General features: G+C 56.0%; 40 protein-coding genes. 18 read left to right on the forward strand and 22 right to left on the reverse strand.

Annotation, left to right across the window (positions count from 1 at the left end; all coding sequences use genetic code 11):
- Window positions 1-218 precede the first annotated feature (218 nt).
- Together rdgB and J0X19_RS23390 are read right to left on the reverse strand one after the other, a co-directional pair.
- A complete protein-coding gene (gene rdgB, locus J0X19_RS23385) occupies window positions 219-803 on the reverse strand; it encodes an RdgB/HAM1 family non-canonical purine NTP pyrophosphatase (protein ID WP_206986844.1) in 585 nt (194 codons plus the stop codon).
- Between the two features lie 120 nt (window positions 804-923).
- Entirely contained in the window at window positions 924-1,286 is a 363-nt protein-coding gene (locus J0X19_RS23390) for a hypothetical protein (RefSeq protein WP_206986845.1), read from the reverse strand.
- Window positions 1,287-1,537: 251 nt separating this feature from the next.
- Between J0X19_RS23390 and J0X19_RS23395 the strand changes: the two genes are divergently transcribed.
- The 5 genes from J0X19_RS23395 to hemC all read left to right on the forward strand — a co-directional run bounded on the left by J0X19_RS23395 (window position 1,538) and on the right by hemC (window position 5,936).
- A complete protein-coding gene (locus tag J0X19_RS23395; protein ID WP_206986846.1) occupies window positions 1,538-1,783 on the forward strand; it encodes a type B 50S ribosomal protein L31 in 246 nt (81 codons plus the stop codon).
- A gap of 162 nt (window positions 1,784-1,945) precedes the next feature.
- Window positions 1,946-3,154 (forward strand): GlmU family protein, encoded by a 1,209-nt coding sequence (locus tag J0X19_RS23400; protein ID WP_206986847.1) that lies wholly within the window; start codon window positions 1,946-1,948, stop codon window positions 3,152-3,154.
- A 121-nt stretch (window positions 3,155-3,275) separates the two neighbouring features.
- On the forward strand, window positions 3,276-3,665 hold the full coding sequence (locus tag J0X19_RS23405) for a hypothetical protein (protein ID WP_206986848.1): 390 nt from the start codon (window positions 3,276-3,278) through the stop codon (window positions 3,663-3,665).
- A 21-nt stretch (window positions 3,666-3,686) separates the two neighbouring features.
- Window positions 3,687-4,823 (forward strand): DNA polymerase III subunit, encoded by a 1,137-nt coding sequence (locus J0X19_RS23410; protein WP_206986849.1) that lies wholly within the window; start codon window positions 3,687-3,689, stop codon window positions 4,821-4,823.
- 180 nt (window positions 4,824-5,003) lie between these two features.
- Window positions 5,004-5,936, forward strand: a complete 933-nt coding sequence (gene hemC / locus J0X19_RS23415; protein ID WP_206986850.1) for a hydroxymethylbilane synthase — start codon at window positions 5,004-5,006, stop codon at window positions 5,934-5,936.
- Window positions 5,937-6,010: 74 nt separating this feature from the next.
- Here the strand turns inward: hemC and J0X19_RS23420 are convergent, their stop codons facing one another.
- Window positions 6,011-6,640, reverse strand: coding sequence for a DUF2238 domain-containing protein (locus tag J0X19_RS23420; protein WP_206986851.1), 630 nt, complete (start codon window positions 6,638-6,640; stop codon window positions 6,011-6,013).
- 194 nt (window positions 6,641-6,834) lie between these two features.
- Between J0X19_RS23420 and J0X19_RS23425 the strand changes: the two genes are divergently transcribed.
- Both J0X19_RS23425 and J0X19_RS23430 read left to right on the forward strand, forming a co-directional pair.
- The gene (locus tag J0X19_RS23425) at window positions 6,835-7,479 is read left to right on the forward strand and encodes a peptidylprolyl isomerase (protein ID WP_206986852.1); all 645 of its coding nucleotides are present in this window, start codon (window positions 6,835-6,837) and stop codon (window positions 7,477-7,479) included.
- Between the two features lie 33 nt (window positions 7,480-7,512).
- Entirely contained in the window at window positions 7,513-8,418 is a 906-nt protein-coding gene (locus J0X19_RS23430; protein ID WP_206986853.1) for an SDR family oxidoreductase, read from the forward strand.
- A 181-nt stretch (window positions 8,419-8,599) separates the two neighbouring features.
- Here the strand turns inward: J0X19_RS23430 and J0X19_RS23435 are convergent, their stop codons facing one another.
- From J0X19_RS23435 to J0X19_RS23455, 5 genes are all read right to left on the reverse strand, one after another.
- Window positions 8,600-8,818 (reverse strand): hypothetical protein, encoded by a 219-nt coding sequence (locus tag J0X19_RS23435; protein ID WP_206986854.1) that lies wholly within the window; start codon window positions 8,816-8,818, stop codon window positions 8,600-8,602.
- A gap of 268 nt (window positions 8,819-9,086) precedes the next feature.
- On the reverse strand, window positions 9,087-9,995 hold the full coding sequence (locus tag J0X19_RS23440; RefSeq protein ID WP_206986855.1) for an ABC transporter permease: 909 nt from the start codon (window positions 9,993-9,995) through the stop codon (window positions 9,087-9,089).
- A gap of 89 nt (window positions 9,996-10,084) precedes the next feature.
- Window positions 10,085-10,903 carry an ABC transporter permease gene (locus tag J0X19_RS23445; RefSeq protein WP_206986856.1) on the reverse strand — a complete coding sequence of 273 codons (819 nt, stop codon included), beginning with the start codon at window positions 10,901-10,903 and terminating at the stop codon, window positions 10,085-10,087.
- A gap of 255 nt (window positions 10,904-11,158) precedes the next feature.
- Window positions 11,159-12,877 carry an ABC transporter substrate-binding protein gene (locus J0X19_RS23450; RefSeq protein WP_206986857.1) on the reverse strand — a complete coding sequence of 573 codons (1,719 nt, stop codon included), beginning with the start codon at window positions 12,875-12,877 and terminating at the stop codon, window positions 11,159-11,161.
- 83 nt (window positions 12,878-12,960) lie between these two features.
- On the reverse strand, window positions 12,961-13,311 hold the full coding sequence (locus tag J0X19_RS23455; RefSeq protein WP_206986858.1) for a hypothetical protein: 351 nt from the start codon (window positions 13,309-13,311) through the stop codon (window positions 12,961-12,963).
- An 809-nt stretch (window positions 13,312-14,120) separates the two neighbouring features.
- Between J0X19_RS23455 and J0X19_RS23460 the strand changes: the two genes are divergently transcribed.
- A complete protein-coding gene (locus J0X19_RS23460; protein ID WP_206986859.1) occupies window positions 14,121-15,200 on the forward strand; it encodes a hypothetical protein in 1,080 nt (359 codons plus the stop codon).
- Between the two features lie 121 nt (window positions 15,201-15,321).
- Here the strand turns inward: J0X19_RS23460 and J0X19_RS23465 are convergent, their stop codons facing one another.
- The 6 genes from J0X19_RS23465 to J0X19_RS23490 all read right to left on the reverse strand — a co-directional run bounded on the left by J0X19_RS23465 (window position 15,322) and on the right by J0X19_RS23490 (window position 24,135).
- Window positions 15,322-15,903 carry a PKD domain-containing protein gene (locus tag J0X19_RS23465; RefSeq protein WP_206986860.1) on the reverse strand — a complete coding sequence of 194 codons (582 nt, stop codon included), beginning with the start codon at window positions 15,901-15,903 and terminating at the stop codon, window positions 15,322-15,324.
- Window positions 15,904-15,998: 95 nt separating this feature from the next.
- Window positions 15,999-16,718 carry a LytR/AlgR family response regulator transcription factor gene (locus J0X19_RS23470; RefSeq protein ID WP_206986861.1) on the reverse strand — a complete coding sequence of 240 codons (720 nt, stop codon included), beginning with the start codon at window positions 16,716-16,718 and terminating at the stop codon, window positions 15,999-16,001.
- Window positions 16,719-16,765: 47 nt separating this feature from the next.
- On the reverse strand, window positions 16,766-20,290 hold the full coding sequence (locus J0X19_RS23475; RefSeq protein ID WP_206986862.1) for a hybrid sensor histidine kinase/response regulator: 3,525 nt from the start codon (window positions 20,288-20,290) through the stop codon (window positions 16,766-16,768).
- 195 nt (window positions 20,291-20,485) lie between these two features.
- The gene (locus tag J0X19_RS23480) at window positions 20,486-22,519 is read right to left on the reverse strand and encodes an OmpA family protein (RefSeq protein ID WP_206986863.1); all 2,034 of its coding nucleotides are present in this window, start codon (window positions 22,517-22,519) and stop codon (window positions 20,486-20,488) included.
- A gap of 129 nt (window positions 22,520-22,648) precedes the next feature.
- Complete coding sequence (locus J0X19_RS23485) at window positions 22,649-23,716, reverse strand: tetratricopeptide repeat protein (RefSeq protein WP_219167897.1); 1,068 nt, start codon at window positions 23,714-23,716, stop codon at window positions 22,649-22,651.
- 116 nt (window positions 23,717-23,832) lie between these two features.
- Window positions 23,833-24,135: a hypothetical protein gene (locus J0X19_RS23490; protein WP_206986865.1), complete on the reverse strand. Its 303-nt coding sequence runs from the start codon at window positions 24,133-24,135 to the stop codon at window positions 23,833-23,835.
- Window positions 24,136-24,351: 216 nt separating this feature from the next.
- Between J0X19_RS23490 and J0X19_RS23495 the strand changes: the two genes are divergently transcribed.
- On the forward strand, window positions 24,352-24,774 hold the full coding sequence (locus J0X19_RS23495) for a BrxA/BrxB family bacilliredoxin (protein WP_206986866.1): 423 nt from the start codon (window positions 24,352-24,354) through the stop codon (window positions 24,772-24,774).
- A 130-nt stretch (window positions 24,775-24,904) separates the two neighbouring features.
- Here J0X19_RS23495 and J0X19_RS23500 read toward each other — a convergent pair whose 3' ends face one another.
- Window positions 24,905-26,974, reverse strand: coding sequence for a M3 family metallopeptidase (locus J0X19_RS23500; protein WP_206986867.1), 2,070 nt, complete (start codon window positions 26,972-26,974; stop codon window positions 24,905-24,907).
- 230 nt (window positions 26,975-27,204) lie between these two features.
- Window positions 27,205-29,391 (reverse strand): DNA helicase RecQ, encoded by a 2,187-nt coding sequence (gene recQ, locus J0X19_RS23505; RefSeq protein WP_317194810.1) that lies wholly within the window; start codon window positions 29,389-29,391, stop codon window positions 27,205-27,207.
- Between the two features lie 178 nt (window positions 29,392-29,569).
- On the opposite strand from recQ, the gene J0X19_RS23510 reads away from it, so the two are divergent.
- Both J0X19_RS23510 and J0X19_RS23515 read left to right on the forward strand, forming a co-directional pair.
- Window positions 29,570-30,547: a KpsF/GutQ family sugar-phosphate isomerase gene (locus J0X19_RS23510; RefSeq protein WP_206986868.1), complete on the forward strand. Its 978-nt coding sequence runs from the start codon at window positions 29,570-29,572 to the stop codon at window positions 30,545-30,547.
- A gap of 130 nt (window positions 30,548-30,677) precedes the next feature.
- Window positions 30,678-31,763, forward strand: coding sequence for a mannose-1-phosphate guanylyltransferase (locus J0X19_RS23515; RefSeq protein ID WP_206986869.1), 1,086 nt, complete (start codon window positions 30,678-30,680; stop codon window positions 31,761-31,763).
- A gap of 83 nt (window positions 31,764-31,846) precedes the next feature.
- On the opposite strand, the gene rlmB is transcribed toward J0X19_RS23515, so the two are convergent.
- The 5 genes from rlmB to J0X19_RS23540 all read right to left on the reverse strand — a co-directional run bounded on the left by rlmB (window position 31,847) and on the right by J0X19_RS23540 (window position 39,074).
- Window positions 31,847-32,872 carry a 23S rRNA (guanosine(2251)-2'-O)-methyltransferase RlmB gene (gene rlmB / locus J0X19_RS23520; RefSeq protein ID WP_307788523.1) on the reverse strand — a complete coding sequence of 342 codons (1,026 nt, stop codon included), beginning with the start codon at window positions 32,870-32,872 and terminating at the stop codon, window positions 31,847-31,849.
- Window positions 32,836-34,041, reverse strand: a complete 1,206-nt coding sequence (locus J0X19_RS23525) for a GWxTD domain-containing protein (RefSeq protein ID WP_206986870.1) — start codon at window positions 34,039-34,041, stop codon at window positions 32,836-32,838. The genes rlmB and J0X19_RS23525 overlap by 37 nt, the downstream gene beginning before the upstream one ends.
- Window positions 34,042-34,166: 125 nt before the next feature.
- On the reverse strand, window positions 34,167-37,166 hold the full coding sequence (locus tag J0X19_RS23530) for a glycosyltransferase family 117 protein (protein WP_206986871.1): 3,000 nt from the start codon (window positions 37,164-37,166) through the stop codon (window positions 34,167-34,169).
- A gap of 211 nt (window positions 37,167-37,377) precedes the next feature.
- On the reverse strand, window positions 37,378-37,998 hold the full coding sequence (locus tag J0X19_RS23535) for a T9SS type A sorting domain-containing protein (protein WP_206986872.1): 621 nt from the start codon (window positions 37,996-37,998) through the stop codon (window positions 37,378-37,380).
- Between the two features lie 311 nt (window positions 37,999-38,309).
- A complete protein-coding gene (locus tag J0X19_RS23540) occupies window positions 38,310-39,074 on the reverse strand; it encodes a biotin--[acetyl-CoA-carboxylase] ligase (protein WP_317194812.1) in 765 nt (254 codons plus the stop codon).
- Between the two features lie 42 nt (window positions 39,075-39,116).
- Here J0X19_RS23540 and rsfS point away from each other — a divergent pair, with 42 nt between their 5' ends.
- Both rsfS and ftsH read left to right on the forward strand, forming a co-directional pair.
- The gene (gene rsfS, locus J0X19_RS23545) at window positions 39,117-39,506 is read left to right on the forward strand and encodes a ribosome silencing factor (RefSeq protein ID WP_206986874.1); all 390 of its coding nucleotides are present in this window, start codon (window positions 39,117-39,119) and stop codon (window positions 39,504-39,506) included.
- 98 nt (window positions 39,507-39,604) lie between these two features.
- Window positions 39,605-41,725, forward strand: coding sequence for an ATP-dependent zinc metalloprotease FtsH (gene ftsH / locus J0X19_RS23550; RefSeq protein WP_206986875.1), 2,121 nt, complete (start codon window positions 39,605-39,607; stop codon window positions 41,723-41,725).
- A 190-nt stretch (window positions 41,726-41,915) separates the two neighbouring features.
- Here ftsH and J0X19_RS23555 read toward each other — a convergent pair whose 3' ends face one another.
- Entirely contained in the window at window positions 41,916-43,208 is a 1,293-nt protein-coding gene (locus tag J0X19_RS23555; protein WP_206986876.1) for a tetratricopeptide repeat protein, read from the reverse strand.
- 394 nt (window positions 43,209-43,602) lie between these two features.
- On the opposite strand from J0X19_RS23555, the gene J0X19_RS23560 reads away from it, so the two are divergent.
- From J0X19_RS23560 to J0X19_RS23580, 5 genes are all read left to right on the forward strand, one after another.
- Complete coding sequence (locus tag J0X19_RS23560; protein WP_206986877.1) at window positions 43,603-44,262, forward strand: LutC/YkgG family protein; 660 nt, start codon at window positions 43,603-43,605, stop codon at window positions 44,260-44,262.
- Window positions 44,234-45,019: a UDP-2,3-diacylglucosamine diphosphatase gene (locus J0X19_RS23565; protein WP_206986878.1), complete on the forward strand. Its 786-nt coding sequence runs from the start codon at window positions 44,234-44,236 to the stop codon at window positions 45,017-45,019. Before J0X19_RS23560 ends, J0X19_RS23565 begins: the two co-directional genes overlap by 29 nt.
- A gap of 91 nt (window positions 45,020-45,110) precedes the next feature.
- Window positions 45,111-45,974: a hypothetical protein gene (locus J0X19_RS23570; protein ID WP_206986879.1), complete on the forward strand. Its 864-nt coding sequence runs from the start codon at window positions 45,111-45,113 to the stop codon at window positions 45,972-45,974.
- 189 nt (window positions 45,975-46,163) lie between these two features.
- A complete protein-coding gene (locus J0X19_RS23575) occupies window positions 46,164-47,327 on the forward strand; it encodes a zinc-dependent alcohol dehydrogenase (protein WP_206986880.1) in 1,164 nt (387 codons plus the stop codon).
- 328 nt (window positions 47,328-47,655) lie between these two features.
- Window positions 47,656-50,307 carry a S8 family serine peptidase gene (locus J0X19_RS23580; RefSeq protein ID WP_206986881.1) on the forward strand — a complete coding sequence of 884 codons (2,652 nt, stop codon included), beginning with the start codon at window positions 47,656-47,658 and terminating at the stop codon, window positions 50,305-50,307.
- Window positions 50,308-50,396 lie beyond the last annotated feature (89 nt).

Genomic DNA, 50,396 nt, shown 5'->3' on the forward strand with positions numbered 1-50,396 from the left:
CTGCCGCACTTGCCACACGTGAACGGGGTTTGAAGCATACACTCAAGTTACGAATCACCCCTTATATTACCACTGCCGAGGCGAATAAGTGACCCGTACCGGTGGGGCCAACCCTGCAAAAGTAATGACTTAGCGGCGAAATACTGAGCTCAACCTTTCGGTGGGGCTTCTTACGCCGCCGCTACCAGCTGGGTAGTACCCGGCCGTTTGGTGCACGGCTATGCAGATTCAGCTAGAAAGGCTACCAGCCCGGCCACGGCCCGCGCCCGGTGGCTGATCTTGTTTTTCTCGTCGGTGGTCATTTCCGCAAAGGTGCGGCCGTCGCCTTCCTGGGGCTGAAATACTGGGTCGTAGCCGAAGCCGCCCGCGCCGCTGGGTGTTGCCGTGATGAGGCCTTCTACTACGCCCGCAAACTCATGTACCTCACCAGTGGGCTCTACCAGCGCCACCACCGTTCTAAACTGCGCCGACCGGTCGGAGTGGGGCTGTAGTTCCCGGAGCAGCTTGGCTACATTGTCGGCGGCTTGGCGCTGCGGGCCCGCGTAGCGCGCCGAGTACACGCCTGGCTCACCGTTCAGCGCAGTTACTTCTAGCCCAGTATCATCTGCGAAGCAAGACACGCCGTAATGCTCCCATACATACAACGCTTTCTGGCGGGCATTGCCAGACAGCGTGTTCTGCGTTTCGGGCAGTTCTTCATGGCAGCCAATATCAGCTAGGCTTAGCAGCTCGGTGCCGGCGGGCAGCAGTGGCCGAATTTCGTCGAGCTTGTGGGCATTATTAGAAGCAAAACAGAGGCGCATGCGGGAATTGGTTGAAATAGTACTAGGCTAATGGCTGCCTATTGGCTATTGAAATGAATAGAAAACAAGCACAAAAAAACCGGACAAGCCGGTTTGTAAAGGAAATAGGAAAACAATTCATTACCGGAACATCGACTTGATGCTGCCCCAGGAGCGTTGTACGGCGCTGGGGGTTTGGCCGAGGGTGCTGGTGTAGCTCTGGTCAGTGGTCGTGGTGCGCACCGTTAAGCGGTAAGTGAAAGGCCCGCCCATGGTGCCTGTGCCGCCCGCAGTTCCCCGGTACACATCGGTGTCAAGATACTGGTAGCGAGACTGGCCGGAAGGAGAAATTGTAGTGAGCTTGGTAAATGCCGGCTCGTTGTTGGCTTTGCGGTACAATTCATAATTCTGAACGCCGGCTTCGTTGGCTACTTCCCACACAATCTGTACGTTGGAATTGTCGTAGCTGGCCTGGAATAGCGTGATGGTAGCTCCAAAAGCCAAAGAAATGCTTAGCAATAGTAGCAGCAATAGTGGAAAACTAACCTTAAGAAGCATGGCAAAGGATTATGGTAATCGATAGGCAACAGGGTTGAGGGGGAGTTCCAAAAATAAACATTTTCTAATAGCCCGTGCCGTATAGCCAAGGAAATGCAGAAAAGCAGCTCGGCGCTTTTGAAAGTTGAACGTAACGTGTACTTTTGCAGTCCCTTCCGCAAAATCGGCAGGCAATTAGGTACAAACGGCATTCGACCATGAAAAAGAACATTCACCCCGAGTATCGCGAAGTCGTGTTTCAGGACACCTCGAGCGGATTTAAATTCATCACTCGCTCGACGATGAACTCCAACGAAACCGTCACGATGGAAGACGGTAAGACCTACCCCGTCATCAAGGTGGAGGTGAGCAGCGAGTCGCACCCTTTCTACACCGGCAAAAACGTGTTGCTTGACACGGCTGGCCGCGTGGAGAAATTCCGCAACCGCTACCAGAAAAAATAGTTGCTCGCTCTAACGGCTTGATTTCAAGCTTCCAGAATGCAGCACAGAAAAACTCCTGCCGGCTTTGTCTGGCAGGAGTTTTTTATTTGCACCTCAGAAGTGCCTGCCTAGCTGCGGCGGCAACCCACTTATCAGCTACCCGCAATCAGAAATCCTTATCCAATGCACGTTCTGCTTTTCGATGATCCGGCTATTTGGCCGCAGTTGTTGCCATTCACGTTCACGCGGCCGGTGGCGGCGCTTCGTTGCGGTATCCTGACCCTGGCCGAAAAGTGGCAGCAGCGCCTACAGCAGCCTGTGGGGTATCTCACCCAGCCGCATTTGCAGGCGAAGTTCCCGGCTGGCCCAACGCAAGGGCCTGCATTGGTTATCAATGGAGCCGTTTGCGCCGACGATTTACTGGCCCGGCAGGTGCAGGCCCTGGAACCCGGCGAAGCGCTATTTTACGAGGGCCTGCTGGTAGCCGCGCATTTAGCTGACGCCTCATTGGTAGCCGAACTGATTCAGGATGGTTTCCAGAAAACCCGTGAAGTAACGGAGCCTGTCACCGTAATCAGGGAAGTATGGCACCTATTCCTGCACAACGGCGCCGAAATCCGCCGCGACTTCAAGCTCCTGACCGCCGGGCGGCAGTCGGAGCCCGTCGGCGACGTGCATACCATTGTGTACGCCCCGGAAAATATCTTCATTGAGCCCGGCGTGAAAATTCGGGCGGCTATTCTCAATGCCGAAAACGGACCTATTTATTTAGGCAAGAACTCGCACGTCAGTGAGGGGGCAATTATCAAAGGGGCCCTGGCACTAGGCGAAGGCTCAACCATCAACCCTGGCGCTAAAATGCGCGGCGACAACACCGTGGGGCCATACTGCAAAGTAGGAGGGGAGGTTGGGAACAGCGTCTTCTTCGGCTATAGCAACAAGGGCCACGACGGTTACCTGGGCAACTCCGTTATCGGCGAGTGGTGCAACCTAGGCGCCGACACCAATACGTCCAACCTGAAGAACAACTACGCACCCGTCAAAATCTGGAGCCACGCGGCGGGCCGCTTTGTGAATACTGGCCAGCAGTTCTGCGGCCTCATGATGGGCGACCATAGCAAGTGCGGTATCAACACCATGTTTAATACCGGCACAGTGGTGGGAGTAGCGGCCAATATTTTCGGGGCCGGATTTCCGCGCACGTTTATTCCGAGCTTTAGCTGGGGGGGGGCCGCGGGCTTCGAAACCTTTAAGCTGCCGAAAGTAGCAGAAGTAGCGGAGCGCGTAATGTCCCGTCGGTTTTTGCCTTACGACGCCACTGAGCAAGCCATTATGCAGCACATCTTCGAGGCCACAGCCAAGGAGCGAGTTTGGGAGAAAACTAGCCAGTAGCTGTGCCCGACGCGAATATGTAGAGCAACAGGCTACTTGCACTGCCAACCGCCACAACAGGTTCTTATCAACTATTTTAGTTGCTTAATGGCTTAGTAAATAGAGCAGATTTGCATTTGTTATGAGATACTATGGGCTTATTAGCCTATTTCTGATTTTCGGATTGCCAAGCTTCGGCCAGGGCCGCGACACAGTGCTGGCTGTGCATAAGCTGTTTGCGCAAAAGCGCGGCAACGGTGAGGGCTGGGCAGCCACCGGCGCAGGAGTAGCTTACGACGAAAGCGTAGGATGGCGCGCCATCCGGTCAAAATCAGAAAACATGACAGCGGCGGCAATAAATGGGGGCGTACCGATGCTGGCAGGTGTTTTACAGACGATGCGCTTCAGTTCCGAGCGAGAGGCCGCCATCGTCAAAAGCTACCAGGAGGGCTGGTCTATTCCAGCTGATATCCGGCGTAAGCTGCGGCGCAAGCATTTTCGCCTCACTGCCCGCGACCTTAGCCAGCGTTAATTCTACAAGAAGAATAAAGCAATGCGGTTTTCAGAAATACCCGGTCAGCAACAGGTCAAGCAGCTACTCGTGCAGAGTGTGCAGCGCAACCATGTGGCGCACGCGCAGCTGTTTCGGGGGGCGGAGGGCTCGGCGGCACTGGCCTTGGCGCTGGCCTACGCTGCTTTTCTGAACTGCGAGCAACGCGCCGCTACCGATGAGGACTCGTGCGGGCACTGCCCAAGCTGCCAGAAAATCGACAAGCTGGTACACCCCGACCTCAACTTCATTGTGCCGGTCACGACCACCAAAACCGTGGCCAAGGACGCCACCAGCAGCAAGTTTATGGCGGAGTGGCGCAGTTTTGTGCTCGACAATCCGTACCAGGGCCTCAATGACTGGATGCAGCACATTGGCGCCGAAAACAAGCAGGGCAGCATTTCCAAGGATGAAAGCTTGCAACTACTAAAGCTGGTTTCGCTGAAGGCGTTCGAGGCGCAGTTTAAATTAGTAGTGATTTGGCTGCCCGAGTTAATGCACCCAGCCGCCGCCAACGCTGTGCTGAAATTGCTGGAGGAGCCGCCGCCGGCCACGGTGTTTTTGCTGGTGAGCTACGCGCCCGAACAACTACTGCCTACCATCATCAGCCGGGTACAGCCCGTGGTGGTACGCCCGCTTCAGGAAAACGAACTGACCAACTGGCTGCACACAGCTCACCACGTTCCGGAGGCGAAGGCGCGCCAGCTGGCACAGCTGGCTGAGGGCAACCCCGGCGCCGCCCTAGCCGCCCAGCATATCACCGCCGATCACGATTATTTCACCTTGTTCGTGAAATGGATGCGTCTTTGCTACAGCAACAATGTGGGCGACATGCTAACGACGAGCGACGATTTTCAGAAGCTGGGCCGCGAAAATCAGAAAGAGTTTATGCAGTTTGCGCTGGGTATTTTGCGCAAGGTGCTGCTCTACGGCCTCGACCCCAAGCTGGTACCTCATCTTCCTGCCGCCGAACAGCAGTTCATTAGTGGTTTCAGCCGCTTTGTTACGCCCCGCAACGCCGACCCACTTACCCGGGAACTGAACGACGCGCACTACCACATCGAACGAAATGCCAACCCTCGCATGGTGTTCGTGGACGTGTCGTTGCGGGTGGCTGAGCTGCTGAAAAATGCTGCGTAGGCGCTGTAAACGCAGAAAATACAGCTTGCTAACTTGCTATAGCAGGTGTTAACTAAGCTATAGCCGGTAACATCGGTGCTGGAGGCAGTACCTTTGCGCCAACGTATCCGGCCACTTGTCGGCCGCTGTAGCCACTCGGTTCGGTGGTGCTGCAAGCTGACATTTTTAATCCTGAATTGCTTGAAAAAGAATATCCGCATCGGCACCCGCGGCAGCAGACTAGCGCTGTGGCAAGCGCACCACGTAGCTGCCTGCCTGGAATTAGCGGGCTTGAGCACTGAAATTGTCATCATCACCACTACTGGCGACGTAGTGCTGGACCGGTCACTCGATAAAATCGGCTCGAAAGGCGTATTCACCGAAGAGCTGGAAGTAGGCCTGCGCACCGGACACGTAGATATTGCCGTGCACAGCGCCAAAGACGTGCAAAGCTCCATTCCAGCGGATCTGGAGCTGCTGGCTTTCATGGAGCGCGAGCAAGTAAACGATGTGGTGGTCAGCTTCCAACCCAACCTCGACCTGCACCAGCCTGGCCTGGTACTGGGCACCAGCAGCACCCGCCGCAAGGCCATGCTGAAGCGGTTTTTGCCCAATGCTACCACCGCCGAAGCCCGTGGCAACCTGCAAACTCGCTTGCGCAAGCTAGAAGAAGGCCAGTATGATGCGCTGGTGCTGGCCTACGCCGGCGTGCACCGCATGGAGTACGATGCCCTCATCCGCCACATGCTGCCCGAAACGCAGTTTGTGCCGGCCACCGGCCAAGGCAGCGTAGCTATTGAGTGCGCCCGCAGCCTGGAACCCGAGTTGAAGCAAGAGTTGCAGCGCATCCTCGACCACGGCCCCACGCACATTTGCCTGGCCGCCGAGCGGGCGTTTCTGCGCACTATGGAAGGGGGGTGCAGTATTCCTTCGTTTGCGCTAGCTACGCTTACTTCGGCTGGCACGGTGCAGCTGCACGGAGGCCTTATTAGTCTCGATGGAGAGCAATTGCTGGAAGAAATTCAATCGGCAGCTACCACCGAAGCCGATGCTCTAGGGGTGCGCGTGGCCGAGCAAATTCTGGCTCGTGGTGGGCAGGAAATCCTGGCCAGCATCCGGCAAGCCCGTGCGTAGTTCTATCGGATTTCATTGTAACAACAAGCCCCCGCTGATCCGAAATCAGCGGGGGCTTGTTGTTACAATGAAATCTAGCGGGTCCGGCGGCCGCCGAAGAGGGCGTATAGCAACAAAGCGAAAACAGCCCCGCTAGTATCGGCCAGCATATCTTTTTGCGCATCCCAGATGTCGCCCTGGCTGCCTAGGAAGGCGGCACCTGCGTTGCCTCCGGCCACCTCGGCATACACCCACTCGATTAGCTCGTAGGTCATGGCTACCGTCCCGATAACGCAAAGCGGGAACAAGTAACTGATAACTCGGTTGCGAATAGTACCATACCGATCGGTTAGCTCAATGATGGCGTAGGCATAGAACCCCACCGAGAAATGCGCCACCCGGTCATACATATTGCGCTTGAACCCAAACAGGTTGTTGAACCAGTCGAAGGGTACTTTTTCAAAGGTGTAATGGCCGCCCACGGTGTGCATAAAGATCAATACGCTCATCAGCAGATATGCCAGGTTCGAGAACCGGACGCCCCGCAGATACAGCACTACCAGCGCCACCACAATCAAGAAAATTGGCACATTCTCGGCCCACCACGTACCACGCTCCGCCGGGTGCAGGCCCAGCACAACAAATTCAATTACGTAAATGGCGAGTAGCAGCTTCGGAAACCAGTGGGGCTTCGGGAAGGCCGAAAGGGTAGCGTTGTTGTTCATGTACAGCTAGGAAGGTGAGCAGTAAGATTGGCAGACCATACGGTATTGCCGATGTTTTGTCGGCAGTTGAGCCAATACTTTCCAAGAAAAAAGAAACGCTGGTGCTATCAGCCACCTAGAAGATGGCAGAATTGGTGGCGTTGCCGAGCGAAACAGCTTACTTTCGCCACACAAACTTCTTGTGTTGCCGCCCTATGAATCTGAATTTTCGTTTCGCAGCGCTGTGGTGCGCTGTCTTGTTGCTCTTCACCACCTCAGGGCTGCAAGCAGCTAAACGGCCAAAGCTCAGTAAGAAAGATCAGCTCGTTACCATCAGTACTTCGCTCGGTGATATCAAACTGGTGCTTTTTGATGCCACCCCTAAGCATAAAGCCAACTTCCTGAAACTGGCCGAAAGTGGGTTTTACAACGGCACCACATTCCACCGCATCATTCCCGATTTTATGATTCAGGGCGGCGACGCTAATTCCAAGGATGCCGACCCCAGCAATGACGGGGCCGGCCAGCCCGACGCGCCAACGATTCCAGCCGAAATCCGGCCTGAGTTCAAGCATAAATTCGGTGCCGTAGCTGCCGCCCGCCAAGGCGACTTTGTGAACCCGACGCGGGCCAGCAGCTCTTCGCAGTTCTATCTTGTGCAGAACCACCGCGGCGTACCCCACCTCGATGGGCAGTATACGGTGTATGGGCAGGTAATCAGCGGCCTTGAGGTGTTAGATAAAATTGCCACTCAGCCCAAAGACGACCGGGACCGGCCTACCACCGACATCAAAATGACTGTGAAAGTGGAAAAGCTCAAGAAAAAGAAAATCACCGAACTCTACGGCTATCAGTACTAATACAGTCGTTCAACACCTCAGCAGCTTCGCCTTATGCGCATTCTGATAACTGGTTCCAATGGATTGCTGGGGCAAAAGCTGGTTGAGCTGTTGCGGCAACAGCCCGGCGTGGAGCTGATTGCCACTTCCCGCGGCGCCAACAAACTGGCCGGCATGTATGCCGACCTGCGGTTTGTGCCGCTCGATGTGGCCAACCAGCAGGAAGTACAGGCCGTGCTGGCCCGAGAGCAACCCACGCACCTCATCCACACGGCGGCCATGACCAACGTAGACGAGTGCGAGCTAAACCAGGAAGCATGTTGGGCAAGCAACGTGACGGCGGTAGAGCACTTAGTAGCAGCCTGTACTAAGTACAAAGTGCATCTTATCCACGTCAGTACCGATTTTGTTTTCAGCGGTGAAAAAGGGCCTTTGGCGGAAGATGCCGTACCGGCTCCCATAAATTTCTACGGACAAAGCAAGTTAGCAGCCGAACAACTCGTGCAAGCCAGCAAGGGAACGTGGGCTATTGTCCGCACGGTGCTGGTGTATGGTACCGCCCACGACTACGGCCGGACCAATATTGTGCTGTGGGTGCGCGACTCCCTGCGGGCTGGCAAGGCCATTAAGGTAGTAGACGACCAATACCGGACGCCAACTTTGGCCGAAGATTTGGCCCAGGGGTGTTGGCTGGTCGCTCAAAAGAACGCCACGGGTATCTACCACATCAGTAGCAGTGAGGTCCTCACTCCTTACCAAATGGCGCTGCAAGTAGCAGACTACTTTCAGCTAGACAAAGCGCTTATCACGCGGGTTGATGGCAGCACATTCTCGCAGCCAGCCAAGCGTCCGCCGCGCACAGGCTTCATCATCGATAAGGCGCAGCGGGAACTGGGCTACCAGCCCCACGACTTCCAAAGCGGTATTGCGGTTCTGGCTCGCCAAACAGAGGCTCTGTAAATAAGCACACATACTTTATCGGGCAGTTGAAGCGTTTTAGCTACGCAGCCGCCCGAACAGACTGGTGCAATTACGCAAAAACCCCGCAGGCAGAACCAGCGGGGTTTTCACACACCTATTGCAACATTGTTCACTAGCCTTCATACTCCCTTAGTAGAGAAGGCCGTAATAATTAACACTTTTATGTAGATTCCGATAGAACTGTTCCAACCAAGAGGCCTCCAATCAGCATTGCCGTTCCAGAGCGGAGGGCGAGTTCACCGGTTACAAAGGGCACTAATTCTCCATCAATCGTCTGGAAACCAGACATGGCGGCAGCAACACGTTGATGAGCTGCCATTTCCAGAAGCAAGTAACGCAATGCGTGTCCCTGCCGACGCTTGAGAAGTAGTGACGCCATTGTTAGCCGAAGCAAACAGCGAGAGAAGGTGACTTTTTCGGTGCTTTATCCTTTAGCACATTACAAAACTAGGGGTATGGCCAAGGGATGTAAAGGAAAAAAGTCTGCTATTTGTGACTAGTCTTTTAGCGTGACTAAGTGCTGATTATTAACGTGTGAAAATGAAAATAGCAAAATCAATAATTTTATTCGTGTGATATTCAAATAGTTGTAATTATATAGTTTTGTATTATGTCTTGATGCATGTTGTCCTGTTTGTGACATGGAATCAGAAAGTGCTTTTTATTTTACCTAATGTCAGCAGCTTTCTTAAAGACAGGGTAGTCGCCAGTAAGCAGATACCCGGAAAGAGCAATAGCCACCAAGATGAGGGTGATAAGCGGCTGAGCGCTAGTAGTTTTCCCCAGCTAGGCGTTTCAGGAGGCAGGCCAATTCCCAAAAAAGACAGTGTGGTTTCAAGCGCAATAAATACTGCAATGCTCAGAGGGAAAGTGGTAGCAATTGGCCTCCACGCATTAGGCAAAAGATGGTGCCGTATGATGCGCCAAGCAGGCAGGCCAATAGAATGAGCAGCTTCCAGGTAAGGCAACTCAAGTAACCGGCGCACTTCGGCACGTGTCAGCCGGGCCGACTGGGTCCAGGAGGTGAGGGCAAGGAGTAGCACCAGTCCTGGGATAGTTGGTTCGAAGGCAGCGGCTATGGCCAATACCAATAACAGACGGGGAATGGCAGCCAACAGCGTTACAGCGGCCAATACCAGCTGATCAACTGGAAAAGCCAGCGGCCGGCGAAAAAGGGAAAATCGTTGTAGCTGCTTGCCCAGCAAAAGTGCCGTTCCGCCAAGTAGCAACGGGTACCATACTCTGGCAATACCTGCTTGGGGTAATCGGAACAGAAACAGGCTGCCAGCAAGTAGCACTGCTGCCAGCCAATAGGCACAGGGAAAACGAAGCCGGGTATTGCCGTAATAGCCTGCTATGAGCCCCAAGGTGGTACCTAGAGCGGTAGCAAGCGCTGCTGCCGGCAGGCTAACAAGCAACGTAGTGCGTGCGCCGTATAGCAGCATAGTCCCTACATCCTGACCTAGCGGATCGGTGCCCAGCCAGTGCTGAAAAGTAAGAGGTGGAACGCTCGTGCTGCGTAGGTCTGGCGTAAGGGAAGATTCGGGCAGAAACAAAGACCCAATAGCCGCAAACACCAAAAGAAGCAGCCATCCTATTGCCGCTCCGTGTTGCCAGCTTATTTTCTCACTCCACGCCAAGCGCCTCATTGGATACCAATGCGTAAGCGAGGATCGGCCAGCTGATACAGCCAGTCGGCTAGGGCCAGAGTGAGCAGCCGCGCCGCAAGCACAACCAGGATACCACCCAAAACCACAGGGTAGTCGTGGGTGGCAGCGGCATCGGCCAGCAGCCGGCCCAGGCCTGGCAAAGCAAAGATTAGCTCCACCACCACCGCGCCAGCCAGTAAATTGGGAACCAACTCAGTGAAGAGAGTGAAAATTGGAAGCAGCGCATTGCGTAGTGCGTGCCTACGTAAAACCTGCTTCTCCAGCAGCCCTTTGGCGCGGGCCGTTTGGGTGTAGGGTAGTCCCGCCTCGTGCCGAAGAGCACTGACCAGTTGCAAAGTAGGCTCGGTGAGTGCCGTAATAACTAAGCTGGCGAGCGGAAGAACCAGAAAAGCTGGCTGGCTGAGCAAATACACGATGCTACTGGTTTCGTCATCTTGCATGCCAAGGCCATAGGTCGGGAACAACGCCAAAAAATCAGGGTTAGCCAGCAGCAGCAGCAGCAAAAGCGCAACCACAAAAATGGGGAGCGAATCAAGCGCATACAATCCAGTAAGGAGCCAGCGCAGACCGGGCCGAGATGCCAGCCACAGACCTAGCACCACCGAAAGCCCAATGGTCAGCAACGCTGCAAGGCCAGTGAGAGGTAGCGTAACGAGTAAGGCGCTGGCCAGCAAGGTACTAACCGGTTCTTCTGTTCGATAGGAGCGCCCAAGGTTGCCGTGCAGCAACCCATTCAACCACTGGTGATACTGGTTATGGGTGCCGTTCCAACGCCAGCGGGCCGCGGGCCGCATTTGGTGCTGACTAACGGGAGCGTACGAAATGTAGAAAACAGGCTTTGTTAAGCCTAACCGAAGGCGAGCCGCTTGCTGGGCCTGCTGTATTTTTTCTGCGGACGTTTCAGTTTCCAGGCGGTCCGCTAGGCGTTCCGTTGCCTGCGCATCATTGACAGGCAGGGAATGGACCAGCACGAATAACACCGTGATAAGCCCCCACCCGGTAAGCAGCAACTGCAAGAAACGACCCAATACCCTCCGCACCATACCTACTTAACGCCTAGACGAAGAATTCGGCTTCAACTGCAAGGCATCATAACCAGGCTGAATACTAGTGGCCTGCACCGTAGGGCTAAGCCGCCGGGAGGCTATCAGGCGGTGGCGCGCAAAGTAAAGAACAACCAGCGGCGACTCCTGCTGCAACAGGGTCTGAAAACGCCGGAGTAATTTGGCTTTGCGCATAGTATTCTGCTCAACTGAAATGGCGTCTATCAGACGGTCGCCTTCGGCATTCTGGAAATGCGTATAGTTGAGAATACCAATGCCTTTGGAGTGTAGAATTGGTTTGAAATTATAGGAAAACGGATTGCCATGCATGGTGCGCACATACATGTCTATTTCGCCTTTCCTCAACCGCTTTTTCAATAGCTCACTGTTTCGGGGCTGAGCCTTAACAAGAATGCCTAGCTTTTTAGCCGCTGCCTGAAACTGCAAGGCGATAATCTCATGGCCTGAATCTTCAGCTTTGTAACTAACGCCAAGGGCAAGCTGCTTTCCGTCTTGCCACCAAGTGCCATTGGGCTGTCGGCGCCATCCTGCTTGTTGCAACAGTCCGGCGGCGGCTTTGGGGTTGAAAGCAGGTAGCGGCAGGCTGTCGTTGTAAGCTAATTTGTCGTGTGGGTTTATCAGGCTGACACTACGGTAAGCTAGTCCCTGCTGGGTAGCTTGTACCAGCCCCGGAATGTCAAAGAGCATGCTTAACGCTCGGCGGGTAAGCGCATTTTGCAGAGCCGGGCGCTGGGTGTTGAAACCCACTACCGTCATGTCGTAAGAGTCGGCAACCCGGAAAAATAGGTTCGCCGTATCGGCAGAGTGCCGAAGACGGTTGAACTCCCGTGCTGTAGGCATGGGGTATAAATCGATACTACCGCGCCGAAGCGCCAGGAGTGCCGTAGCATCATCCGGAATGATACGAAAATCGAGCTGGGGAGCGTTAGCCTGTAGCCACCGCGGAGCATTCCGGACGTTGCGGGCCCACCACTTGGATTTGCGTTGTAGGCGTAAATAACGGTTTTTAGCCCAGGCTGTTAAGGTGTAGGGCCCACACCCTGGCAACTTATTCGGCGGTGAAGTACGGTACCGGTGAGCAAGGGCCCGCAGTGCCGGATAGCGCTGCACTGCGGCAAGTGTATCAGTCCGTAGTAAGGGCAGGGGCACAGGGCGTAAGGTTCCCTGTGGATCGAGGCTGTATTCGGGCAGAATTAAATAGTCGCCTGAAGAGCCAATAATATCTTGAGAAGCGCTTTGGCAGACCAGTGTAAACCGGCGGGCATTGCTGGCATCCAACTCAATATCCAGTACAAAGCCGTATTGGGCACGCATGTACTCGGTTGGCAGGCCAGGGCAATTCAATACTTTAAGGGTAAAGGCCACGTCCCGCGCTACTACTGGCTGGCCATTGTCCCAGGTTGCTTCTGGCCTAAGCGTATATGTAAGCAGCGTGAGACTGTCGCGGCGGCTAACAACGGGCAACGACTGCGCCAGCCAAGGAACATAGCGCTGACTTTGATAATCGCCGACTAACAGGCTGCCATGCAGTAGGTTGATAACCTCGATTGCCTGGGGCGCAGTAGCTAGCAACGGATCCAGCGTTTGCGGGTCGGTAGCCCAACGGATGCGCACAGACTCGGGGGCATCAGGCTGCGAGGTGCAAGCCGTGAGTCCAATACAACCTAAGAGCAGGGCTAATAAGCCGAACGAGAAAGACTTCATTGGCTGGAAACAGCTCAGCAATGGGTGCCGGGCAAGTTAACCAAGAAATCTGAGCCATTCACATCCGCCCAGACTTCTGTGTACTATTTGCCGGTCCAGCCGCCGTTGCCGTGGTCTTCATCAATGCCGGTCCAGCCACCATTGCCGTGCTCCTGATCAACACCCGTCCAGCCGCCGTTGCCGTGGTCGTTGATGCCGGTCCAGCCGCCATTGCCGTGGTCTTGGTCGATACCGGTCCAGCCGCCGTTACCGTGGTCGTTGATGCCGGTCCAGCCGCCATTGCCGTGGTCTTGGTCGATACCCGTCCAGCCGCCGTTGCCGTGGTCCACTACGCTTACTACTACAGGGCCTGGGCCGGAAGGTAGAGCATTTGCTTCTGGGCTAACAGTGAAGCTGCTGATTTGGAATAGGGCGAGAGCGAGGAAATTCAGCATGATATTATTTGTTTGTGTCGTTCAAGTGATTGATTGACACAAAGGTGTAGGCAAACTCAGCTCATGAAAAGGAAAGACTACTCGCAAAAGTGATTTGCATTATTTAAATTAGTTATGGTAATTTTGAAATATAATTAACATTATTCTCCTTTGCACACTACCATACAGGCCTAGCTTAGCTGCATAAAAGGGACTGATTTGTGACATTTAGCCAATAAAAAAGGTGTATTTTCCTAGTTACAAAGGTTCATTCAATAGGAAGGGACTGTAAAGGAAAAACCTGGTTATTTTGTGACGTAGTTTCAGCAACCATGGTGGTATTGAAAATGCTGTTCAGCGTGTAGACAAGTGTTTATAGGATGGAAGAGTTGATCAATTTGGCGCAGATTGTGACAGACAGGCGTCTGAAAGTGCTGCCACTCCTTGATTTCAACGCCAAAAGTGGCGCTAACAAGGAGATGACCCTTGTGAATATGCTGGTGGACAATCAGAGCCGCACGCAACAGCAGACCATAAGGGAGCTATATGGCAAAAGCGACACAGCAAGCCACACAGCCTTCCGGAAACTTAAATCCAGAGTGCAGCAGAAGTTGCTGAACCATCTCTTCTTTCTAGACGAATCGGACCCCAGGCACCCTATTTCCCGCCGGTATGAGCAACAATGTCTGAGCTTATATTATCAGATTAGCACACTCCATCAGGAAGGGGAATACGCCATTGCTGAACGCTTAGCTCGCAAGGCATTGCGGTTGGCTGAAACCCTTGAGTTCACCCAATATGCAGTGTTGTGCGGACAATTGCTACGCAGCATGTATGTTGATTTGCAAAGGCCCAGCAACTTCAAGAGCAACAACAAGAAACTGGCTGCCAACCAGAAGCTACTGGCGCTGGAAGAGGAAGCCGCGCAAGTTTACTGGGAGGCCAAGTCAATGCTGGCACATACAGTGCGGTCAAGAAGATTAGTGCTAGAGAAAATCAGTGCTTATGCCAACCGGCTAGAGGAGCTGCATCAGGTAGCTAATACCTTCACTACCTTTATCTTTCATTATCGGACGCGGCTTGCCCAAGAGGAACTGGTAGGCAATTACAAGGAAATTATTCGGCTAACCACCGCAACCACTCGTAGCTGGGAAAAGGGTACCATAAACCGCAAGCGTTTCGATAAGCGCTACAATAACTACATGAGCGTATATGCGCACTTGCGCAATCAGCAGCCGGTGGAGGGATTGAAACTGGCGGAAGACTACGCAAAAGATTTCCATTATTCGGCGGCTAACTGGCTGTATTTTCTGGAAACCTACCTGTTGCTGGCTATCCATGCCGGGCAGTATGGCCAGGCGCAGGATCTGTTGCAATCGGCTCGGAAGAGCATGTATTACGCCAAGCAGCGCCAAGCAGCACAACAGCGCTGGGACTTATATGAAGCCTATCTGCAATTTGTGCGCCCGGAAGGCTCACCATTGCGCATGCGCAGTTTCAACGCCTTTGTGCAGACCGTTCCCAGCCACAGCCGCGACAAGCAGGGCTACAACGTGGCCGTGCTGATTCTACAGTTTCTGTACTACCTGCGGCAGCGCGACCTAGAAGGGCTATTGGTAAGACTGGAAGGCTTGCGGAAGTATCAGCAGCGCCACTTGCGCGACGCTGGAGCCCTGCGTAGTCAATTGTTTTTTCGGTTGCTGGCCATTACCGTGAAGTCTGATTTCGACCCGGCACTTAGCCAGCAGCTAGGCGAACCATTACTGAAAAAGATGCAAGCTGCTCCGCCACCCGGTGAGGCTTTCTCGGAAATCGAGATTGTGCCTTACGAGGATTTATGGGCGCTGGCGCTGGAAATTCTGAAAGTAACCGCCGCACAAGTGACCGAAGAAAGCCGGCATCTGGTGTAGGGCGGCGTACTGTAATAGAACCTCTGTTACAGTGCGCCGCTTGTTGGGTTGTCTGCTAAAACGCCAAACTCTCACTGAACGGCGAGTGATTAGCTAGGGCTATGTAGGGATACTTAGGGTTCTACTTCGGAGTGGTGGCGGGTAGCACCGTAATAACCCGGCTTACACAATGGCTGTCGGGGCAACTGTCGGGGCCGTTGCCGCGCAATGCCATGCGAACGGCGTACTGGCCGGGGCGCCGGAAGGTGTGTTGCACGCGGCGCCCGTTGCTTACCACGCCATCCCGGAAATCCCAGAGTATTACCACGTTTTCGCAGAGTGGCAATTGCGAATCAACGGCATCAAAGGCAACGGATTGGCCAGCCCGAATGGTATCCGGTGTGGCCGTGAAATTGAGGACGATTTCCTTGGTGAAATCGACGGGGATAATCTTTTCGGCCTTGCGTACCTCACCGGTTTTATTGTCCACTACGTCGAGCTGCACAGTGTAGGCACGCCGAGCCGTATAGCAGTGCGACACAATGGGGCCCGTGAGTGTCGTGCCGTCGCCCATCTGCCAACGGTAGGTAAGCGGCCCCGCCGCCGGATCTACAGAGGCACTAGCATCCAGATCTACGCAAAGCTCCACCACCCGCGGCGGCGGACAGGCTACGCTGGTCGTGTCGCCGTCGCGCTGCGCCCAGGCGGTTTGGCTGAAAACCATAGCCAACTGTATCAGCAAAACCAGCCGTAAATACTTTGCTAGAGTTTTGCGGCCTTGTTTCACTTCAAGACGTGGAAAAGAACGTGAGCCAACAATCAAAACTTATTAAGGCGTTGAAACACCTCCCGCATATAGGTCTGGCCGATGGGAATGTGTTTGTTGTCGATAATAATGGTGTTGTCTTCGATGGCCTGCACCCGCTTGAGATTGACGATAAAGGAGCGGTGGACGCGCACAAATAAGGTGTCAGGAAATTTTTCTTCCACGGCCTTCATCGTACTATACACGATGAGCTTGCTTTGGCCCGTAACAATGTGCACATAGTCGCCGAGGGCTTCCACGTAACGTACTTCGTCGAACAGCACCTTCACCAGCTTGGTGTCTACCTTCATGAAAGTGAAATCGGCATCGGCTGGTACCGTGGGCTCGGTGCTTGGGTGAGCCTGCGACAGTTCCAGGGCCCGTTGAGCGGCCTTCAGAAACCGGGCGTAGCTGACCGGTTTCACCAAGTAGTCAACAACGTCGTACTCAAAGGCCTCAACCGCATATTGCTTGCTGCTGGTGATAAGCACAACTAAGGGCGGATTCTGGAGCGTGCTAAGCAGGTCGATGCCTGACATGAGCGGCATTTCCACGTCCAAGAACAGCAAGTCCACCTCCTGTTGGCGCAGTACTTCCGCAGCGGCTACAGCACTTTCGCAGTTGCCTACGCTAGTTAGGAAAGGCGTACTGGCAATACAGTTTTCAACCACTTGTATGGAAAGCGGGTCGTCGTCAACGACGAGGCAACGCAGGGGGGAAACAGAAGTCGGCATATTTTCAAAGGTAAACTATCCACTTCATATTAAAATAAGCGCTTAAATCAGCTGGCCAGCCGGGCTTCCAACTCTGGGTAAAGTAGTGCTAATTGCTCCTGCACCTGGTTTACTAAGGTATTAATTACGTCAGCTAGTGCATCTTGCTGAGCGTGCTGCTCTAGTTGCTCGAGGGTTGTTTGCAGATATTCGACGCCAAAATAAGCAGTTTGGCCTTTTAGCTTGTGCGCCGCCCGAGCCAAGGCGCTATTGTCGGAGGCTGAAACCGCAGTAGTTAGTTGCTGTTCCAGAATCGGAGCCTGCGTTAGAAAGGTCTTGACAATCTGTTGGATGAAGGTTTCGTTGCCTCCGGCCAGTTCTTCGAGCAACGTCCAATCGACGGTAGCGGAAGGTAAAGTTTCGGGTGGTGCGGAAGCAACTGATGGAGCTGCCGGAACGGTGGTGCGGTCAGTGTAATATGCCAGCCGGGAGAATAGCAGAGCCGGGTCGAAAGGCTTGGCTAGCGTGTCGTTCATGCCGGCTTCCAGCGCCAGGGCTCGGTCTTCGGGCAAGGCAGAGGCGGTGAGGCCGATAATGGGAAGCTGCTTGGCATCAGGGAATAAGGCGCGTAACTGCCGGGAAGCTTCGTAGCCGTCCATTTCCGGCATTTGCACGTCCATCAGCACGGCATCAAACGTTTCAACTTCGGCTGCCTGCACGGCCAGACGGCCGTTGGCTGCAATGCTAACGTGCACATTCCAGGCTTCCAGCGTTTTGCGGGCTACTAGCTGGTTCATCTCATTGTCCTCGGCCACCAGCACACGCAGGGCTGGCTCGAAGCGGCCTACCGCCAAGCTGGCCTCGGCCGGAATCGTAGCAGGGTCGGCCGCCGGATATGGAATATCGAAGCTGAACACTGAGCCTATCCCATCTTCGCTTTCCACCCACAGCCGGCCGCCGTGCAGCTCCACTAGATTACGGGCAATGCTCAGGCCGAGGCCCGTACCACCGAACTGCCGGGTGGTGCTGGTGTTGGCTTGGGAGAAGTCTTCGAAAATGGCGTCAAGCTTGTTGGCGGGAATGCCAATACCGGTATCGTGCACCGCAAAACGCACTGTGGGCAGTTCCGTATCGGTAGCCGCTACCACTGATACGCGCACCGTGACGCCGCCGGTGGTCGTGAACTTGATGGCATTGCCGATGAGGTTGACGAGCACCTGGTTCAGCCGCACTGGGTCGCCGAGGACAGCTGCCGGCACTTGTGGGGCAATGTCAAGCCGGAAATAGAGGTGTTTGCTTTCGGTAGCGAAGCGGAACATACTGGCTACGCGCCGCAGTAACTCCGGCAGCCGAAACGCGGTGCGCTCCAACGTCATCTTGCCGGCCTCAATTTTAGAGGAATCCAGAATGTCGTTGATGATGACCAGCAAGTTCTGCGACGACGACTGCACGGCTTCCAAATAGTCGCTTTGCTCGGCGTTGAGGGGCGTCTGGCGCAGCAGATGCGAGAGGCCAATCACGGCGTTCATCGGCGTCCGGATTTCGTGGCTCATATTGGCCAAAAACTGCGCTTTCGCCTTGCGGGAGGCTTCTGCTACGTCGCGGGCTACGGTCAGTTCGGCATTCATCTCTTCGATGTGCGCCTTCTGCTGACGCAGTTCCTGGGTTCGTTCGCGCACGGTGGTTTCCAGCTGAAACTTTTGCTGCCGCAGCACTGCTTCACGGCCCCGTACAAACGCCCAAATGCCCGCCATTACTGCCACTGCACTCAGCGCCGCAAACCACCACGTCCGCCAAAATGGGGTGGCAATACCGAACGAAACGGCTGCCGGTTGGCTCCAAGCTCCCTGCTCTCCCCGCCGGGCGCGCACCTCAAACACGTAGCTGCCAGCGTCGAGACGCGGAAACTGGGTTTCGTTTTGGGTGGCTGGCGGGCTCCAGTCTTCCACGTAGCCGCGCAGGCGGTGCTGGTACTGCCAGGTACCAGCCGGAGCTAAACTAGCCGCCCGAAACCGGAAAGCCACCCGATGCTGCTTGGCGGGCAGTTCTGCCAAGGTGCGACCGGCAAAATCTGGGGCACGGCGCGGCTCGCCGTCCACTTCCACAACCGGAATGCTGAGTTTAGGAGTAGCGTTGGCGGGATGCAACGGGTTAGAAAGGCGAAGCAGTCCGGTGCGGCTGGCCAGCCACGTTGCATTCGTCGCATCTGCTACCAAAGAATTAGGCAGTAGGTCGCGCACCAAGGGGTTTTCGGGCGAAGTGAGAAGTTGGAACGTCCGGGTACGGTGGTCGAAACAGCTTAGTGCGTTTCGGTGAAGCAGCAAGAGGTTGCCGTTGGGCTGGTTGAGGAACCCGTAGCAGTAGTTGGTCGGCAGACCCTGACGGGTGGTATATTGGCGGAAGTGGCCCTGCTCGAAGCAGTATACTCCGTCGCCCTCGGTACCTACCCAAATTCGGCCGGCGGCATCTTCGTGCAGAGCGGCTATGTCTTCGCCACCGGGCAGCAGGCGGTACACCACAAAACGCCCATTGGGTTGGCGCATAGCTACCCCCGTACCGTGGGTGCCAAACCATACGCGTCCTCGGCGGTCAATGAGTAACGTGTAAATATCATTGTGTAGCAGCCCGTTGGCAGTAGTGTAGTGCTCTGTTCTGCCATCGGCAGTTAAGTGCCAGACTCCTTCGCCAATCGTGCCAACCCATAGCCCTTGCTGCTGATCTGGGGCCAGTGCCGTAATGCGTAAGTCGGCGGGTAGCCGGGCGAGACGTACTGGCTGGGATGATGAGCGAAACTTAGGGTTATTGGTAAGGAAACTGCCGCGCACTTGCAGCCACAGGCCCTGCCCGGCAGTGCCCAGCAGCGTGCCGGCCTTGGTGCCATCCAGCGCGGTAATTTCCTGCCGGAACCCAGGCGCAGTAGGAGTTAGCCGCACGCTAGCCGGACCCGGAATAACTTGCTGTACACCTTGGGTGGTGCCTAATTGCAGCAAATCGGCTGCGCCAAAGACAACAGTAGGGCGGGGCGAAACCGGAAAAAAAGTTAGGTGCCCATCCGTCAGGCGCCACAAGCCCTGGCCGGCGGTGCCCAGCCACCGGTTGCCTTCCGTATCCAGCAAGGTGCACTGCACCACTGCGCCGGCTGGTAGCTGCGCCGCCAATCGGGTCTGCCAGGCAGTAGCGGCCGTATCGGTGGGCGAGGGGTATGGCTTGGGAGTAGGAGGTAGTTTGCGAAATGCCGTGCCATGCTGCCTGGAGCGGCCGCCTTGGTAGTGCTGCACCAGCAGTTGGCCGGTGGCGGAATCAAGCTGCAAGCCTGTTACGAAGTCTTCGGCCAGTCCTTCTTTGGTGGTATAGCTGCGAAATTCGGCGCCATCGTAACGCACGAGTCCCTCGGCCGTCCCAATCCAGAGGTAGCCCTGCTGATCTTGGGCCAGCGCATAGATGAACGGTGCCGCCAAGCCTTCGGCTGGCCCAAACTGCTTCAAAAATTGCCGGGCAGGTACCGTTTGGGCCTGGCCGCTCCCAGCAGGCAGCAGAAACAGCAACGCCAGCAGGCAACGAAACAGCACAAGAGAAACGCGAAATACAGGCACAGGCCGCAAAGCAGAAAAGACAACAACAGAACGTTCAGCAAGATACTAGCTGAAGTGCGCCAGCTCCCTCCACCAACGGGGAACCGCCTCTGCGGCCCGATGAACTGCCTGTGAAAAACGTTTATCCAGTTGTTGTGTGTTGTTGGGACTATAGCGCTATGCGGTATCGATGCTCAGGTCTGCGGCCGAAGGAACCTACTTGCCGGTTACCTTGAACTCGGTGCGGCGGTTAAGCTGGCGGTTGGCTTTGGTGGTGTTGGGGACTACCGGCTGCGTGTCGCCGTAGCCAGCCGACGTCAGGCGGTCTTGGGCTATGCCTTTTTGGGTGAGGTAGTCCACTACCGTTTTGGCGCGGCGTTGGCTTAGCTCTCGGTTGGTAGCGGCAGTACCCACGTTATCGGTATGGCCCGATATTTCCAGGCGCAACGCCGGCGTTTCCACTAGTAGCTTTTGCAGGCGCTCTAGTTCAGCGGTGCTTTCCTTACGCAGCGTGGCTTTGCCAGTATCGAAGAAGATGTTGTTGAGCACCACTTTCACGCCCACATCCAGCTTCTTGAGCTGCACATCCTTCACCACTTCCGAATAGGCCGTACCCGCCGGCAAATCGAAGTTTTCAGAATGGAACAGGTAGCCTTCCTGCCGCACCACAATACCATAGTTCACCCCCGATGGCAACGACACCAGATAGCGCCCCGACTGCACATTGGCTCGGAACGAGGCAATAATGCGGTTTAAGCTGTTGTCCACCACATCAATAGTGGCTTCCACCGGCTGCTTGCTGGCATCGTCGGTAATGGTGCCTTTCAGAATAGTCACCTGGGTGGTAGCTACGGGCACGGGCGGCGCCAGCAGGGTTTCTTTCACCGGTTGGGCGCGCGAGGCTAGCAATTGGTCTTCCTGACTGAGCACCGGTGGCTTTTCCGGACCCAAAAACGTAATCTGGTAGATGTCCTTGGAGCCCAACCCGTCGTCGCGGAACGACGAATAGTAGCCATGCCGGCCCGAGGCCGATACCACAAAAAACACGTCGTCGTCGGGGGTATTGATGGGCCAGCCCAGGTTTTCGGGCGTGCTCCACTTGCCGTTTTCGTACGTGGATTTAAAGATGTCGTAGCCGCCCATCGAGCTGTGCCCTTCCGATGAGAAGTACATCGTTTTGCCATCGGGGTGCAGGAAAACGCCTTCTTCGCCATATGGGGTATTGATGGTCGGTCCGAGGTTTACGGCTGGGCCACGGCCTTCAATTTCCACCTTGTAAATGTCGCGCCCACCCAGGCCGCCGGGCTTGTCGCTCACCAGCAGCAGGCTCTTGCCATCGGGCGTGTACGCCGCCGACGACTCGTGGGCTTTGCTGTTGATGCGGTTGCCAAGGCGCTGGGGCTTCAGCCAGGTGGCGCCGCGTAGGCTGGCTTCGTTCAGGTCGCCGCCGTTGTCTTCCACGTACACCAACATGCGCTGCGCGTCGGGCGCAAGGCCCACGGTGGCATCGTGGCCGGAGCTGTTTACCGTTTCGCCCAGGTTGCGCGCCGGTCCCCAGGTGTCGCCTTCGCGGTTGCTCTGGTACACATCCTCGAAAAAGCCTCCTGATTCCGGGTCTTTCTCGCCCCCCGTCGAGCCCTGCCGCCGCGACGTAAACAGAATCACCGATTCGTCGGCTGAAATAACCGGCCCATACTCCGGGTACGGCGAGTTCACGCCCGGTCCGGCATTATCGATAAACACGCGAGTGGGCTTGGCGGCCAGCTTGCGGCCGTTTTCGCACTCGGCTATTTTCTTTTGAATGTCTTGGGTGAAACCGGCCGAGTTCTTGGTGCCGGTGGCGGGCGTGGCTTGCTTGTATTCGGCTATGGCTTCCGGCCACTTGCCGTTCAGGTGCAGGCCGCGGCCCAACAGGTAATGAATGCGCGGATCAACGCCGGAGTTCAGCTGATAGGCCTTTTGCAAGTAGGCCAAAGCCCGGGGCTTGAAGCCGGAATGCAGGTAACATTCCCCGATTTTTAAATTCAGCTCCGCGTTTTCGGGGTTGAACTTCTGAGCTTCCAGGTAGTGCGGCAGGGCCTGCTCGTAGCGGGGCGGGTCGTTGGCGTACCATTCATCCCCTAGCTTAATATCCTTGAGGGCCGCTTTCAAGCCGTCCTTATTGCTGCCGAATCGTTCCTTGCTAAACTCCACGCTTTGGGCCTGGGCGGCCGTGGACAGCAGAAGCAGGGCGAGTAGATACTTGTACATAGTTTTATTATTTGACCGTCATGCTGAGCGCAGGCGAAGCATCTCTATTGCTTCGTTCGTCCTCACGTCAGAATCTAGTTTGGCGGTAGAGATGCTTCGGCTGCGCTCAGCCTGACGGGCCTACTTAACTTAGTTGCCTTCGCCGCAGCCAGAGTTGGCGGCATAATTCGTCCCAATTTCCAGGCCCAGCTCGGCGGCTTTGCGCCAATCCTGACAGGCGCCCGTGGGGTTGCGCAGCATTTCGCGGGCGTGGCCCCGGTTGAGGTAGGCTTCGCCGTATTGCGGGTTGAGGGCCAGGGCTTTGCTGGCATCGGCTTCCGCTTTCTGGTAGTCTTCGAGCTTGAGGTAAGCAGCCGCGCGGTTGTTCCAGGCAAAGGCGTAGGTGGCATCCAGGGCCACCGCGCGCCCGAAATCCTCGGCCGCGCCCTTGTAGTCGCCGGCTTCGTAGCGAGTGGCGCCGCGGTTGGTGTAGGCTACGGGGTTGTCCTGCTTTTTCTGGAGGTAGTCGGCGTAGTCTTGGAGGGCACCTTTCAGGTCGCCGGCGCGGCGCTTGGTGCCGGCGCGGTTCAGGAGGGCCGGCAGCAGCTCGGGTTGCAGGGCCAGGGCCTTGGTATAATCCTGAATGGCAGCGGGGTAGTTGTTGAGCTGGCGCTGGGCGCTGCCCCGGTCGTGCCAGGCGTAGGCGTAGCCGGGGTCGGCCTTGATGGCTTGGTCGAAATCGGCTTTGGCGGCAGCGTAATCAGCTTTTTCGAAACGCAACGCCCCGCGGTAGTACCAGGCAGGAGCGTAAGCGGCGTTGGCTTCCACGGCTTTCGAGTAATCCTGCTCGGCTTCCGCAGGCTGTTTCAGCGCCTCCCGGGCCTGGGCCCGCCCAAAGTAAGCGGTGCCACTGGCGGGCTCCAGCTTCAGGGCCTCGTCATAGTCCTGCACGGCAGGCTGATAGTCTTTCAGCTCGTAGCGGGTGGTGGCGCGGTTGTAGAATGCCTTGGCAAAATCGGGCCGCAACGCCAGTGCCCGGTCAAAGTCCTGTAATGCAGCGCGGTAGCTTTTCTGGTTGAACTTGGCTACGCCGCTGTTATAGAGCTTTTCGGCTTGCTGGGCCGGCGGTAGGGTAGAGGCCCGCACCGAATCTACCTGCGCTTGCGCAGCTAAGCCGGTTAGGCCGAGGGCAGCAGTTAAGAGTAGTATGTTCCGCATCACATCCAGTCAATTGGTTTTACTGGATAAATATAATTTTTATTGCTGAATAGGCGTCAATAGCTTGTTATTTTTATTGTTTTATAAAACTATTTTAAGATGAAGTAGCAGCTTGCCTACTTCGTTTGCTCCTTGAGCTGCGACTTCACCAATGTTTGCCACTCATGGCGGGTGGAGCCGTCGAAAGCGGGGCGGCCGGCGCGGCGGTACCAATAGGCGGCATTGGTGGTGTCGCCTTCCTGGCGGTGCAGCAGGGCGTGCAGCCAGTCATAGGCCGGCTCGCCCTCGTGGTCTTGGGCAATGTCGTGTGCCTCAGCCCACTCGTCGCGGCCAGTGTGCCAAAGCGCCAGCAGGAGCGGTGAAAGGCCGGCTGGAGGGGTGTGCTGGGTGAGGGAAGCGTCGAATTCGGCGTACGTCATGGTGGAGTAGGGTTACGAGGAAAGTGAGCGGTTTACAGCCTAAGAGCAACAGGTGGAGTTGGTACGACCTCCATTTGCGTCTTAGCAAGCACCCCGCGCAGTAACTATAAATCAAACTTCCGGCGGGGCACTGATGTTTGCGTATTTTTGTAACCCCAACGTGCCACTGCGGCGCGTGGTTTTTTCACCTCTCACCCCAACGCCTAGCTTTTACCTATGGCTACGTACCCAGAATACATGGTTGCCCCCATCCGCCAAGACCTCGTAGAGGCTGGCTTCGAGCAGCTCATGACCCCCGAAGAAGTAGAGTCTGTTCTTGGCGAGCAGAGCGGCACCGTACTGGTGGCTGTTAACTCGGTGTGTGGCTGCGCCGCTGGCAAAGCCCGCCCGGCCCTGAAAATGGCCGTGGCTAGCTCCGAAAAGAAGCCGACCAAACTCGTGACGGTATTTGCCGGCATGGAAACCGAAGCTGTAGCCAAAGTGCGTGAGCACCTGCTGCCCTATCCGCCCAGCAGCCCCGCCATTGCCCTCTTCAAAGACGGCGAGCTGGTGCACATGATTGAGCGTTACCACATCGAAGGCAACGACCTGATGCGCATCGTTAATAACCTGCAAGGCGCTTTCGAAGAGTACTGCTAGAACGCGGATTTTGCAGATTTTTCGGATTACACAGATTTTGTAGCCGATTGACATAAAAAGGGCTTGGAGCAGATGCTCCAAGCCCTTTTTATATATCCCTTATCAGTTTCCAGAGAAAACGGACAAATCACTACAGGCCTAACGACTTGAAGAAAGCTTCTTGGTTGGGCTCGCGGCCAAGGAAGTTTTTTACCAGCTGATACTCGTCATCGGTGCCGCCTTTGGCCAGAATTAAGTCGCGGTAGCGGAGGCCGGTTTTCTGGTCCATCACGCCGTTTTTCTCGAACACCGAGAACATGTCTTCGGCGTACACTTTCGACCACATATAGCCGTAGTAGCCCGCGCCATAGCCGGTGAGGTGGCCGAACGCAGCTTGCATGTTGGTGCCGTCGAGGTAGGCGAAAGGGGTAATCTGGTTTTGTAGCTTCTTCAGTACCTCGGTAGTCGTTTCGGTGCCGTTCGGGTCGAACTTGTCGTGCAAGGTCATGTCAAGGGTGCCGTATAGGATCTGCTGCGAGGCGCCAATGCCGGAGCCTACGTTGCGTGCGGCCCACATCTTGTCATACAGCGGCTTGGGCAGCACCTCGCCGGTCTGGTAGTGCTTGGCAAAGGTTTTGAGGGCGTCGTAGTTCCAGGCCCAGTTCTCCAGAATTTGCGAAGGCGCCTCCACAAAGTCGCGCTTCACGCTGGTACCCGACTGGCTGGAAAGCTCGACCGTCGTCACCAGGTTGTGCATCACGTGGCCGAACTCGTGGAAAAACGTCACTACTTGGCTGTGGCTCATCAGGGCCGGCTTGCCGGGGGTAGGCGCGTTGAAATTGCAGAGCAAGGCCGCCGTGGGCAACTGGTAGCCTTTAGCTGTGGCTTTGCCCGATTCAATGCCGAAGCAGGCGGCGTGGGTGTACTTGTTGTCGCGCGGAAACAGGTCGAGGTAGAAGCGGCCGATGAGCTTTCCGTCGCGCTGCACCTCAAACATGCGCGCATCCTTGTGCCATACCGAAGCATCCTTCACCTCGTTGAATTTCAGCCCGAACAGCTGCTGCGTGGTTTGGAACAGGCCATCTACCACGTGGTTCACCTCGAAGTACTCCTTTACTTTCTCGGCATCGAGCTGGTATTTGTCTTTCATCAGCAGGTTGCTGTAGAAGCTGCTTTCCCAGGGCGCAATGGTTTTCACGCTGGGGTCTTTGAGGTAGGCGCGCTTCACTACCAGCAACTCCTCTAGGTCTTGCTGGCTTTTCTGCTTCACTCGGTCCACCAGCTTGGTTTCGAAAGCCCACACCGTTTCGGGCGTTTTGGCCATACGGCTGCTGGTCTGGTAAGCGGCGTAGGTTTTGTAGCCCAGCAGCTGGGCCTTCTTCTGCCGCTCAATCAGCAGTTGTTTCAGCACTTCCAGGTTGGTATCGGCGGCGCGGTTGTTATACAGCGTGTAGAGCTGCTTGCGCATCGGCTCCGACTCGGCGTATTTCATGAACGTGCTGTACGTGGGGCCGTCCACCGTAATGCGGTAGGCGTCGCCAGCTTTGGTGCGGCTCTTTTTGAAGTCCTCGGGCAGGCCTTTCATGTCGGCCTCGCTCACCATCAGGAAGCTCTGGTCTTTGGCAATGTTGGCCCCAAAGGCAATGCTCAGGTCCCCGATTTTGTCGTTTAGCTTTTGCAGCTCCTTGCGCTTTTCGGGCGTGAGAGCAAAGCCGTTGCGCTCATATTCCTCGATGGTTTCGGTTACAAATTTCTTGCGTGCCCCGGTTAGTGCCAGCGCCTCTTTAGATTTCGAGTAGTCCTTGATGGCGCGGTACAGCTTTTCGTCGAGGGCCAGCTCGTTGCCATACTTGCTGATTTGCGCCAGGCTTTTCTGGGCTTGGTTGCGAATAGTGGAATCGGGGCTGGCATTGAACAGGATGCTGATGGGCCCAGCCACTCGGTCGATGTCGTCGCTCAGGTTGTCGAGCGCCACCATGGTATTGGTGAAGGTGCGCTTGCCGGTCGGTACGCTGTAAATGGCGTTCAACGACGTTTTGGTGCCCGCTATAACCGTGGCCGTTGCCTGTTGCACATCGGCCTTCGTGACTTTGCTGAACGCAATAGGCTGGTTGAATGCCGGCATCAATGGGTTAGCCGCCGACACGCTTAGCACCGTCAAGGAGCTAACTACCAGTGTTAGGCCTGCCCGCACGGGAGCAAAAGAAGTATGAATGGACATGGAAAAGGAGAGTTGAAAAGCAAGGCTTTGAAGGTAGCCGATTTGCCGGATTATCCCGTGCGCAGTAGCCTACATCTGATCTATATCGAAAGCGGAACGCCACAAACCCAAGCACAACGAAAAAGCCGTTCCCCTAAGGCAACGGCTTTTAAGTGAAATCAACGCAGTATAGCGGCGGCGTGTCGTCTACAAAATCCGACCAATCCGAAAAATCTGCAAAATCCGCGTTCCTAGTTGGCCACTTCGCTTAGGAACTTGATGCGCATCAGGCGCAGGTCTTCCTCGGTGTAGTCATCAGTACCCAGCTCTTTCAAGGCCACCGCAATGTTGTCGGTGCTGGCCGACATGAAGTAGTCGTAGATTTCCTCCTGACGTTCCTCGTCCAGCAGTCCGTTGATGTAGTAGTCGAGGTTGAGCTTGGTGCCGGAGTAGCAGATGTGCTCGATTTCCTCCATCAACTCGCGCATGTCGATGCCTTTAGAGGAAGCAATTTCCTCCAGGTCCATCTTTTTGTCGATTTGCTGGATGATGTAAATCTTGATTTTCGACTTGTTGACGGCCGACTTCACCACCACGTCCGAAGCCGTCATGATGTCGTTGTCTTCCACGTACTTCTTGATGAGCGCCAGGAACGGCGGGCCGAATTTCTGCGCCTTGCCTTGCCCAACGCCGCCCACGTGGGCCAGCTCATCCATCCTGGTGGGGAAGGTGGTGGCCATTTCCTTGAGCGACGGGTCCTGGAACAGCACGTACGGCGGCAGGTCTTTCTCCTTGGCCATCTTTTTACGGAGCGCCTTGAGCATCTCGAACAAGGCTTCGTCGTGGCCGGCGGCTTGCTGCACTTCTTCCTGCTCCTGCTCCTCCTTCACCTCCTCGTCGTAGTCGTGGTCTTTGGTGAGCTTAACTGATTGGGGATTTTCGATGAAGTCCATACCCTTATCCGTAATTTTTACAACGCCGAAATTGTCGATATCCTTCTCTAAGAAACCAAAAATCAGGCACTGGCGCAACAACGAATGCCAGTACTGCGCGTCGTGGTCTTTGCCCTGCCCGTAAATCGGGAGGCCGTTGTGGCCGTAGCTTTCCACGTGGGCGTTGTTCATGCCCATGAGCACGGTGCCGATGTGGTCGAGGCCGAAGCGCTGCTCGGTTTGCACCACCGCTTTCAAGGCCAGCAATACTTCCTCTTTCGCTTCAAACTTCTCTTTGGGGTGCTTGCAGTTGTCGCAGAAGCCGCAGTCTTTCTCGAAATGCTCCCCGAAGTAGTGCAGCAGCTGCTTGCGCCGGCACACCGCCGAATCGGCGTAGTTGGCCATTTCCTGAAGCAGCAGCTTGCTGTTGTCGCGCTCCGTTACCGGCTTGTCCTTGTTGAACTTCTCCAGCTTCACAATGTCGTCGTAGCTGTAGAACATCAGGCAGTCCCCGTCGAGGCCGTCGCGGCCACCGCGGCCGGTTTCCTGGTAGTAACCCTCAATGCTCTTGGGTGTGTCGTAGTGAATCACAAAGCGCACGTCGGGCTTGTCGATACCCATGCCGAAGGCAATGGTGGCCACAATTACGTCGCAGTCTTCGTTCAGGAAGGCATCCTGGTTGGCCATACGCACGTGCGGGTCGAGGCCGGCGTGGTAGGGCAGGGCCCGCACGTCGTTGACCTTCAGCAGCTCGGCAATTTCCTCTACCTTCTTGCGGCTCAGGCAATAAATAATGCCCCCCAAGCCTTTGCGCTGCTTTACGTACTGAATCAGCTGCTTTTTGGTGTTGTGCTTGGGCCGAACTTCGTAGTAGAGGTTGGTGCGGTTGAACGACGTTTTGAACACCGAGGCGTCGTCCATTTGCAGGTTCTTCTGGATATCGAGCTGCACTTTGGGCGTGGCCGTGGCCGTGAGGGCAATAACCGGCACCTGCCCAATGTTGTCGATGATGCCCCGAATGCGGCGGTACTCGGGCCGGAAGTCGTGGCCCCACTCTGAAATGCAGTGCGCCTCGTCAATGGCTACAAACGAAATGGTAGCCTTTTGCAGGAAGTCGATGGTTTCATCCTTAGTCAAGGACTCCGGGGCCACATAGAGCAGCTTTACTTCGCCGCTGATAACGTCTTTCTTTACCCGGTTCATCTCGGCTTTGGTGAGCGTCGAGTTCAGAAACTGGGCATTCACGCCGAAGGCATTGAGCTGGTCCACCTGATTTTTCATCAGGGCAATGAGCGGCGAAATAACGATGGCTGTGCCGGGCAGCACTAAGGCTGGTAGCTGGTAGCAAAGGCTTTTACCCGCTCCGGTGGGCATAATCACAAACGTGTTGCGCCCCTCGATAACGTTCTGGATAATGGCTTCCTGCGTACCGCGGAACTGACCGTACCCAAAAACTTCCTTTAACTTGCCTTTCAAATCAGCCGCCTGGCTAACTACATTATTCACAGCTGGCATTGACATCCTCACTTGCTGGGTTGGAAGATTCAGATAGAGCTTCACCACACGTAGCGGCTTGCCTATCTCAATCTAGGGAATTTTGAAGTATTCGGCATGAGACAACAGGGAGTAAGACAAAACCGCTCTATCTCACTTCCCCGATACTCAAAACCTAATCAAATTTAGATTGAAACCGCAAAAAGAACTTCATTCCATTGCAAAAAAAGTGCTGCTAAATGAAGCGGACGCTATTCGGGGCGTAGCCGAGGCCATTGAGCAGACACCGGATTTTGCATTATGTGTAGAGGTAATCCTCTCATTGCGAGGCCGAGTAGTGGTGACGGGCATCGGAAAAAGCGCCCATATTGCCGGTAAAATGGTGGCCACTTTAAACTCCACCGGCACACCCGCCTTGTTCATGCACGCCGCCGATGCCATTCACGGCGACCTGGGCATGATTCAGCCCGAAGATTTTGTAATAGCCATCAGCAAGAGCGGCGACACCCCCGAAATAAAGGTGCTGGTGCCGCTGCTCAAGCGCAAAGGCGTACCAATGGCCGCCCTGGTCAGCAACGCCGATTCCTACCTGGCCCGCGAAGCCGACTACGTGCTGCACGCGCCTGTAACGCGCGAAGCCTGCCCGCATAACCTGGCACCCACTACCAGCACCACCGCCGCACTGGCCTTGGGTGATGCGCTGGCCGTGTGTTTGCTGGAAAGCCGTGACTTCACCCGCCAGGATTTTGCGCGCCTGCACCCCGGCGGTACGCTCGGCAAGCAGCTTTACTTGAAAGTGGGCGACTTAAGCCGCCAGAATCAGCAGCCCCAAGTACTGAGCGATGCGCCGCTCAAGGACATTATTCTGGAAATATCAGGCAAGCGCCTCGGGGCTACGGCCGTGCTGGATGCCACCGGCCAACTGCGCGGCATCATTACTGATGGCGACTTGCGCCGCATGCTCAGCACGTTTGCTGGCCGCCTGGAAGACGTGCGGGCCCAGGATATTCTCACGCCTAACCCCGTGGAAATTGACGTGGATGATTTTGCCGTAGAGGCCTTAGCCCGGATGCAGCAGCGCAATATCACGCAGCTTATTGTCACGGAGCAAGGACAGTTCAGCGGCTTTATTCACTTGCATGATCTGTTGCGCGAAGGATTGGTATAATTTAAGCGCCGTTGTATTAGGGAAAGATTAAGTATTTCTCTCCCGGCTTTGCCAAGTAGAGAAAGGTTCCCGTTAAAATCAGATATTTGCAGTACTTCAACCATTCTAGCTGCGGCAGTTTCACCTTATTATGCAACATACTTATCTCGTTGTAATGGCGGGCGGCATTGGTAGCCGCTTCTGGCCCTTCAGCCGCACCAACCACCCCAAGCAGTTTCATGATGTGCTCGGCGTGGGCCGCTCGATGTTGCAACTGACCGTAGACCGATTTGCCGGCATCTGCCCGCCCGAAAACGTGTTTGTAGTAACCAACCGCGACTATCGGGAGCTTGTACAGCAGCATCTGCCCAACCTGCCAGCCGACCAGATTCTGGGCGAGCCCATCGGCCGTAACACGGCTCCCTGCATTGCCTACGCCAGCTACTGCATTGCCAAGCGCGACCCCAAAGCCGTAATCGTAGTATCACCGGCCGACCACGCAGTACAACGCGAAGAAGAGTTCCGGCACGTTATCAGCCAGGCCGTTGATGTGGCCCGTACGCATGAGGTTCTCATCACGCTCGGCATTCAGCCCTCGCGCCCCGATACTGGCTACGGCTACATTCAATACATCGACGAAGAAGCTAGCAGCCTGCCGAACGGCCTGAAAAAGGTGAAAACCTTCACGGAAAAGCCGAATCTGGAGCTAGCCGAGATGTTCCTGCAAAGCGGCGACTTCCTCTGGAACTCTGGTTTGTTTGTGTGGCGCGCCGACGTAATCGTGCAGGCCTTCCACAACTACCTCAGTGATATTGCCGAGGTGTTTGACGATGGTCAGGCGCAGTTGGGTACCGCGCAGGAAGAGGCGTTTATCACCGAAGCCTACTCCCGCTGCCGCAACATCAGCATCGACTACGGCATCATGGAAAAAGCCGACAACGTGTTTGTGCTGCCCGCCGATTTCGGGTGGAGCGACTTGGGCACCTGGGATTCCCTGCATCGCATGGGCCGCCGCGACGAAAACAATAACGTCATCGACGGCGACGCTATCCTGTATGACACCACCGAGTGCGTTATCAAAACCCCATCGGAGCGTCTGGTCGTAGTTCAAGGCCTCGAAGGCTACATCATTGCCGAATACGACAACGTGCTCCTAATCTGCAAGCGCACCGAGGAGCAGCGCGTGAAGGAGTTCGTAGCTGATGTGAAGGCCAAGAAGGGCATCGGGTATAATTAAAAATTGAGAATTAAAAATTAAAAGTCGGCCGTTCAACGAATCTGCAAAGACCCGTTGAACGGCCGACTTTTAATTTTTAATTCTCAATTTTTAATTGATAAAAGCCGCTGACGCAGTACCTCGAACAGCATGATGCCACTGGCCACGGATACGTTGAGGGAGCCAATCTGGCCGGTCATCGGGATGCGGAGGCGGTGGTCGGAGAGGCGGAGGTACTCGGGTGAAATGCCGTCTTCCTCGCTGCCCATAAGTACGGCCACGGGGCCGGTCATGTCCACGCTGCCGGTTTCCAGGCCGGCGTCGGCCTTTTCGGTACAGGCTATGATTTGCACGCCGGATTCGCGCAGATACGTCAGGGTGTTCTTCAGGTTGGCCTCGCGGCACACCGGAATGAGGTTGAGCGCCCCGGCCGAGGTTTTCACGGCGTCGCCATTGATTTGGGCTGCGCCTTGGCTGGGCACCACAATGGCGTGCACACCCATACACTCAGCATTGCGGGCAATGGCGCCGAAATTGCGCACGTCCGTCACCCGGTCCAGAATCAGCAGAAACGGTACTTTGCCTTCTTCATACAGCCCCGACAAAATGCTGTCGAGCGGCATGTAGTCGATGGGTGATACAAAGGCTACGGCACCCTGGTGATTTTTACGGGTCAGGTTGTCGAGCTTTTCCACCGGCACCGACGACACCGGAATGCCCTGCTGCCGGGCCATTTCGTTGATTTCCTGAGTGAGGCTGTTCTTGGTGCCACGCAGTAGGAAAATCTTCTCCAGCGTCCGACCGGCGCTTAAAGCTTCCATAATGGGGCGCAAGCCAAACAGCATATCAATGCTACGGTCAGCAGCTGGCTTGTTGGCGTAGAACGGCTTGGGCTTGTCATACGAGCGACGCTCGGAGTTGCCACGCGGACCATCCGGGCGCGCATCAACAAAGCCATCCGGCCTACTTTCGGGGCGACGGTAGCCGGCGGGCGTTTCGCCATCAGAGCCGGAGCGGCTGGGGCGGTTGGTGCCGGGGCGCGGGGCGCGCGGCACCGGCCGGTTTTCGGCGTCGTAATAAGTGCGGCGCTCTTTTAGCGGCCTTGGGCGGTCGTCGTTGCTTTTCTCCATTGCTCCACGGCGGCATACCAGAGACGTTCGTACTCGGGGCGGCGCACCAGTTCATAGTGTTCGGGGGCAAAGGTACTGGGTTTAAGCCGGAACGTGTAGGAACTGGACGCGCCATTATCGGTAGCATGGTACACCCACCGCTCATCGGAAGCAGTGCGGTACACGGCGTCGGGCGGCCCCACGGCAATGTAGAGCATACCCCGGTCGGTCATCCAGCCAGCCTTGTGGGCTACAAACAGCTCGTTGGCTGACCGAGTGCGGCCGTAGTACGTGCGAATAGCTTGCCGGGCAATAACCTGCTGGCTGGCGGCGGCATTCAACCAAAACTGATCCACGGCCCGCTTAGGATTAGGCGCATCATACAGCTTTTTGCGCTCGGCTGAGGTGGTCAGGTACACCAATGGCTGAATCAGTTCGTCGGCAGTGGTGAGTTCCGGGTAGTCGGTGTCCGTTACGAGTAGCCCTAGCAACGACTTCTCGCCCACTAGCCGAAGTGTGTAAAGGCCAGCCTCGGGCAATTGCACCGGTAAGCCCGCGCGGAAAAACAGCGAATCGGTGACTGAGAGAGTGGGAGAGGCCGTGGACTGGCGGGCGGGGTCGGCGTGGGGAGGTAGCGCCGGTACAAACGAGGCACCATAACGGCGCACCTGCACCGGCTGCTCCGGCCCATAGCGGTCCACGAAAAAAGCCTCGCCGGCTCGTACTGAGCGGCGCAGCAGCGGAGTGCCCAAAGTATCGGTCAGCAGGTAAGGGCGAGCCAGGCGTGCGGCGGTAATAGGCAGCCAGGCCGCGTCGCCGTTGGCCGATTCGGCGGGCGGGGCGCAGGCCAGGCTAAGCACCGTGCCGCTGGTCAGCTGCGCAACAGGCAGGCAGAACTCCACCCGTGCACCCCGCTCATCGGGCCGGACGCGCCGGGCGAGGTGCCGCACCGTGTCGGTCCAAATCAGTCGGCGGGAGTCATAAGAAGGCCACGCGGTAACGCGTAGCGGGTTGCCTTGCCGGAACACGTTGCCGTCAGGGAAGCGCAGATAAATACGCAGGCTGTCACCCTCCCGGCGGGTATCCACCTGAATGCGTCGGTCGGCGCGGTACTGGTCGGAAAAGTCGCGCTTTTGGGCCAGGGCAGCTTGGGAGGCAAATGCTACCAGCAACAGCAAAAAGTATTTCATAGACGAGTAGCGTACACCCTTATAACGCGAAGTTCCGTTTCGCGACCATCAGAACGAATAGCTCGGCGCTTTCGTCCATGGGCCGCGAAACGGAACTTTGCATTACGCTCCGGTACTATTTCCGACTATTGGCGCGGATAGTATTGGTTCAGCAGTTCCAGCGCTTTTGTGGCCCGGGCCTTGTCGCCAATCTGCTCGGCGGCGCGGTACACGCTCTGCATGCTCAGCAGATACGTCTGGTTTTCCATATCGAACAGCGCCGGATTGTGCGTCTGGTAGTACGGCAATGCCACTTGGGCCCGGCTAATCATCTTGTCCATGATGTCGTTGGCGCGGGCCCGCTCACCTACTTCCACCAAGGCCGGCACAAATTGCGGCGCGTAGTAGTCGTACGGAATAGTATTGTCGGGCATGGCCGTGAAGCACTTGTCTAGCACTTCCTTGGCTTTCGCCTTGTTGCCTTCCGCCAAATAAGTATTAACTAGGCGCGAGAACTTGTCGCGGTAATTAGCCGGGAAGCGCAGGTTGTTTTCGTCGTAGAATACACCTGGCTTATCGAGGTTGCGGTACGAGAACTTCTTCATCAGGCTCTCATACATCAGGTCGGTGGCCACGTAGCCTTCGTCGCCGCGCGGTTCGTAGTTCGGGTCCTTCAGGGGCAGAATGCGGTAGGCCATGCCTTCCAGCTGGAAATAAGGCTGGAGGTTCATGAAGTCGCCGCCGGCTACGGTGCTGGAGAAGTAGATGGGCCGCTTCCAGTTGTTGGTAGCCAGCATATCCAGAATCACCAGGTTTTTTTTCTCGATGGCGCCTTTGCCCATGTTCCACTCCATGCGGGTCACGAGCTGCTTGCGCCGGTCCTTGGGCACAATACCCAGCTTTTCCACAGCCGTAGTATCCACGTCGAGGAAGAAGTTCGGGCTCGGGAACGACATCATAGCCGGCCCCGATTCGTCGTACGACACCTTCAGCAGGTCGCTGTTCTGCGTTACCAACTGAATAAATTCCTTCAGGTTGATTTGCTTCACCGACGGGTTTTCGGCGAACGGCAGGTAATCATTAGTGCCTTGCTTGTACCGGTCGTTGGGCATGGAGATGGGCAGCGGCTGCGACTCATACGCGCGGCGCTTCATCTGCTGAATGTACCAGTCGGTATTCAGGTAGCTCAATACGGCCACGCGTACGTCGGTGCGCACGCCTTCCACTTCCTGGGCGTACCAGAGCGGGAAGGTGTCGTTGTCGCCGTTGGTGAACAGGATGGCGTTGGGCTGCAACGAGTTCAGCAGGTTCTTGGCCGAATCCACGGAATTGTAACGGTCCGACCGGTCGTGGTCGTCCCAGCCTTGCGCAATCAGCAGTACCGGTGCCAACAAGCCCAGCGCGGTAGCCGCAATGGCCCGGCCCGAATCAGCTTTCAGCACCGAGCGAAGCAGCTCGGCCAGGCCCAACACGCTCAAGCCAATCCAGATGGCATAAGCATAAGTCGCGCCGGTGAAGGTGTAGTCCCGCTCACGCGGCTCGATGGGCGGCTGGTTGAGGTAGACCACAATGGCGAGGCCCGTAAACACGAACAACAAGCCCACAATGAAGGCGTTGCGCGAGTCGCGGCGCGACTGGTAAAACAAGCCAATCAAGCCCAGAATCAGCGGAATAGCGTAGAAATTATTGCGGGCTTTGCTGTCGGCCATGCGCTCCGGCACGCCGGCGTTGCTGGCATTCCAGGGCCACAGCCCACCCGACTGCTGGATGTCACTTTCGCGGCCCACGTAGTTCCAGAGGAAGTAGCGCCAGAACTGGTGGCCCATCTGGTAGCGGAACAAAAACGACAGGTTCTGGCCCATCGTCGGCTTCACGCCTTCCCGGATATCCACCCATTTCTGGTAGTTGTAGAGGTGCTCGGGCTGCGGGCTGTAGATGCGCGGCAGCAGCATTTTGTCGGCATCGTCGTACACTACCACCTGGCGCTTTTCAGCTACCACGTACTTGTCGCCTTCACGCACGTAGCGCGGGGCCCCTTCTTCATAGCGAATCGGGCGGGCGTTGAACTGCGGGCCGTACAGCAGGGGCCGGTCGCCGTACTGCTCACGCTTGAGGTAGCTCACAAAGCTGAGCACGTCCTCGGGGTTGTTTTCGTTGATGGTGGGGTGGTAGCTGCTCCGGATGGGGATGATGAGGTAGCTGGAATAGCCAATCAGAATAAACACCAGGCTCAGCATGGCCGTGTTCAGCAGGCGGTTGCGCTTATGGATGGAATAGCGGAAACCAACTACCAGCAGCGCCACAAACAGCACCAGGAAAATAATGATGCCCGAGTTGAAGGGCAGCCCTACGCTGTTCACGAAAAACACCTCGAAGCCACCCGCCAATGAAGGCAAGCCCGGAATGATACCCACCAGAATCAGGCCCACTACTACCAAACTGATAACCAGCGTAACGATGCCACCCCAGGTAGTAGGGTTCTGGGTACGACGGTAGTAGTAAATGAAAGCCAGCGCCGGCAACGCCAGCAGGTTCAGCAAGTGGACCCCAATACTGAGGCCTACGACGTAAGCAATGAGCACCAACCACTTGTCGGAATCAGCTTCGTGGGCGCGGTTTTCCCACTTCAGCATAATCCAGACCACCGCCGCCGTAAACAGCGACGACATGGCGTATACCTCGCCTTCCTCGGCATTAAACCAGAACGAATCAGAGAAGGCAAACGACAAGGCGCCTACCACGCCAGCACCCAGAATCAGCAGGCTCTGCCCGAAGGTGGGTTCTGGTGCGTTTGGCACGGAGTGGCCCAGCGCGCCGGGCTGATGCAGGACCAGCTTCTTGGCCAGCATGGTAATCGTCCAGAACAAAAACAGCACCGTGAACGAGCTGCTCAGCGCCGACAGCGCATTCACCAGCACCGATACCTTGGTGACGTCGCCGAAGGAAAACAGCGAAAACAGCCGGCCCAGCAGCAGAAACAGCGGGGCGCCTGGAGGGTGAGGCACCAGCAGCTTGTACGAACAGGCGATAAACTCGCCGCAGTCCCAGAACGAAGCCGTAGGCTCCAGAGTGATGAGGTAAACGACGGTGGCAATGGCAAACACCAGCCAGCCGACCAGGTTATTCAGGCTTTTGTATGAGCGCATACGGTAAAATAGTAGAGGGGCAGGCCCCGGCCGTCGTCGCCTGACGCGGACTTGTGGTCAAGGAAGAGGAGTTACAGTTCAAAAGTAGAGAATAAATCCGGCCGCATGGTAGCTTATGCAACGCCTGGGTGAACCAGTGCCAGCTAGTGGATATAAAAAAAGCGGCCAAGTAGCGGCCGCTTTTTCAAAAGACAAAATAAAAAGAAGTCGATTAGTTCTGTAGTACGAATCTTTTCGTAGAAACTACCTTGTCGTTCATCACCAAGCTATAGAAATACATGCCTGCTGGCAAATCCGACAAGTTGAGCGGTATGCCGGCACTGGCCGCCTCCGGTTGGAGCATGAAGCTGCGAATCTCCCGTCCCAGAATGTTAGTGAGGCGCAGTTTGTAAGCTGAATTCACTTTTTGATTTACCGTCACTACCACCAAGCCTTTGCTGGGGTTCGGGTATACGTTCAGCATGGTGCTGGCCGCTTTGGCATCGAGGGTAGCCAATGGAGCGTTGGGGTCAACCACGATGCTGCCATTCATACCTGCGTGGGCCGAGCAGTGGTAGGCGAAAGTGCCGGCCGTGGAAAGCGGAGTAGTGGTAAACGAGGTATTGGAAGTGCTAATGACAAACGTCTGCCACAACGCCGGATTGGAGTCCGACACGGTAGGGTGGGAGCTAGTGCCTACGTTCAGGAAGCGCACTTGGTCACCGGGGCGGATAGTAACAGTAGCCGGACGGTAAAAATTGTCGCCTACTTCCACTACCACTGTAGCAGCATACGAGGAAAGCGAGCCTAATATCAGGCCCAGAATTCCAACCAAACGAGTAGAAATTTTCATGAGTGAGCAGCTTCGGTAAAGAGGTTCCAAAGCAAGGAACTTCTAAATATAGGGTTTTTTAGTTATTTTGACATAGCAACTGTTTGAAATAACAGCCGCTACATTCCAAGTTTAGCTAGACAAGCACCGTGCCTAATTACAAGCCGTAACCTGAACCATAGATGAAGCAAGGGCCAAAAAGGTTGCGTTGAGCTTAAAGTGCTCGGCTATTTCTCTGTAACTCGTAAAACGATGCTCAAAGGTTGCCTGCTCCTGCCAGCGAGAAAAAGGAAATAGGTAAAAAGCTCCTGTTTACCGACTAATCGGCTACTTCAGATGATGTAGCGGATTTCTTTAAGGTCGAAATAACGCACCTGTCCGCTTGTCAGTACGGCCAAGCGGCCTGCCTCATCTACATCTATAATCTCGCCGGTTATCTGCCGTCCATCTACCTCATAGGCATGCGGTTGCCGATACCGGTAAAGCACCTGCCGGTAGTCGTGGCGGATGGCGGCAAGGCGGCCAGCGCGAAGTTGCAAATAGCGCCGTTCCAGGTGTTCGAGTAAGCGGCTCGCCAGTAGCTCCAGCGAGTAAGCGCGGCCGGTAAGCGACGCCAACGAAGCCGCGGTAGCTGTGCCAAACTCCTGCTGATTGATATTTATCCCAATTCCAACCACGCTATGCTGAATCATTGTGCCACTGAGCGTGTTTTCAATCAGGATACCCCCTAGCTTTCGGTTTCCAAAGAAAATGTCGTTTGGCCACTTCACCCGAAGCGCGGGGTCGGGGCCAAGCAGCGTCACCAGCCAGTCGTGCACGGCCAGCGCTACCGCTTGGCTCAGCAGAAACTGGTCGGGAGCGGGCAGAAACGACGGCCGCCACACCACCGACAGCGTCAGGTTTTCGCCGGGCGCAGCTTCCCACCGATTACCGCGCTGGCCTCGGCCGGCGGTCTGTTTGTCGGTTATTACCACGCAGCCGTCGGTGGCGCGGTTTCTGTGAATAAGATCTTGTGCTTCGCTGTTGGTAGAAGCACATTCGGGCAGCGAAACCACTTGGCGGCCCGTGAATAACGTTTGGGGGGAAAGTGCCTCCACGTGTTTTTCGTACTTTGTGATGATCAAACCTAACAATACCCTATGAAAAGTACCCCGGTTCGGCAGGATTCGGACAAGTTGGCAGATGTAGTAGTACGCGGCATGCAGGAAAAGAAAGGCCTGGATATCGTGGTGATGAACCTCAAGGAGCTCAAAAATGCCGTGTCAGATTATTTTATCGTCTGCTCGGCTTCGTCAGATACCCAACTCGACGCCATTGCGCGTTCGGTGGAGGAAGAAGTGGAAAAGCTAACCGGCCAGAACCCTTGGCAAACGGAAGGCCGCATGAACCGCGAATGGGTGCTGCTCGACTACGTAGATGTAGTAGTGCACATTTTCCTGCGCGACCGTCGGCAGTTCTACGCGTTGGAAGAGTTGTGGGGCGATGCTGAAATCACCTACATCGAAGAGGAAACTGTTCCGGCCCGATAGTACCATAAAGTAAAGTGCGTCCGTTTTCGTCTAGTAGCGGGAACAAACGCACTGGCGGGGTGTTCCGCCTTTGTTTTTTGCCTTAGCCCAATCTATACATGTCAGATAACACGCCCAAAAAGAAAAAGCCCATGCTGCCCAACCCGACGCCAAAGCCGGGTATGCAACTCTGGCTGCTCGCTGGGCTGGTTCTGTTTCTGTGCGCTTGGCTGTTCTTTAACCAGAGCGGCAGCAAAGTGGAAATAAACCAGCAAAAATTCGAGCAGATGTACGCCGCCGGTGATGTGCGCGACGTGCGCTTGCTCACCGACCGCTCGGAGGTGGAAGTGTCGTTGAAAAACGAGGCAGTGCGCTCCGGCAAATATCGGGAGTTACTTTCCCGTCGTGGCCCGCTTGCTTTCGATGCCAGCCCTCAGTTCGGTTTCCGGGTAGTCGATGGCAAAACCTTCAAGGAGGATTTCGAGAAGCTGCAAGCTAACGTGCCAGTTGACCAGCGCATCGGCATTACGTTCGATACCCGCAATGGCTACGGCGACTTAGTTACCACCTGGGGCCTCACCATTCTGTTGTTCGTTGGTTTCTGGTTCCTGATGCGCCGCATGAGTGGTGGCGCGGGTGCCGGTGGTCAGATTTTCAACATTGGTAAGAGTCGTGCAGCTCTGTTTGAAGGCGGCGACAAAGTGAAAATCACCTTTAAAGACGTAGCTGGTCTGGAAGAGGCGAAGGAGGAAGTCCAGGAAATTGTAGAGTTCCTGAAGAACCCTTCCAAGTTCACCATCCTAGGCGGTAAAATCCCGAAGGGTGCCTTGCTAGTTGGTCCTCCTGGTACCGGTAAAACGTTGCTGGCCAAAGCAGTAGCTGGCGAAGCCGATGTGCCTTTCTTCTCGCTCTCGGGGTCCGACTTCGTGGAAATGTTTGTAGGGGTAGGTGCCGCCCGTGTGCGCGACCTGTTCAAGCAAGCCAAATCGAAAGCGCCCTGCATCATCTTCATCGATGAAATTGACGCCGTAGGCCGTAGCCGTTCGCGCGGCAACATGCCCGGTGGCAATGATGAGCGTGAAAACACGCTGAACTCATTGCTGGTGGAAATGGACGGTTTCGGCACCGATTCGGGCGTAATTATCTTGGCTGCTACCAACCGCCCCGATACGCTCGACTCCGCCTTGCTGCGCCCCGGCCGCTTCGACCGGCAGATTAGCATTGATAAGCCAGACATCAACGGCCGCACTGAGATTTTCCAGGTGCACTTAAAGCCTCTTACGCTGGGCCCTGATGTAGAGGCCCGTCGTTTGGCCGCTCAAACCCCAGGTTTCGCGGGTGCTGAAATTGCCAACGTCTGCAACGAAGCCGCCCTCATTGCCGCGCGCCGCGACAAGAAATTTATCAGCATGCAGGATTTCACTGATGCTGTTGACCGGGTTATTGGTGGTTTGGAGAAGAAGAACAAGATCATCAGCCCTGATGAGAAGCGCATTGTAGCCTACCACGAAGCTGGCCACGCCATTGCCGGCTGGTTCCTAGAGCACGCCGATCCGCTGGTGAAGGTGAGCATTGTACCTCGTGGCGTAGCCGCGCTGGGCTACGCTCAATACTTGCCGCGGGAGCAATTCCTATATAACACCGAGCAACTCACCGACGAAATGTGCATGACCTTGGGTGGACGGGCCGCCGAAGAAATCGTGTTTGGCAAAATTTCGACGGGTGCTTTGTCGGACTTGGAGCGCATCACCAAGATGGCTTACTCCATCGTGACGATGTACGGCATGAACGCCAAACTCGGCAACGTATCATACTACGACTCGAAAGGGCAAAATGAGTACGGTTTCTCGAAGCCTTACTCGGAGTCCACTTCGCAAATGATTGACGAGGAAGTGCGCAACATCATCGAAAACGCGTATATCCGCACTAAAGACCTGCTGACCGAACGGCGGCACGAGTTGGAAGTGGTGGCCAAGGAACTGCTCGATAAAGAAGTGCTGCTGCAAGACGACTTAGAGCGGTTGGTAGGTAAGCGCCCACACGGCGTGCAAACCAATTACCAAGCGCACATGGCTGGTACCGACCGGAGCGAAACCCTCAGTGAGCGGAAGCAGGAGCACCCCGGTGTTCCACTGAGCGACGACCTCCCCGACCTGAACCTCCCTGGCATTGATGCAGACCTGCCGAACAGCAGCAACTCATCGGCTGGCTCAGGTGGCAGTGTGGTAACACCGATGTAATCAAGACACCTTAGTAATGCGGAAAGGCCAGCCTTTAGAGGCTGGCCTTTTTGTTTGCCGGAAAATAGCAACGCAAAGCTCCGACTTTGCGCTTCGTTGTATGACTGGTACCCTCGTACCAACGATAAACGTGCAGCGTCAGCAACGATGCGCAAGGCCGGCCCTTTGCGCTGCTATCGTTTCAAATACACTATTTGGCTGCTCTCACGTCCAGGGCCGATAGGCGCGCTTTAGCGCTAAGCTTTTTGGCTGGGTAGTCGGAAGAGTAAATGGCGTTGGACTGATGGGAACTGGCCTTCATCAGCTTACGGTTCTTCAAGTAGTCTTTGGCCTCGTTGTAGATATCGGATTTGCGCTCGGCTTTCTCCAGCACCACTTGGAAGTAGCGCCGGGCCACGCTCACGTTGTTCTCTTCCTCCGCAATTTTGGCCAGGTTGTAGTTGGCATGCACATAATATCCTACGCCAGTTTGCCCGGTAGCCTCCGAAAACACCACGCAACGCTGGAAGTAGTCTTTGGCTTTCGCTGAGTCCTTGTACTTGTTCTGGTTAAGCCAGCCTAAATAGTACGTGGCGTACCGGCCGCTGAACCCTTCGTAGCCGGGCATACCGCGGTTTAGCTTATCCAGAATATCGAGGCTGACCTGCTCGCATTTGCGGTGCTCTCCGTTGTTGAAGCACAGCATGGCGTAATACCGCTCGAAATAGCCATTGTCGGGGTATTCGGTGGCTAGCTTGCGGGCTACTTGCAAGGCGGCGGCCGAGTTGTTTTCCCGCTCACTGCCCAGTATTTTCATCAGAAAAAACTTGGCTTCGGGACCGGCATAGAAGCCGTTATCAGCCACGCTTTTAATTTGCTGTAAGCCCAACTGACGATTGCCTTTCGGGAAAAGCAGCAGGATGGGGCGCAACCACGGATGCTCTTCGGAAATCCAGGCAGCGTAGTAATTGAACAAGCCCTGACCCAGTAAAAATTCGGGGCTCAGGCCGTTGGCTTCTTTGCTTTTGTCGAGGTAATCGAGGGCGCGCTTGCTGCTGATAGTGGCCTTGCGCAGGTCGTGGCGCTCAGCGTGCAGGCGGGCATCAAAGCCGTAAGCAGCCGCCAGGAAAAAACAGGCTTCGTAATTTTTATTGTCGATATCATAGAGCCGCTCACCTTTGGTAATGGCGGTATCCATGTAGGCGAAAAACGTTTTGTCGTAGATGGTATTGGTAACGTTGCTGGGCATGATTTTCCACCAAGTGCTCAGCCCCATCAGGAAATAGGGCATGGGGTGCTGGGGGTAGCGGCGGCGCAACGAGCGAAACTGCTTCTCGGCTTGGTCGTGCTTGGAATTGTAGATGTTGTGTACGGCGCCGTCTAGCTCCGTCTGGATATCCTTGTTAAGGAGCAGCCAGTTTTTCATGTCCACTACGTCAGGCGATATGTCCACGTTTTCCAGCGCAATGTTGCGCATGCCATTCACCAGCGTTGAATCCGGCAACTGAGCAAAGCAGGTAGTGGGCAGTATGAAGAAAGCTAGCAAAATATATCCTGCTAGCATCGCCGCCTGTTTTTTGATATTTGTAGACGTTATTTGTATAGGATAGTATTTTTTCTTCATGGCTCAATCCTTTGAAGTGTAAAATTAGCCTATTATTAACGATTATATGCTGTGTTTGGATTGATAAATATAGGATATTAGTAACTATGATGAAAAACAAGATTGCTGTATTATAATAAGTTAAGGTAAATTATTGCTGCAACTAAAATTAATACTATTTAAATATGGGAGTAGGATGTGAAGTTTGCGCACAGGCTGTATGAGGTCGGATGCCTAGCGCGGTTAGCGGGCCCGATTATCTGCTTTCTACGCATGGGCTTGTTACCTTTGGGATATGCCCGAATCGTCCCGCGACATTATTCTGCGCCGTATCCGCGAATCGCTCCGGCAGCCCACGCTGGCCAAGCCTGCTCCCGATTTCACTGCGCCGCTGCACCCGCGTGCCACCGGCGACTTGGCCGTGGCATTTGCTGAAAGTTTCGTGCGAGTAGGCGGGCAGCTATACTTCTGCGAGTCGGAGGAGCATTTCTACGACCAGCTATTTGCCTACAAAAAGGAAAAAGCCCTGGAACACCTGTATGTATGGGAGCCGGAGCTGAAAAAGATTCTGCACGCCGGCGGGCTGGTCTTCAACCAAGACGAGACGAAGTTTGTGGCGCATGCCGACGCTGGCCTGACAACCTGCGAGGCCCTGATTGCCCGCACCGGCAGCCTGCTGGTTTCGGCGGCTACGAGCAGCGGGCGTCGCCTGAGCGTGTACCCCGATCAGCACTTGGTGCTGGCCCGTACCTCGCAGGTAGTGGCCGATATTGGGGACGCCCTGCGCAACCTGGAGTTGAAATACGGTCCGGAGCATCTGCCCTCCATGATTTCGCTTACCACCGGCCCCAGCCGCACGGCCGATATTGAAAAAACTCTTGTGCTCGGTGCCCACGGTCCGCGCAGCCTTGTTTTGTTTTTGCTGGATGACGAAACCACCCCCTCGGCTGCCTGATCTGGCATTGCCCTCCGGAAAGCGCGTTTACTTTGCTTCCGATTTTCATCTTGGCGTTCCGGATGCGGCCAGCTCATTGGCGCGGGAGCGGCGCATTGTGCGTTGGCTGGATACTGTGGCCCAAGACGCCGCCGCCATTTATCTGCTCGGCGACATTTTCGACTTCTGGTTTGAGTACAAGCACGCCATTCCGCGCGGCTTCATCCGGCTGCAAGGCAAGCTGGCTGAGCTGACCGACGCGGGCCTGCCGGTTACGTTCTTTACCGGCAACCACGACATGTGGATGTTCGATTATTTCACTCAAGAGCTTGGCATCCCAATTCTGCGGCACCCGGTTAGCCAGCTGATTGGAGGGCGCGAGTTCCACATCGGGCACGGCGACGGCCTGGGGCCCAAGGATTACACCTATAAAGTACTGAAGCGGGTGTTTGCCTCGCCGGTGGCGCAGTGGCTGTTTGCGCGCCTTCACCCCAACTTAGGCATTGGCATTGCCAATGGCTGGAGCCGCCGCAGCCGGGTGCAGAACACCAAGGAAGACGAGAAGTATTTCGGGGAAGAAGAATGGCTGCTGGTGTACTGCCGGGAGCTGGAAAAACTATTCCATCATGATTACTACGTGTTCGGGCACCGCCACCTGCCCCTCGACGTACCAGTAGCTCCCGGCAGTCGTTATTTGAATTTAGGCGAATGGGTCAATTATTGCTCCTACGGCGTGTATGATGGTAATGACTTGGTGTTGCAGCATTTCGAGAAGTAAGAGCTTAGAAGTGAGAACCGAGAGCATAGGGCCAACAGCTATTAAGAGGTGGTTTGGGCTCGGGCTGCTTTTAGTTCTTAGCTCTTGCTTTTTGGTTCCGTGCTACGCCCAAATCAACGTGCCCACGCCGGCTTCGGTGTTGCCACCCAGCCAGCAGCCCACTCCGGCGCAGGCAGCTCCGGCCGTTGCCAAGCCAGACGCACCCACTGCTTCCGCCTGGACGCTGGTGCGCACCATTGCGCTGCCCCGGTCGGGCGTGGCCTCGCTTGACAGGCGTGGCACGCTGTACGTAGCCGATGCGCAAAACAACGTGCGGCAATACGGAGCCGATGGGCAGTTGCTGAACACCTACTCGCCCCCGCTGCCGGGGCACATTGCGCAGATTGAGGCTTGGAACACCACCAAGATTCTGGTTTTCTACGACGACCGGCAGGAATTACTGCTCCTCGACCGGTTTGCCGCGCCCATCAGCCAGTTCAATCTGTTGGATTTGCTGGATGGTACCGCCCGCGCCACCACCCTAGCCCCCGACGACCGGCTGTGGCTGCTCAACGAATCAGACCTGACCCTGCGCCAGTTCGATCCGGCGCAACCCCGCAACACCCGCAATACCCCGCTCGACCTGCTGATTGGGCGTTCCAAGCCCGATTTTCGCTTTCTGCGCGAGTATCAGAACAACCTGTATCTGGTGGATAGGGTGAACGGGATTTACGTGTTCGATAACCTGGGCAACTACCGCAAAAAACTGCCCTTCGCCAACCTGACGACCATCGGCTTCCGGGGCGACGAGCTGTACTTTCTGGCCGATGGTGCTGTGCAGCTGTTCCACCTTTACAACCTTACCCAACGGGCTCTGCCACTGCCCGTCCCGGCTGCTGAGGTGCGGCAGATTCTGCTGGGTGAAGGGTACGCCTACGTTTTTACGGCGGCAGGCGTGCAAGTGTACAAGCTGTAGCACAAAGCTCCGCCTCACGCCGTAGCCTACAGTTGCTTAGCCTTCCATTACCCATACCAAGTTTTCGAGGGAGGCTAGGAGCCTGAGTGCGAGCAAGCTGGGCAATAACCCCGGTGTAAGACCAGCCGTTAGCCTTGTACCGGTTGCAACCGGCCTGCTCCTTATCTACTTCCAAAACCTTACCTTGCTATGAAGGCACTAGTGTACCACGGTATGAAAGACGTGCGCGTCGATACCGTTGATGATCCGAAAATCGAAGACGCGCGCGACGCCATTATCCGGGTGACCAGTACCGCCATTTGCGGTTCCGATTTGCACATCTACAATGGCAGTATTCCGCAGCCCCGGCCCATGGTACTTGGGCACGAGTTCATGGGCATTGTAGAGGAAGTAGGTAAAGGCGTCGGGGGCAAGCTCAAGGTCGGCGACCGGGTGGTGGTGCCGTTTCCGGTGGCCTGCGGCACTTGCTACTTCTGCAACCACGAGCTGCCCGGCCACTGCGAAAACTCCAACCCCGAACACTACGGCCCCGAAGGCGGCTTGCTGACCGAAAAAGGCGGCGCCCTCTTTGGCTACACCGATTTGTACGGCGGCTACAACGGCGGCCAGGCCGAGTACGTGCGTGTACCCTACGCCGACTTCGGCCCGCGCGTCATTCCTGATTCGCTGACCGACGAGCAGGCACTGTTCCTGACCGATATTTTCCCAACTGGCTACTCTGGCATCGACTGGGCCGACGTGAAAGGCGGTGAAATCATTGCCATTTTCGGGTCGGGGCCGGTGGGTATTATGGCGGCCAAATCGGCATGGCTGCGCGGGGCGGCCCGCGTGATTATCGTAGACACCCAGCAATACCGCCTCGACAAAGCCAAGGCGTCGGCTAATGTGGAAACCATTCTGTGGGAAAACGCCAAAGATGTGGTAGAGCAAATCCGGGCCATGAGCGAAGGACGTGGGGCCGACGTGTGCGTGGAAGCCGTAGGGTTCGAGCCCGACCGGGACCTGCTCGACCGGGCTAAGGCCGTTATCAACCTGGAGAAAGGCTCGCCGAAAGTGCTGGAAGCCTGCATGAGTGCCGTGCGCCGCGGCGGTACCGTCACGATTCTGGGCGTGTACGGCACACCGTTCGACAACTTCCCGGTGGGGCAGCTTTTCGACAAAGGCATCAAGCTAATGGGGGGACAAGCCCCGGCGCACAAGCATATCGACAAGCTGCTACAATACGTCATCGACGGCAAAGTGGTGCTTGACGATATTATTTCGCACCGCCTGCCGCTGGCCGAAGCCGCCCACGGCTACGACATCTTCCGCAACAAGAAAGACAACTGCCTGAAAGTGGTGCTGAAGCCATAGTACGGTTTGCTCGTCTTTATTACAGCGTAGAAAGAGCCTGCTGCTAGCAGGCTCTTTTTGCATTTTAAAGCGGCTTACGAAGGCGCTATATGTTTAACTTAAAGCGGTTTTGGAGGTAGGGGCGGGGCTTGCCCCCGCCCTTACGCCGGCGCCTTTTCAACGATTTCGTTCGACGAGGTGCGGGGGGCAAGCCCCGCCCCTACCTCCAAAACTGCTGTGTGCAGGGTGGTTTTTGCCGCGCCGTGCATAAGTGAGGGTTTTTGTTAACTTTGAAAGAAGCCGCGCCGTAAGATATTGCCCGGCGGGATGCGCCGATTTACTATCGTCTATGTTACTCAATGCTATCCGGGGCTGGCTTCGGGTCTGTCTCCCGCTTAGTGTATGGGTTATGGCTGGCACCGGCCCGTTGGCAGCTCAGCACAAACTGACTCCTGAGGTCAGCAAACTAGCGCCCACAGTTCGAGCAACGGGTTCCGGCAAGCAAACCGTGCGGGTGAGCGTTGTAAACCGGGCCGCATTCAGGGAGTGGGCGCGCCAGACGTTGCCGGGTACCCGAGTACAGGATGAGCCTAGTCAGCCAGATTTGGTGTTGGTGGCCGGACTAACCAAGGCGCAACTAGAGGTGCTGCTCGCCTCGCCCTTGGTGCAGTTTGTGGATGCGCCCAACCGCCCCGCTCACGAAGAGCGGCGCCTAGACCGAGCCAATCCGGTGGTGAATGGGGTGGCAGCGGTGCACCGGCAGTATCCGGCGCTTACGGGGCAGGGCCTCACGGTTTCGGTGAAGGAAAACCTGTTCGACCCTACCGATATTGATTTTAAAGGCCGGATAGTTGACGTAACAGCTTCCTCGGCGCCAGTGTCGGAGCACGCCTCCGTAATGGCTTCACTTATTGCAGGGGGCGGCAACTCGGCCCCTAGCGGCAAGGGGGCTGCCTGGCAAGCCCGCCTCACCCCGGCCGACTATGCCAACCTGCTGCCCGATAACCTGACCGACCTGAACCGGCGCGGCGTAAGTGTGCAAAACCACTCCTACGGCACTGGCCTCGAAAATTATTACGGCCTCGAATCCCGCGCCTACGATGCCCAGGCGCGGCAGAACCCAGCACTGCTGCACGTGTTTTCCTCGGGCAACTCCGGCAACCTGGCTCCTGACACCGGACGGTACGAGGGTCTGAGCGCAGTGGCCAACCTAACGGGGCAGTTCAAGATGTCGAAGAACACGCTGAGCGTGGGTGCTACTGATGCGCAAGGTGTAGTAGCGCTTTTAAGCTCCCGGGGGCCCGCCTACGATGGCCGCGTGAAGCCCGAACTGGTGGCTTTCGGCGACGATGGTTCTTCCGATGCCGCAGCGCTGGTGTCGGGTATCAGCCTGCTGGCTCAGCAAGCCTACCGCAACCTGAATGGTGGCGCGCTACCTCCCAGCTCGTTGGTAAAAGCCGCTCTGCTCAACAGCGCCGACGATACGGGCCGCCCCGAAGTGAATTTTGAATCAGGCTTCGGGCAGGTGGATGCGCTGGGCACCGTGCGAACTATTCTGGATGGACGCTACCAAACTGGTACAGTAGGGCAGGGGCAACGGGAGCGGTTTCAGATAATGCCGCCCTTAGATGCTCGAAAGCTTAAAGTAACTCTCGTTTGGACCGATCCTGAAGCTGCTGCTAACGCTTCTCAGGCTCTGGTTAATGATTTAGACTTGGAAGTGTTCATGGTAGACTACCGTAGCATTCGTACGGTCCGCTATTTGCCTTGGACGCTAAGTGCCTATCCAAACCTGGATTCGTTGAGGTTGCCAGCTCGTCGGCGCGCTGACCATATCAACAACGTTGAGCAGGTGACTGTAGCAACTGAGGATTCTGTCTACTATATGGTAATCGTGCGTGGCTTCAACGTAACGGCTGGGCCGCAGGCGTTCAGTGTGGCGTATGAGTTCGAGCAGGAGTTTGAATGGCTGGCTCCGCTGACTACGCGCAGCTTTCAGGCGGGCGCCACCGAGCAGATACGCTGGCAATGGGCCGGGCCAGCTACCACTGCCCGCCTGGAATACAAGCCGCTTAGTGCCACCAGCTGGCAGCTCATCACCCCCAGCCTCGACCTTAGCCAAGGCAGTTACGCGTGGCAGGTACCCGATATAGCCGCGCCGGTGCAGTTGCGCTTAGTCACGGCTGATACCACCTATGTGTCCGATACCGTAGCGGTTACGCGGGCTTTGGAACTGCAAGTTGGATATGCTTGTGCCGAAGAGGGGCTGCTGTACTGGAACCGGGTGCCGGGAGCCACCGCCTACCAAGTGTACCGGCTGGGCGCCACGCATTTGCAACCGTTCCAAATCACCACCGATACCACGCTGGTACTTTCCAAAGCGCAGCAAGACATAGCCAGCCAGTACGCGGTAGAACCCGTGTTGGGGCCAGTACGCGGTACGCGCAGCATCACGCTCGATTTGGCCAACACGGGCCTTAATTGCTATATCCGGTCGTTTGTGCCGCGCCAAGTAGTTGCCGATACGGTGCAGCTGCAACTAGAACTGGGTAGTACGTTCCGGCTACAATCGGTGGAGTTGCAGCGCCGGGAGCAGGGCGAATTTCAACCCATTCAAACCATCCGCTCGGCCTTCACGCTTAGTACCACATTCACAGACCTTACCGCTGCTACCGGCCGCAACGAGTATCGGGTGCGGCTACAGGATACCAACGGCCGCGTTTTCTACAGCCAAACAGAAGCCGCCTACCTGGTCCGCCCCAACGACCTGCTGGTATTCCCGGTGCCGGTAGTGGTAGGGGAGCCGCTGCGCGTAGTTGGGGAGCCAGGAGTGCCGCTGCATTTGCACCTCTTCGACAGCCTCGGGCGGTTAGTGCGCGAAACCACTGTGGAGGGAACCATCAACGACTTCGATACCAACGGGCTACGGGCTGGGGTGTACATGCTGCGTGCTCGTACGGCCACCGGCGCTACCATCACCCGCCGGATTGTGCTGCTCTAATTCGCTAATAGTTAAGAACGTGTTTGGGAATTACGCACAAGTAGCTCGTCGGAGGGACAGAGTTAAGTTAGCAACTAGCAGCCAAGCGG

It is taken from the genome of Hymenobacter telluris, from assembly GCF_017313265.1.
Classification (GTDB): Bacteria; Bacteroidota; Bacteroidia; order Cytophagales; family Hymenobacteraceae; genus Hymenobacter; species Hymenobacter telluris.

What these genes read in the sequence shown, in the direction of transcription:
- J0X19_RS23580 (WP_206986881.1), top strand. Translation starts at nt 47,656, where the DNA reads ATGTTACTCAATGCTATCCGGGGCTGGCTTCGGGTCTGTCTCCCGCTT.
- J0X19_RS23400 (WP_206986847.1), top strand. Translation starts at nt 1,946, where the DNA reads ATGCACGTTCTGCTTTTCGATGATCCGGCTATTTGGCCGCAGTTGTTG.
- ftsH (WP_206986875.1), top strand. Translation starts at nt 39,605, where the DNA reads ATGTCAGATAACACGCCCAAAAAGAAAAAGCCCATGCTGCCCAACCCG.
- J0X19_RS23575 (WP_206986880.1), top strand. Translation starts at nt 46,164, where the DNA reads ATGAAGGCACTAGTGTACCACGGTATGAAAGACGTGCGCGTCGATACC.
- J0X19_RS23405 (WP_206986848.1), top strand. Translation starts at nt 3,276, where the DNA reads ATGAGATACTATGGGCTTATTAGCCTATTTCTGATTTTCGGATTGCCA.
- J0X19_RS23420 (WP_206986851.1), bottom strand. Translation starts at nt 6,640, where the DNA reads ATGAACAACAACGCTACCCTTTCGGCCTTCCCGAAGCCCCACTGGTTT.
- J0X19_RS23470 (WP_206986861.1), bottom strand. Translation starts at nt 16,718, where the DNA reads ATGCCGACTTCTGTTTCCCCCCTGCGTTGCCTCGTCGTTGACGACGAC.
- J0X19_RS23525 (WP_206986870.1), bottom strand. Translation starts at nt 34,041, where the DNA reads ATGAAATACTTTTTGCTGTTGCTGGTAGCATTTGCCTCCCAAGCTGCC.
- J0X19_RS23465 (WP_206986860.1), bottom strand. Translation starts at nt 15,903, where the DNA reads ATGGTTTTCAGCCAAACCGCCTGGGCGCAGCGCGACGGCGACACGACC.
- J0X19_RS23450 (WP_206986857.1), bottom strand. Translation starts at nt 12,877, where the DNA reads ATGAAGTCTTTCTCGTTCGGCTTATTAGCCCTGCTCTTAGGTTGTATT.
- J0X19_RS23455 (WP_206986858.1), bottom strand. Translation starts at nt 13,311, where the DNA reads ATGCTGAATTTCCTCGCTCTCGCCCTATTCCAAATCAGCAGCTTCACT.
- J0X19_RS23515 (WP_206986869.1), top strand. Translation starts at nt 30,678, where the DNA reads ATGCAACATACTTATCTCGTTGTAATGGCGGGCGGCATTGGTAGCCGC.
- J0X19_RS23490 (WP_206986865.1), bottom strand. Translation starts at nt 24,135, where the DNA reads ATGACGTACGCCGAATTCGACGCTTCCCTCACCCAGCACACCCCTCCA.
- J0X19_RS23530 (WP_206986871.1), bottom strand. Translation starts at nt 37,166, where the DNA reads ATGCGCTCATACAAAAGCCTGAATAACCTGGTCGGCTGGCTGGTGTTT.
- J0X19_RS23565 (WP_206986878.1), top strand. Translation starts at nt 44,234, where the DNA reads ATGACGAAACCACCCCCTCGGCTGCCTGATCTGGCATTGCCCTCCGGA.
- J0X19_RS23460 (WP_206986859.1), top strand. Translation starts at nt 14,121, where the DNA reads ATGTATGTTGATTTGCAAAGGCCCAGCAACTTCAAGAGCAACAACAAG.
- J0X19_RS23485 (WP_219167897.1), bottom strand. Translation starts at nt 23,716, where the DNA reads ATGCGGAACATACTACTCTTAACTGCTGCCCTCGGCCTAACCGGCTTA.
- rdgB (WP_206986844.1), bottom strand. Translation starts at nt 803, where the DNA reads ATGCGCCTCTGTTTTGCTTCTAATAATGCCCACAAGCTCGACGAAATT.
- rlmB (WP_307788523.1), bottom strand. Translation starts at nt 32,872, where the DNA reads ATGGAGAAAAGCAACGACGACCGCCCAAGGCCGCTAAAAGAGCGCCGC.
- rsfS (WP_206986874.1), top strand. Translation starts at nt 39,117, where the DNA reads ATGAAAAGTACCCCGGTTCGGCAGGATTCGGACAAGTTGGCAGATGTA.
- J0X19_RS23445 (WP_206986856.1), bottom strand. Translation starts at nt 10,903, where the DNA reads ATGCGGCCCGCGGCCCGCTGGCGTTGGAACGGCACCCATAACCAGTAT.
- J0X19_RS23560 (WP_206986877.1), top strand. Translation starts at nt 43,603, where the DNA reads ATGCCCGAATCGTCCCGCGACATTATTCTGCGCCGTATCCGCGAATCG.
- J0X19_RS23435 (WP_206986854.1), bottom strand. Translation starts at nt 8,818, where the DNA reads ATGGCGTCACTACTTCTCAAGCGTCGGCAGGGACACGCATTGCGTTAC.
- J0X19_RS23495 (WP_206986866.1), top strand. Translation starts at nt 24,352, where the DNA reads ATGGCTACGTACCCAGAATACATGGTTGCCCCCATCCGCCAAGACCTC.
- J0X19_RS23535 (WP_206986872.1), bottom strand. Translation starts at nt 37,998, where the DNA reads ATGAAAATTTCTACTCGTTTGGTTGGAATTCTGGGCCTGATATTAGGC.
- J0X19_RS23430 (WP_206986853.1), top strand. Translation starts at nt 7,513, where the DNA reads ATGCGCATTCTGATAACTGGTTCCAATGGATTGCTGGGGCAAAAGCTG.
- J0X19_RS23410 (WP_206986849.1), top strand. Translation starts at nt 3,687, where the DNA reads ATGCGGTTTTCAGAAATACCCGGTCAGCAACAGGTCAAGCAGCTACTC.
- J0X19_RS23395 (WP_206986846.1), top strand. Translation starts at nt 1,538, where the DNA reads ATGAAAAAGAACATTCACCCCGAGTATCGCGAAGTCGTGTTTCAGGAC.
- J0X19_RS23425 (WP_206986852.1), top strand. Translation starts at nt 6,835, where the DNA reads ATGAATCTGAATTTTCGTTTCGCAGCGCTGTGGTGCGCTGTCTTGTTG.
- J0X19_RS23480 (WP_206986863.1), bottom strand. Translation starts at nt 22,519, where the DNA reads ATGTACAAGTATCTACTCGCCCTGCTTCTGCTGTCCACGGCCGCCCAG.
- J0X19_RS23500 (WP_206986867.1), bottom strand. Translation starts at nt 26,974, where the DNA reads ATGTCCATTCATACTTCTTTTGCTCCCGTGCGGGCAGGCCTAACACTG.